Here is a 57,671-nt window from a genome sequence, read left to right on the forward strand (position 1 = left end):
TCCGGAGAAAAGCTGTGAGCTGTTGGATGGATCGCCTCTGTCGGGCACTTTGGAGAATTTCATGTTGTACAATGCGAAATCATGCAATGAATATACACACAAATATATCCATATTGAGTGGAGATGTATTTGAAATGTACACATTTTTAATATTTCGGTCTATAGCAATTCTCCCCATTTTGTCATAAGTTTGGAATGTCAAATTGTACTTTATTCCAATCAAGAACAAGTAAAAGATCAACAAAAATGGCTACTAACAGATTAATTGGAGAATTGCCCAAAGTGGGGATCCGGCCCGTTATCGACGGACGGTTACAGGGAGTGCGGGAATCACTCGAAAATCAAACCATGAATATGGCCAAGGCTGCGGCACAACTGATCAGCGAAAATCTTCGTTTCCCTAACGGAGAAAAGATTGAATGCGTGATCGCCGATTCGACCATTGGCGGAGTGGCTGAGGCTGCCATGTGCGCCGAAAAATTTGCCCGTTCGGGTGTCGGGGTCTCACTGACTGTCTCCCCTTGCTGGTGTTACGGAACAGAAGTAATGGATACAGATCCACTGTTGCCCAAAGCGGTTTGGGGCTTCAACGGGACCGAACGTCCGGGGGCTGTATATCTTGCTGCAGCGCTTGCAGGATATGCGCAGAAGGGCTTACCTGCGTTCGGTATCTATGGACACGACGTTCAGGATAAGAAAGACGGTTCCATCCCGGAAGATGTGAAAGAGAAGATTTTGCGTTTTGTCAAAGCCGGTCTCGCGGTAGCGCAAATGAAAAATAAATCGTACCTCTCGCTGGGTGGTATGTCGATGGGTATTGCCGGATCGTATGTCGATCAGGAGTTCTTGCTCGACTATCTCGGCATCCGTACTGAGGTTATTGATATGTCGGAGCTGATACGCCGTGCCGAGCGTGGCATATACGATCCTGCCGAATACGCTAAAGCGATTGCCTGGGTAAAGAAGAACTGCAAAGAGGGCAAGGACCTCAACGATCCTGCCAGTCAGGCAACCAGGGAGCGAAAAGACTGGGAGTGGGAGATGGTGGTCAAGATGACCCTTTCGGCCCGCGACCTGATGATAGGAAACCCAAAACTGAAAGAGCTGGGACATGGCGAAGAGGCGCTTGGTCGCAATGCCATTTTGGGCGGTTTCCAGGGACAACGTGCCTGGACAGACCATCTGCCCAACGGTGATTTTATGGAGGCAATTTTGAACTCCTCGTTCGACTGGAACGGCATCCGTCAGGCTTTTGTCTTCGCAACAGAAAACGATTCATTGAATGGTGTCTCCATGTTGTTCGGACATCTGCTTACCAATACGGCCCAGATCTTCTCCGATGTTAGGACTTACTGGAGTCCTGAATCAGTTGAGCGGGTGACAGGCAGCAAACTCACCGGCAAAGCAGCAGGCGGAATCATCCACCTGATCAATTCCGGATCAACGACCCTGGATGCCACTGGAAAGCAAAAAGCAAACGGCCAGTCCGTTATGAAACCATTCTGGGAAATCTCAGAGGCCGAGGCACAAGCCTGTCTGGATGCCACCGACTGGGCCCCAGCCGACCTTGGCTATTTCCGCGGAGGCGGTTACTCTTCCCATTTCAAAACTGAGGGAGAGATGCCTGTCACGATGAGCCGCATCAATCTGGTGAAAGGGATTGGACCTGTTTTGCAACTGGCCGAAGGTTGGACCATTGATCTTCCGGACGAGGTGCACAATACCCTGGACCAGCGTACCAACCCGACCTGGCCAACAACCTGGTTTGCCCCGCGGACCAATGGCAAAGGAGCCTTTGCGGATGTTTATAGTGTGATGGCCAACTGGGGCGCCAACCACGGAGCCATCAGTTTCGGGCACATCGGCGCTGATCTGATCTCGCTGGCTTCGATGCTTAGGATCCCGGTTTGCATGCACAATGTGGAAGAGGGCAAAATTTTCCGCCCTGCTTCCTGGAGCGCCTTCGGAATGGACAAAGAGGGATCCGACTACCGCGCTTGCGATACTTATGGGCCAATCTACGGGAAAACAAGATGAAATTGGCTTTAAATGCCATTTAGTCAAAGAATCCTTTGAGTTTCCTTTGAGTTTTCCTTCGGGGCCTTCGTGGTAAGATTTAATTCTTTAACCACAAAGGGCGCGAAGGGTGACACGAAAGACACAAAAAGAGAATTGAATTAGTAATGAGAAATTTTATAATTGGCTTAAAATAAGTACTTTATTTAATTTGTGTTATATGAAAGGCCGGAGGGGACACCCATTCGGCCTTTTTGTTTTCGTATTTAGATAACTTATCTCCTCCTTTCTCGTTAAAAGTAAGGTATCACATCATTTTCAATTTTCAATTTTTTAAGTATTGTGGATGGGTTCGAAATTCGCTGTAAGTCAGTCAGTTTTTACGAAGAAAAGTGTCCTGAAAGATTATTATACCGTCTTTCTAAGCCGGCAGTTGAGTCTCCTTGGTAGGAAAGAGGTGCATCTTGGCAAGGCTCCGTTTGGAATTTTCGGTGATGGAAAGGAGTTGGCGCAGATTGCCTATGTAAAATGCTACCGCGACGGGGACTGGCGTTCAGGGTACTATCGCGACCAAACTTTCATGCTGGCGGCTGGAATGATGACCCCAACGGAATTTTTCTCTCAGCTATACGGGGATACCAATACTATCAACAATCCGTCCACCGGAGGTCGCAATTTCAATAACCATCATTCAACTGCAAACAGATCAGCCGCTGGAGGGCTTCTGGAGCTAGCGTTGATGAAGAATTCTGCAGCAGACCTTTCTCCCACTGCCGGACAAATTCCGCGTCTCCTGGGATTGGCACAGGCCTCCAAGCTTGTCAGGGACCATCCCGAATTTGCACCACATACGGCAGGCAAAATCACCGGAGATGAAGTGGCATTTGGCTCAATAGGCGAATCCAGTACCTCCGAAGGGATGTTTTTCGAAACCATCAATGCCGCCTGTGTACTTCAGGTTCCTTTGGCCGTGGCCATTTGGGACAATGGTTATGGAATCAGTGTGCCCGTTGATTTGCAAACGGCGAAAGGCAGCATATCAAAGGCTTTGAAGGGATTCGAAACAGATGGAGAGGATTTGGGGTGCAGAATATATTCCTGCAAGGGGTGGGACTATGCTTGTATGGTCCAAACTTTTGAAGAGGGAATTGCCCTTTGCCGGTCAAAGCATCAACCGGTCATATTTCATATTGACGAACTTACGCAGCCGTTGGGCCATTCAACTTCCGGCTCACATGAGCGATACAAGAGTGCTGAACGTCTGCAATGGGAACAGGATTTTGATGCCATCGTGAAATTCAAAGAGTGGATCATTCTCGAGGGATATGGGGATACGGATACCTTGGCGCAACTCGAAGAAGAGGCATCACGGGAAGCCAGGGCCGCCCGTGATCTGGCCTGGAGCAATTACATCGCCGGATTTGAAGAAGAGAGTGTCGGCTTAAAAGCGATTGTCAGTTCCATTTCAAACAGTTTTACCCCACTGTCCACAAAATCAGCTGAGTTAAAAGCATTGTTAAAAGCGGCATACCCTACCAGGAAGGCGTTGATCAGGTTTGCTAAATCCTTGCATAGAACGGTTGTTGGAAATTCCTCATTAAAGGAGCAGGATCAGCAATTGGCCTTATGGATAAAGACTTCCGAAGAGATCGGCGAGCGACTTTTCAGCATTCCCCGGTCGGAGGAATCGGCAAAATATCCTACCGGAGATATAGTTAAAATTGAATATAGTAATGATCCGGCCTGGGTAACCGGGTCAGAACTGCTAAACAAGAATTTCGATCTGCTGCTGCAAAAATATCCTTTGATGCTCTCTTTCGGGGAGGACACTGGTGTTTTGGGCGGAGTCAACCAGGAGACGAAAGGGTTGTCGGAGAAATTCGGACTCCACCGTGTTTTCGACACCGGGATCCGCGAGACAACCATTATCGGACAAGGGATCGGTTTGGCATTGAGGGGATTCAAACCAATCGCCGAGATACAATATCTTGATTATCTCATATATGCACTTCCTACATTGGCCGATGATCTCTCAACCCTGAATTACCGTACCTGCGGACGGCAGATCGCACCACTCATTATCCGTACCCGCGGACATCAGCTGCAAGGCATGTGGCATTCAGGATCCCCGATGAGTATGCTGCTTGGCTCGATGCGGGGTATTCATATTTGCGTTCCGCGAAACATGACGCAGGCTGCGGGCTTTTACAATACCCTGCTCAAAGGTGAAGAACCAGCTCTGGTGATCGAACCTTTGAAAGGATATTATGTGCGTGAGAAACTGCCTGAAAATATAGGAGAGTATTGTATCCCACTGGGTATTCCAGAAATCTTGCTGGAAGGCACTGATTTAACTTTGGTTACTTATGGCTGGAATGTAACCATAGCCTTGGAGGCAAACGCGATCCTGAAATCGATGGGTATCTCGGTAGAGTTGATTGATGTGCAAACCCTTGCACCCTTTGATACCGGTCACCTAATTACCCAATCGGTTATCAAAACAAACCGCCTTGTTTTACTGGATGAAGACGTGCCAGGCGGAGGTACCGGCTATATGCTTCAAAAGATCCTGGAACAGAAAGAGGCGTTTTATGCGCTGGATGAGCAACCGCTGGTGATCTCTGCCCGCGACCACCGCGGAGCTTATGGTACAGATGGCGAGTATTTCTCTAAGCCGAATGTTGATTCGGTACTGGAGGCAGTGCTTGGGATGATGAGAGGAAATAGGAATTAAAAATTAAAAATTACAGATTAAAAATTGTCTCTTGTCTATAGCCTAGCGCGTCCATTAACTTTTCATTCAATTTCCGGTTTTTCCCTTTAAATGGATGACAGTGAATGTGGATGGCGGGATTAAAGTTTAATTCAATAACGGCATAATTGTCGGGTGTTGCTTCCTTCGCTGGATTCAAAATAATCATATCCAGACCAGTAATTTTTACATTTAGGGCCGAAGCCGCTTTTACAGCAATTTGTTTGTAGGAATCGGGTATATCATCTGTAAAATCGATGCTGTCACCACCGGTGCTGATGTTCGAATTTTCGCGCAGGAACACCACTTCTCCGGATTCCGGTACATCATCGAAATCCTTTTGTTGTGATTTTAAGAATATTACCTCGGCTTCGCCAAGCTGGATTTTTTCCAGGGGAGTATGATATCCCTTGCCGCGCAAAGGGTCTTGATTTTTGATGCCGACCAATTCTTTAATGGATAGAATTCCATTTCCGGTTACGTTTGCCGGCACACGGTGCAATATGCCCACGACCTGATTGTCGATAACGAAAAACCTGAATTCTTTTCCTTCAACGAATTCTTCTATCAGGATGGTGGAGTCGTGCTCAAAAGCAATATCAACTGCCCTGTGAAATATGGATTCATCCCTGTTTTCCTTTAGAATGGTAATGCCGATACCAAAATTGGTTTGGTTCGGTTTGATAACTACAGGTTTTCCTTTAAACAGCTGAAAATCAAATCTTGCTGTTTTAGCTTGGGTATAATTGTATCCTTTGGGAACGCGAATGCCCGCCTCTTCGAGAATTTTTTTGGTAACAAGCTTGTTTTCCATGGCCAGAACGCTTGCATAATTATCGAGCGAGCTCTTCGTTGCCTGCTTTACATATTGGGTATTTCCGTTTTGATGTAACCTGATGAAATTCTCTTTTCGGTCCAGAATTTCAAATGAAACGCCCCTTTTCAAAGCTTCACGAAGTAATAACTGGGTAGAGAGCTCCATATCTTCCAATCCCATGAAATTGTAGTCTTTTCGCTGGCTTTCATTTAAATAATTGCGGGCTTTCTCCATATGGAAAGGGATATATCCCATCTTCAGAATACCATCGAGTACCTCGTAGACTCTTCGCTGTTTTGGGCTTTTGATATATTCTGCTGCCAGCTCTAAGGCTTTTTGGTAGTCATCATTATTTACCGCTAGTTTTCGAAACAAACCGGTCATTTCATCTATATGTTGTTTTGCTTTTTGCCAGATATCAACATATTCGCCGGTTGGATCATGAACAAATGGAACCGGACCCAACCCATACAGGGCAACATATCCCAGGTAATTGTTCGCATGCAATTGGGATGCAGCATCAAAATTGTCTGGCTCTTTTGTAAGCAATCCATAAAGTGCAAGCAGATGTAAAAAAGAGAGCGCTTCTTCTGTTATGCCTGCCTTGGACAATGGATCAATATCAACAAACCTGATTTCAATGTAGGATATATGATCAGGTCCATTTGTAAATTTTGGCCTTACCGGAGAATACAGTTCCTTCATGGATTCGATTTTTCCATCTTGAACCATCTGGTCGAGGCTTTGCCTAAAATTTTGGACAGAGCTGTAATCGGGATATAGCTCGCCAATATTCCTGTAACCATAGCAACTGTTACGAATGGAGAGGCCAATTACATGTTGAGCGATGCTGTAAGGAGATTCCTTGCATTTCAGCTCCATCGACGAATCTACGACAGGGCTATTCCCATAAAGCAAAATGTACAACCATCTTAACCTGTGCAACTGTCGTATTGTTTTAAGGTAAACTTCATCCTTGAACGCTTCGTAGGTTATTGATGGTTTGCTTTGACGATATAGCATTTCCATTAACTTCTCTCCGAAAGAAAGATTAAAGTGGATTCCTGAAAACAGTTGGTTTTTGGGTCCGTATTTCAGGGCCAGATGTTCGCGGTATTGCTGGGCATCTTTCCCTGCTTCATCGAATTGGGCAATTGGAATTTGGTTATCATTTGGTAAAACAGGTGGTATGCTTTGCGGCCAAAGGTATTCATTGGTCAGTTCCAGGCTCACAACATCATGAAGGGTTTCAAGAAAACCCAATGTTTGTTTAATATCGGGCAGTGGCGGGGTGATCATTTCCACTTGACTCTCAGAAAAGTCAGTAGTGATGTAAGGATTCTGACGTTTATTCCCGAATATCATTGGATGCGGGGTTTGCGCCAAATTTCCGGATTCGTCCACGCGAATGTTCTCTTTTTCGATGCCAAAGAGCGCATCAAACCACATATTCCCTTTTATTTGACTCGCAGCTGATTTAAACATGTCCTGTCTCATCTGTTTTTTTTTGGTTTTTTATAAATAGCTTGAAAAGAATAACATAAAGTAATACCAGCAATATGCCTTTTGCGATGCTGCTGATGCTGATGCTCCACCATACGGAGGAGAGCTCATTTTTCCAGAGATGGATCAAAGCATATGCCAGTGGTATTCGAAGGAGTGTAAGTCCAATCCCCGTAATTGCCGGAATATTGGTTCGTCCCCAGCCAAAAAAAGCGCCGGTAGCCATCAGCTCCAGACACATAAACAACTGGGATATCCCAATAATTGTCAGATATTCCCTTCCCATGGCAATGCTTTCCGGATCTTTCAGGAAGATTGAAAACAACGTTGATGGAAACATAACCAGTATAGCTGTAGTAATCACTCCTATAATGACCGACAGCATTATTCCCGCGCCAAATATTTTCCATTGTTTATCATAATCCTTTGCACCGTAAGCTTGTCCTGAAATGGACGACAAAGCATACATGAATCCGGCCACGGTCATATAGGAGATCGCTTCAATTTGTACACCGACCTTTTGTACCGCTATTGCATTTGCACCCCAATGACTTATGATACGGGCCATCAGAATAGCGATGATGGTGAATGAAACCCGTTGGATAGCCGGACTGATTCCTATTCCTACTATTTTTTTGAGAAGTGCACTTTGGAATGGAACGAGGCCTGGATTTATATTCTCCGTTCGGTTTAGTTTTCTGTAAAACAGGAATGTCGCCAAAGCTTGTGACAGAATGGTGGCGATAGCAGCCCCGTTAATACCTAAGCCAACCCAAAAAATGAGAATTGCATCTAGTAATATATTTACAATTAGCGCGGCTGCATTGATTCTGAAAGGTGATCGGCTATCCCCATAACCGATAAATACGCTGGTATAAAACTGATTCTGAAACGAGAATATGATACTCAGTCCAATGAGGGCCAGATAAACAGATGCGTCGCGTTCAATTCCGGGATTGTTTAATTGGATAAAGCCAATCAGGTAATTCCTTCCAAAAGCAAGCAAAACAGAGCAAACCAACGCAGTGACGATTACAGCCAACATGCCACTCCGGATATAACTCTTTGCAAGACGAAAATTTCCCTCTCCAATGGCATGTGATACTTTTATTCCTGCACCAACTGTAAAAAGGGAGGAAAGCCCCCAGCCCAAATTCATGTAAAACCCTGCAGATCCAACTGCCGCAACCGCCCCAGCGCCAAGTTTTCCTACAAAAATTATGTTGATAAAATTGTAAGCCATAGACATGAACGAGGTTACAATAACCGGGAATGCCAGTCGTATAAGCTGTTTTAAATTTGAGTCCGGCTGGCTTACCTCAAGAATGGCTGAAAAGTCTCTCTTCTGAAAATTCATCTCTTAATCAAGAATATATGTTTAAACATATCAACATAATGAATCAAAAAAAATCAACAACACGTATCAATATCCTTTAATACTACAGCAAACAATTCTTTGATGTAGGGTTTATTTACAGAGAAATAGATCTCTTTCCCTTCTTTGCGGGCGTTAAGTATTTTGGCACGCTTCAGTAAATTTAAATGATGTGAAATTGTTGGACGGGACAAAGTAAACTTACTTGCGATATCATTCACGCACACTTCCTTTTGGGTAGCAAAAATCATAATAATCTCCTGCCGGGTTTTATCGGCCAAGGCGCTGAAAAAATCAGGGCATTCTTCACAGAAACAGGCGTTGCTTTCTGATTTTATTTTCTTAATGCGTTTAAGCATATCTACATGTTTTACGGTGCGAAAATAGTGAATTTATTTAAAACGCGCATTTATTTCTAATTATTTCCGCAATTTTCATTCAGTAATTTCTAAACGTTAATTTGTAATCTGTAATCTGTAATTTTTAATTTCTTATTGAAGATTCCCTGACCACCAATTTTGTTTGAAGAACGACAGTTTCCACAAACGATGGATCTTCCATTTTTTTAAAGAATAGTTCTGCTGCCTTAATGCCGATCTCCCTGGTAGGATGCATGATGGAGGTAAGTTGCGGAGTTGAAAAGGTCGCATGGAATTCATCGGCAAAACCTGCGACTCCGATCTCTTGCGGGATTTTGAGCCCTCGTCTTTTAAGCTCTTTCATCACAGTAAATATGACCATGTCGTTGATTCCAAAGATGGCATCCGGAGGTTCAGGAAGGTTGAGCAGATCATCTGTAATCCGGAGAGCCTCTTCGGAGAGCATGTTGCATGGACGTAACAGATCGGGATTAAATTTCAATCCCGATTCCTTGAGTCCGGAGAGATATCCCTCTACTCTGTCGCGGGAAATGTTGAGGTGGGCGGGTCCAGATATAAATGCAATGCGCCTGTATTTTTCCGCGTTAAAATGGCGGATAATCTGCTCAACAGCATCCTTGTTGTCGATCACTACGCATGGAGCCGATTCTGACAGACAGACCCGGTCGAAAAAGACCAATGGTATTTCGTCATCAATCAGTTGTAAAAAATGGTCAAAACGATCTGTCTCTTTACTCAAACAGACAATCATCCCATCTACCCTTGCCTTCAGCAGATTGGAGACAGATTCAATTTCTTTCTCCATGCTTTCATATGATGAAGCCAGCAGGATAAAATAACCTCGACTCTTGGCGTACTCTTCAATACCGGAGATGATAGAGGAGTAGAAATGGGTAACCAGATCGGGTACAATCACTCCGATCATATGTGTCTCCTGCTTTAGCAAACCCATCGCGAGCGGGTTGGGTGTATAATTCCAAACCGCAGCAAGCTCCTGTACCTTCCTGGTAAGTTCAGGACTGATATCCGGATGATTTTTCAGAGCCCTGGAAACAGTAGAAATGGAGATGTTCAGCTCTGAAGCAAGATCTTTTAGCGATAAATGCCTTTTGGCCATACTGGTATAAAATCGATCGGCTGAAATTACAAAACTATTGACGTATCTCCGCCAAAATCTGAAAAAAGAGCAAAGAAAACATGTTCCACAACATTTTTTCTTCTCCGCAAAGCTTTGCAATAGGAGACATATTTGGCAAAACGGATTAGTTTCGTGACTTTTGAGTCTCTTTTGAAGAACTTATGCTTCGAAAAATCAATATTTATTCATTACGAAATGGAAAGAAAGAAAAAAGGCCTATTTACCACTGAAGACGGAAGAAACCACACGTTAATTTTCTTCCTGGTTGCGCTTCTTTTTACTTTATGGGCAGTTGGTAACAGCTTGATAGATACCATGGACAAGCATTTTCAGGATTACTACCATCTGACAAAGGCCGACTCGGCCAATGTTCAGTTTTCACATTACCTGGGCTATTTTTTCATGGCATTGCCTGCAGGGTGGTTTATTCATAGACTTGGTTATAAATGGGGGATTATTTTGGGTTTGAGTTTAGCTGCATTGGGCTGTCTGTGGTTTTATCCTGCAACCAAAATTGACGGGTTCTGGGCGGTTCTCCTTGGCGTTTGCCTGGTAGCCATGGGTTTCTCATTCCTCGAAACTGTCGCCAATCCATATACCACCGTGTTGGGAGATCCAAAATATGCGGCATCCCGCATTAACCTGGCGCAGTCTTTCAATGCTATTGGCTGGCCAATCGCCCCGTATATTGGCGGCTTATATTTCTACCATTCCGATGCTACTCTTTCGGCTCAGCAAAATGCTGAAATTGCACATAAAACAATGTGGATACCCTATGTAGCGCTTGCTGTTATTATTATGGTACTGATTATCGCTTTTATTAAAAGTAAGATGCCGGATGTCGTTGAAAAAGAGAATGACCATAATTCCGAAAATCAAACAGCCAAAGTCGATGTATTTGGCCAACAAAGTCGCTTGTCGACAGTCCTTTTATATGTTTGCGCTATTTTATTCAGTTTTGCTTTAGGTATGATTTTCCGCTTCTTTGCCCAATTATTTTATATGGACAGGGAGACGCTTGCCAATCCTGATGCTATGTTAGCCTTGAACCATACTTTAGCTATGGTGTTCGATGTTACTACCATTATTGCGGGTGTGGCTTCAATTGTTTTTATAACACTCAAAAAGAAACAACTAATTCACAAAAACAGCATTTGGTCGGCGCCACACTTTACTGGGGCAACTATTTCGCAATTTCTTTATGTGGCAGCCCAGGCGGGCATATTTAGTTTCTTTATCAACTACATGGTCGAAGATGTCCCTGCCATAGGTGAAAGCTTGAAATCAAGCTGGTTAATCGGTGGCGAAAATGGATCAATTCTTCGTAACGGGGCTTATTTCCTGACAGAGAAGGGTGCTACCTCCCTCATGTCGTGGATGGCATTCCCATTGTTCCTTTTAGGACGTTTTACCGGTTCGTTTATATTGAGGGTTACTAAGGCACATAAAATGCTTGGCCTCTATGCGTTTATAAATGTGATATTAATGTTTGTTGTTGTAGCCAAACTGGGTTGGGTGTCAGTAATTGCGGTTTTCCTTAGCTTTTTCTTTATGTCAATCATGTTCCCCACAATTTTCTCACTTGGTATCTTTGGATTGGGAGAAAGATCAAAAGTGGCATCATCGTTCATTGTTATGGCCATTATGGGGGGAGCTGTATTGCCAAAGGTAATGGGGGAGATAGCCGATGCAGATGGGATGTCGGCAGGTTACATTGTCCCGGCTGCCTGCTTTGTTGTGATTGCGCTGTATGGGTTCTTCTGGACCAAACTCAGTGGTTCAGAAGGATTAAATGGTATAAAGATTGGAACAGGTCATTGATTGCGGGCTCATTTTCAATATTCTTGGCTTTGATGATAATAATTGTCATTTAGTTGTACTTAATCTGGTTTACAGCGAAACAAGCATGGATTAAATCCTCTAATGGAGATACAAATCCATTTGCGAGCTGCATACGGCAAGTAAAAACAATATAAATAAGTATATGAAATACGCTGGAACTCCCGAACGTCCTGCTTTCAGGCGTTTTTGTAAGATGCTCTCATTGAAGGAGGAGACTAAATTAATAGAGGATTACAAAAAGATTCATGCACCCGGCGCCGCCTGGCCTGAAATAACAGCCGGTATGCGGGAGGTTGGAATCGTGGATATGGAGATCTATATCCTGGGTACCAAATTATTTATGATCATGGATACAGTTGCGGATTTCGACCACGACAAGGCCATGGCGGCCTTGGCAAAGAAGCCCAGGCAAAGCGAATGGGAAGCCTACGTCTCCAGGTTTCAGCAATCCTCAGCCGAAGCAACTGCCGATGAAAAGTGGCAATTGATGGAGCGGATATACAAACTGGACAAATAAAAACCGGTGATCACAGAACTTGAGAAGTCTCTGTTTTAAACTTGCGGATTAACAAAAAGATGTTGCGTAACATTTTTTTTAGTACGCAAACCTTTCCGCAAACCTTTGCGCTAAATTGTTGATTTTTAAGCCTTGCAGGAATTATATATTTGATCAATATTTGCATGAGAGAAAAATGCGGACATGAATGCTATTCATTCATTTACAGCGTTTTTTGACTCTGTTATGATAAATTTATTTTGGAATATTTAAATTAAAAGGGATGAAAAAGATTGTAGTAGCCGGAGCCGGTGGTTTTATTGGCGGTCACCTGACCAAAAGGTTGAAAGAGATGGGTAATGATGTACGTGCGGTGGATAAAAAGCCTTTGAACCAGTGGTACCAGGTTCATGCGGATGTCGAAAATCTGGTTCTTGATTTGAATAGCAAAGAAAACTGCTACACGGCATTGAATGGATACAATGAAGTCTTCAATCTCGCCGCTGATATGGGCGGCATGGGTTTCATCGAGACTCATAAGGCAGAATGCATGCTGAGCGTACTGATCAATACGCACTTGCTGATGGCTGCAAAGGATTTGGGAATTGACAGGTTCTTTTATGCCTCCTCGGCTTGTGTTTACAATGGTGAAAAGCAACAGGATGTCAACAATCCGGGTTTGAAAGAGTCGGATGCTTATCCCGCCCAGTCGGAAGATGGTTATGGATGGGAAAAATTGTTTTCTGAAAGGATGTGCCGTCATTTCAGGGAAGATTATGGAATTAATACCCGGGTTGCCCGTTTTCACAATGTTTACGGACCTCATGGGACCTGGGACGGAGGACGCGAAAAGGCGCCGGCTGCCATGTGCCGCAAAGTGCTTGAAGCAGAATTGTACGGGAAAGATGAGATCAATATATGGGGTGATGGTGAACAGACCAGAAGTTTCATTGACATTACCGAGTGTGTAGAGGGGATTCTTAAAATCATGTACAGCGACATCATCGAGCCGATCAATCTGGGAAGCAGCGAAATGGTTTCAATCAATCAGTTGGTGGATATCGTTGAGAAAATTGGCCACATCAAACTGAAAAGAACCTATGATTTGGATGCTCCAAAAGGTGTACGCGGACGCAACAGTGACAATACCCTCATCCTTGAACTTTTGGGATGGGAACCAACACTGCCATTGGCTGTCGGCATGAAGGAGACCTACGACTGGATCAAAACCCAAATGATAAGCGGCGGAAAAAAATAGTGGCAAATTGAACCTATGACAGATAAAAAAGTATTGGTCAGTGGCTGCTACGATCTGCTTCATGCGGGACACATTGCCTTTTTTAAGACTGCGGCGCAGTACGGGAAGCTCTATGTGAGTCTTGGACAGGACGAAAATCTTTTGCGGCTAAAGGGGAAAAAGCCCTATTTCTCGCAGGAAGAAAGAGCCTATATGGTTGGTGCAGTAAAATATGTTTCAGAAGCCTTTGTTGCCTCAGGCGAGGGTATGCTCGATTTCGAAGAGGACATGAAGCGTATAAAGCCTGACTATTTTGTAGTGAATTCGGATGGTTACACTGATGGTAAAAAGCGTCTTTGTGAAGAGAACAATGTCGAACTGATCGTTCTGGAGCGTATTCCGGAGGAGGGACTGCCTGCCAGATCCAGTTCGCAATCCAAAAAAGAGTTGAAATTTCCTTACCGGCTCTGCCTGGCAGGGGGATGGATGGATCAACCCTGGGTTTCGAAGGTTCACAGCGGACCCTGTGTGGTCGTTCAGATCTGGCCGGATATCGATTTCAATGATCGTTCGGGAATGGCCACCAGTTCGCGTAAAATTGCACGCGAATTGTGGGGGGACAAGGTCCCGGAAGGAGACCAGGTACGCAATGCCAAATTGCTTTTCGGAGCCGAAAACCCTCCCGGATCAGAGTATATTTCAGGTTCCCAGGATCAATTGGGGATTCTTTTGCCCGGCGCGAACCGATTGGATTATGATGGAAAATTCTGGCCAAACAACATAGAATCGACTGTCGATCCAGATACTTGCGAATGGTTGTCCAAAGTTTTGCACCTCATTCCGCTTGCCCCAAGGCCTGAAGGATATGATCCGTTACTTGAAAAGCACCTATCGATTGAAAACGTTGGTGAATTGGCCGATTCGTGCCAATTGTGTTGGGAAGGCATCGTGGAAAAGGATGTTAAAAAGCTGGGAGAAGGGATGAAAGGAACCTTCCTGTCCTGGAAAAAAATGTTGCCATACACTGTTCCCGATTGGGTTTGGGAAGAGATGAATACCAAATGGTTTTCCAATTATCCGGGGGCAATTACCTCAGGAAGTGGAGGTGGATATGTCATTGTGGCTTCTGAGGAGGAGATTCCGGGAGCATTGAAAATCAAGGTAAAATATTAATTAGATAATGAACCGCAACTATTGTCTGATCATGGCAGGAGGGTCAGGGACCCGCTTTTGGCCGCGTAGCAGGGTAAGCAAACCCAAGCAGTATCTCAATATTTTTGGAGAAGAGTCACTGATTCAGGAGACTGTAAAGCGGTTTTCGAAATTTTTGCCGGAAGAGCGTATTTATATTATCTCGGCCAAATCCCAACAGGATGTCCTGGAGGAACAAATTACCAATCTTCCGCATAGAAACCTGATTTATGAACCGGTCGGCAAAAATACCTTGCCTGCCATAGGTTTGGCAGCCCTGATCATTGCTGAAAAAGATCCTGAAGGAATACTGATTGTTTCTCCTTCCGACCATCTCATCGATAATGAGAAGCTCTTCAAAGATACCATTGAATCGGCTGCTCTGGTAGCAGAGAAAACGAATGGAATCGTGACAATAGGGATTACCCCGAAATACCCGGCTACCGGATATGGATATGTTCAAACTTCAGAAGAGGTAAAACTTGGGCAGCTGATTAAATCCTATTCTGTCAGGCAGTTTGTTGAGAAGCCTAACGTTGAAGTTGCTACAGGGTATCTTCAACAGGGGGGATTTTTCTGGAACAGCGGAATTTTTATTTTCAAAGTCTCCGTTTTTCTGGATTCGGTGAAAAAATATGCGCCTGAGCTTTATGCATCCCTTGAAGAAATCAGAACTTATATTGGTACTGAACAGTTCGAAACTGCACTGGACAAAATTTACAGAGAGGTTACTTCGATTTCTATTGACTATGGCATTCTGGAGAAGGCACAAAATGTTTTTTTGGTACAGGGCGACTTTGTCTGGAACGATTTGGGCAGTTGGGAAGAGGTCTATAAATATAGCCCAAAGGACGAAAATCTGAATGCCCTGAGCGGGAAGGTGATCGTTCGGGAGACAAAGAATTCATTTGTCCATGCACAGGATAGTTTAGTTGCTGTAGTCGGGCTGGAAGATGTGATTGTCGTTCAGGAGGGGAATACCATTCTGGTCTGCAAGCGCGATCAGGCTGAAAATATCAAACAGGTGGTCAGTGAAATTGACGGAAGGAAACTCTATCAATACCTCTAAAAAAAACTTCAAGAACTTTAGAAAAGTTGCAACAATTATAAAATAGAAGGAAAATAGTATGTAACTTTTCTAAAGTTGGAAAGCTATAAAATAGAAGGAAAATAGTATGTAACTTTTCTAAAGTTGGAGAACGGGAACTATTGGATTAACTAATAAAAAGCGGAAAAGATGAAAAGAAAAATTGATTCACTAACAAGTATGGCGATGCTGATCATCGTGCTCAGCATGATGACAACAGTTCCTGTGCTGGCACAGAATTTTACGTCAGCTCCGGAATCTTTCAAGCAGTACACCTATCCGGAGTGGTTCCGTGATGCCAAATTTGGTATCTGGGCGCACTGGGGTCCGCAGGCAGTTCCCCGACAGGGAGACTGGTATGCAAAGCAGTTGTATCAGGAGGGTAGCGGCGATTACAAATACCATGTAGCGCATTACGGTCACCCGTCCAAATTTGGTTACAAAGACATCATTCCTTTGTGGAAAGCAGAGAGGTGGGATCCTGAGCAATTGATGGCATTGTACAAAAAAGTAGGAGCCAAATATTTTGTCAGCATGGCCACCCATCATGATAATTTCTTTTTGTGGAACTCCAAAATTCACAAATGGAATGCGGTGAATATGGGGCCTAAAAAAGACGTGGTTGGCTTGTGGCAAAAGGCAGCCAAAAAGGAGGGGTTGCGTTTTGGGGTATCCGAACACCTGGGAGCAAGTTATACCTGGTTCCAGTCGAGCAGGGGCGCCGACAAAACCAGTCCGATGGCAGGCGTTCCTTACGATGGAACCAATCCGGAATTCGAAGATCTGTATCATCCTAAAACCGCGGCTGACGACAAAGAGTGGTTGACCACCAATCTGGATAACCAGAAAAACTGGCTTGCCTGCATCACCGAGTTGATAGACATGTACAAACCAGACCTGCTCTATTCAGACAGTGAACTTCCTTTCGGAGAAGTTGGCAGGAACATGCTGGCGCATTATTACAACCAGGATATCTCCAAAAACAACGGCAAACTTGAGGCTGTTTACACCTGCAAGCTGCGTGCCTCAGAAGGAAGATGGGTACAGGATCTTGAGCGGGGAGCCATGGATTCCATCAGTCCTTATCCCTGGCAAACCGATACATCCATTGGCGACTGGTACTACCGCACCGGACAAAAATACATGACAGGAACGCAGGTCATCCAGATGCTGATCGACATTGTGAGCAAAAATGGCAACCTGTTGCTCAATGTGGTACAAACTCCGGAAGGAGATCTCGAACCCGATGTTCTGGCTATTTTGGATGTGATCGCTAAATGGACTCCGGCAAATGGTGAAGGCATCTACGGCACACGTCCCTGGAAAATTTATGGCGAGGGACCGACAACAAAGAAAAGTCAGGAAAAGGGGAGATTTGGTGGGGTGAAAGATGTGCGTCCCTATGACTCTTCAGACATTCGGTTTACCCAAAAAGGGGAAACGCTTTATGCATTTTGCATGAAAATCCCTGTGGCGGATGTGAAAATTGTCTCTCTGGGAAATAACTCGAAATTGTCTGATAAAAAGATCAAATCTGTTTCCCTTCTTGGGAGTAAGGAAAAGTTGAGCTGGAAACAGGAAGCTGATGCCTTGGTGATTAACAGACCGGCCAAACTGCCCGAATGGGAAGTGGCAACGTTTAAGGTTGAGTTTAAGAAATAAAACAGGGGAATTCATTCATTTTTGCACTTGGATTCTGTTTCAATGGCTATGCTACTGACGTAAATATCTTTAGTCTAATAGCCGTAGCTTAAAATTGAATTAGTCAATTCAATATTTGTTTCCGTAGCTCCGGGAATAGAGATTGCTCCTGCTCCTAGTGCGAAAACGACGTGGCTGCAATAGTTGTGGCTGATTTCAGAAGGTCTCTGCGTTTCATTGGTGTAGAATTGATAGAATAAAATTACCCGAAGCTAAAATTCCACTAAATTCACAAAATTTTTAATGCGAGCGATGTGAGCAGCCAATCCAAATTTGTGAATCGCTCAATTTAGGTATTACTATACGCAAACTACGATTTTAACTGACTATAGTGTGTTTTTTCCCTTTCAACTTTTTACTTTTGCCTTTTTATTTTTGGTCTGACACAACTACCGCTTAAAGCTTAACAGAATATTGTAATAAACAAAAAATAATGAAGTTTGCCATTTTATACTTAAACAACCTGAATATCAGTTCGGTTGAAAAGACCTATTCAAAAACAATCAAGCAGTTACAGGAAGGCGATTTTAAAAGCGCTGATGTGCGAAAAATGGCGGGTACCGGTTATTACAGGGCAAGACTTGATATTCGCGACAGGTTGCTTTTTACCTTTGCAAGCTACGACGGGAAAAGGTATTTGATTGTTTTAGAAGTTATTAAAAATCACCAATATAGTAGCAGCCGGTTTTTACGTGGCGCTGTTCTTCCTGATGAAGATAAGTTTGTGCCGGTGCTGTCGCCCGACGAAATTACTGTTGCTGAAGATTTCATTTTTATCAATCACAAATCGAACCGGATACACTTGCTCAATAAGTTCATCTCGTTCGATAATATACAGAATTTCATCTATTCACTTTATCCGCCATTGATTATTGTAGGTTCGGCCGGAAGCGGAAAAACAGCTTTGGTACTCGAAAAGCTAAAAGATCTGCCCGGTGAAATAGCCTTCATTTCGTTGTCGAACTTTTTGGTCGAAAATGCGTCAAAAATCTACTATTCAAATGGTTTCGATGCCGAAAACCAAGACGTAGAATTTTTATCGCTCCATAATTACCTTTCAAGTTGGGAAAAACCGCAAGGAAGAGAGGTTGGTTTTCCCCAGTTCGACAGTTGGTTTTTCCGGTTTTCGCAAGCCGTAAAAATCAACGAACCCTATCGTGTGTTCGAGGAGTTTAAGGGCGTAATCACCGGTTCGCCCATTCATGCCGCTTATCTCACGAAGAAGGAATATCTGGATTTAGGCGTAAAACAATCCATCTTTTCAACTGCCGAGCGCGAACGACTTTACCCGTTATTCCTGAAGTATCTGGATTGGCTGAACGAAAATAATTTATACGACAGTAATGTGCTGTGCTATCAATATCTGGAAAAAATAAAGCCCCGATACGATTATATCGTGGTTGACGAGGTGCAGGACATTACCAACATTCAGTTGAAATGTATTTTGCAATCGTTGAAACATAAAAATCACTTTATCCTGACTGGCGACAGCAACCAGATTGTACATCCCAACTTTTTTTCGTGGGGAAAAGTAAAAAGCTATTTTTACGAAAGCGGAGATATCGGCAATCCGATAAAAATTCTACAGGCGAACTACCGGAACAGTTTGCAAGTGGTGGAATTGGGCAATAATTTACTGAAAATCAAAAATACCCGCTTTGGTTCCATCGATAAAGAAAGCAATTACCTGATAGGTACTGTAAGCAAAAATAAAGGGGAGGTGCTTCTTTATCCGGACGAGGAAAAAAAGAAAAACGAACTCAACCGGCGCACTCAAAACAGTACACAATATGCAGTGATCGTACCTGCCAACGAACTGAAAAACGAAGCCAGGCGATTTTTTAAAACACCCTTGATTTTTAGTGTGCAGGAAGCCAAAGGCCTGGAATACGAAAATGTAATTTTACTGAACTTTGTCGCGAGCCACGAAGCCGAATTCCGCGAAATAATCAAAGGTGTAACACCGGCAGATTTGCTTAAAGAAGAGTTGGTATATAACCGGCCTGCAGACAAACAGGACAAGGATGCAGAAGTTTATAAGTTCTATATCAATTCGTTGTACGTAGCCATTACGAGGGCCGTAAAAAATATTTATATTTTCGAGAAGCAGGCAAAACACCCTGCCTTGCAACTTTTGCAGATGCAGGAAACCAAATCAGAAATTAAGGTTGTTGAAGTCAAATCAACACTGGAAGAATGGCTGGCCGAAGCTCAACGACTTGAAGATCAGGGGAAAATTGAGCAAGCAGAGCAAATTCGTGCCAAGTATCTGGGTTACGAATACCTGAGTTTTGAACAATTGGAAATTATTAAGCAGTTGGCGCTCGATCCGGGCAAAAAAGAAAACGAAGTAAAGAAAGAGCGTAAACAACTTTTTCAATATGCCCTTGCGCACCAACGATATGATTGGATAGAACAATTGGCTCAATTGCAATTTCAACGGGCCATTTCGTTGATGAAAGAGTTGAAGCAGGACCGAAAAGAGTATATCAAAGACATAAGGTTAGGACGTAAAACCGAAGCCTTAAGGGTGGTAAAAAAATACGGGATTGATTTTCGTGCCGATGACGAAGGGGCAACCGGTTTGATGCTTGCCTTATATCATGGACAAGACGAACTGATTCCCGAACTTATTCAGTTACGCGCCTCCCTTTTGATTAAAGACCGGCAAGATAAATTTGGTGCCAACTACCTGCTGTCTGGTTTTTTGCAAAATATTCTTCAACGAAAACCACAAACTGCCACGATTTCAACACTCAACCGTTTCTGGAGGTTAATTAATCCCAATAGTTTGACCTACGAGACTTACAACAGGCAATTTCAGGCAAATTCGCACAGCATGGTTTATTTTTTAATTATCCTGATGCGTTGCCTGAATGAATTGCACCCTGAAAAAGCTATTTACCAAAAAGGCACCCCTGATGAAAAAACCATGGCGTTCTTCAACATGGACGATATGGTGAAATATGCAGAATTAATACCCGATGAGATACATCCACCCTACCGCAAAAAACGACAATACATCAATAGCGTACTGTCGTCGAACGAAATCAGCCGTGCCGGATTTCCGAACTGTAAAATGGCCTTCACCCGAATTGGCAGAGGCGCCTATGTGGTAAATCACAAAATAAATTGGCTGTGAGAATTATATATTGATCCACGGTGAAAACCGGTTTTTTATTTTGTTGCCCCAAAAGGATGAAGCTATTCTTCTAATTTTTCTTGCAACAGATACACTGACCCTAAGATTGTGATAGTCAAATATCTCCTGGAGTTGAATGAGAGACGTATCAGACCACAAGATTTTTACTTCCATGTTTCAATCTGGTCAATGAGATTTCGAGCTTCTGTAACTCTTCCATTTTCAAAATCTTCTTCAGATTTCTCAACAATTTCATTGAATTCTTTCAACGTCAGTAAATCTAATTCCCTATTTAGTTTCTTCTTTCTTTCAATTAGAAGCAACTTTTCAAGTTTCGTAACAAGCTCATCGTCTGCAACCCGAAGAAATTCTTGAACAAAATGCAGTTTTCTTGCTTGAATATCCATGTTCTATTCATTTTAATAGTCAAAGATAAGTACTCTTTATCAGAAATCATTCGTGATTTCTGATAAAGAGTACTTTCCTTCGGCTTTTGCAATCATATGTACATGGTTGGTCATGATACACCATGCAAAAAGTTCCAATCCTTTCTGTTTTTAGCAATACGCGAGGTTATCAACCAGAATGTCTTTGTATTCATTGCAGGTAAAAACATCAACCCGACCTTGAACGGCCAAAGTTACATAATAAAGATCATCAGGATTATGGAACTTATATTTTCGGCTCATTCCCGGAATATTGCTGTTAAGCAAATGTAGTCTTTTTGATCAATTGTATGGGCACGGATTGCAAATCCGCGCCAGCAGGGGGAAGCTGAGCTCTTGACAGCACAAAAATCAAAATCAGAAGAGAAGTGATTAATAATCGGGGGATTACGTTCATTATTATTTTATTGAAAGTTTTGTTGATCATTTTTGTTTCCAGATGAACCTGTAATTGAATCTCCGGTTTGGTGCCGTATCGCCATTTATAATCAAAGAAATCGGATTATTCAAATCTGCAGCATTATCGCTCCACTTGAAGTCGAAGGTAAATTTGTTTCTGGTCAGTCCAAGTAATTTCCGGGGAATAGCCAGCTCCAGTTCATTACCAGCGTAACGAAATTTCAGATCGGCAACCTCAACCCAGGGATTCTTCGGACGAGTGCTATCATAACGCATAAGTGTTGTTGTTTTTTCGTCTTTTACATTCTTATTTATCAGGTAATCATAACCATACCAACCTGTTTCAGGGTTATTATCGGCATCAACCAGCAACAACATCCAATTGTTGCCGGTAAGGGCTGTCAACTTTTCGCTGGTTTCGGCATAAAAACAGATATTCCGCTTATCGACAGCTACTTTACTGGTGACGATATCGTTTCTTCCGGATTCATTGGTATAATGCAATCCACCATATCCGTTATGGTCACGATGAAAAATATCACCTTTCGTATCACGATATTCAGTTTCTACAGGGTTCCAGTCGTCAAAACTACCATCCGTTTTAATCCTGGAATACCCTTTTAGTTTGGGGATTGGCCGAACGCCCTTGTAACGGCGGATGTTCTGTGCCATCTGCATGTAATAGTTGTCGGTGTACCCATCTTTCATGGGCTGAATGCCCCGGTTAAATTCGGCATTATACTGATCAACAAAAAAGAACGGGTTATCCCGTCCCAGCCAGGGTTTTGTTCCGCCACCTTTCGGCTGATATTTCCCGGCAGTCCATTCATTCCAGTCGTTGACATATAGAAATTCAGGGTTGGCAGCTATGGCATCGTTCCATCGCTCCTGAAAATAGATGCCATATCCTTCAGGGTGCTCAACCGTTTTTCCCAGCCAGGGGACATAAGTTGGCTCTGGCAGATCGTATTCATTCAGTGTGGGCTGACCACTTTCCCGTGACCACGATTTACCTACGCCCATATTTTCGCTGTTCATTGTGACCGGATGTTGTGCAGGTGTGACAGCTGCCTCTTCCCGTTTCCCTTTGTGTGTAGAAAGCAACTCTTCGGGTTTCAATGCTTTTACTTTGGGATCGGCCATGCTGTAACCAAAACTCCAGTTATCTTCGGTACCGATAAAACGTTTACCACCCCATTTATAATACCCCCACCACATCGTGCGAAGAGTGAAGAAATCTTTCACCTCTTTAGTATAGTCTTTATAAGACTCTTCGGTATAATCAGGATTTCCAAAATGCGGATTATTCTGATCCGTTTTTGCAGCCGCCTCATAATTCGGATTGGGATTTTTTACTTCACCGCCATTGGCATCTAATTTCGGATTTCCGTTGTATAATAAAAGCGGTTTGTCATCCCAGTAATACCATAAATCAGTGAATTTTTTATTCTTATAAATCTTCTCGTACAAATCCTGAACAACGGTGATCACCGGGCCGTTGAATGCCCAGAACAGGAATTTCGGTACTTTATTCCCTTCGGCTTTCATTTTCTGCAAGGTACTGAAGGTAACTTCACATTCGTCCCAATAGCGCACCGCATTGGTCACATCCATCACCAGCACATCAACGCCGGCATCGGCCAGCATTGACATGTCTTTACGGATCACATATTCGTCCTGACTGAGGAAATAACCCATTTCGGGCTCGCCCCAATGATACGAGCCTTCGGTCCAGAGCGGATTTTTCGCATCTAAACGTGCATTCGGATCTGCTTTCAGTATTTTTGAAACATCAGCAGCGTACGGATTTTTGAATTTGCCGTAATGACCTTGCGTGTGCCAGGTAATGTAGAAAATACCGACCATCCGGCGCTGGTCGTTTTTAACCGGGCCAACTTCCGAAAACGCTGGCATCGTCCGGCCTAAGGCATCATTTGCCACCCAGGTGTCGGGATAAATGTCGCGGTAATAATTTTCGTCAGAAGTGGTGGATGAAACCTGGGAACCAGAAGTCTCCGGTTTTGCCGGTTTGTCTTGTGCAAAACACAACGCAACCGGAAATGCCATTAGTACAAATGCGATGAAACTATAACGATGAAATAAATTTTTCCTTTTCATGTGTATATAATTTGTTTTTTAAAGGTCACATGGAACCCTCAGAGATATTCATCTTCTTTGGCGAGCCTTTGCTCATGAGGGTTTCATATCCTGTAAGATTAAAATGAGTACCTGAATAAATTCTTTAATACTGTACATTTAAAACTTTTACAGGCCCAAACAATCCGGACGGTTGCAATGGGTTGTCGGCCTTATACGGATTGACCGGACACCAGGCCTGTCGCAGATTCCCGGGCAGGTTCAGATCGCCAATCAAGCGGTTGACCCAAGTGTTGACCACTTCAACCTTCAATTCGTTTTCGCCTTGTTTAACCAACTTTGTGATGTCAAGCTGGTAAGGTGCCGTCCACAATCCTCCGGCATAAGCACAGTTTACAGTGACTTTGGCCATTGCGGTAACACGGCCCAGATTGATAATTACGTTTTCTCCCTCGGGTATCTTATCCAAACTGAATTTGCAGTTGTAGAATGCCGTTCCTGAATAGTATTTGATCCGGTCATCTGGTGAAGTCGACCAATCCTGAAGTGTTTCGAAAACGACCGGTTCCTCCGGCCCCCTTTGTTCAGCATCGAATTTGACAGTCCATGGTCCTTTCAGATCAGCGAGAAGGGTTGGTTCCGGGTAATTGGCTTCCACTCCGCTTACCAGGGCTTTGCCCACTTGCTTGCGAAAAACGATAAACACACTTTCGTAAGGTTCCAGCTTTAACGGAACAACGGTCGTATTTTCTTTCTGGTCGTAAGCCGGAAGGTCGCGCATGTAACCGGTAGTAGCTTCCCAAAGTTCTGGCTGCAAATCTTTTACCCTAAATTCAGGAGTAACCATTTTGGTTTCTGAAGTTTGATTCGAAACAAAATAGATTTCGCCGTTTCCTAGCGTACGGTGTCCATAATGGACAGTATTGTCCGCTGGCAACTTGCAGTCCGGCACACAGTTGATCTGCGCAAAGGCTTCGGTCATGTCTATGCCGTTCATGATTGTTCCTTTGCCGAATTTCCGGGATTTAACCTTTATTCCATCCACTTCTCCCCATAGTTTGGCAGCCAGTTTTTGAATTTCCTCATCAGCGGCAGGCTGGTTTTGCAAACTGGGCGATCGTTTAGGTGCCGGGCCCAAAACAACTGCACCATCATTGACCAACTGTTTGATTTTAGCCAACAGTTCCGGGCGCGTAGTTTCTAGTTTGGGAAGTACCAAAATCCGGTATTGTGTTCCATGAGGCAAAGTAATCAGCCCATCTTTTACCGTCATATATTTTTCAATGACCTCGGCATTCATATAGTCAAACTGGTAGCCAACGGGAAGGGCAGGATCAGTGACTCCGGTCATTTTTGGGGCATCTTCGCCAATGAAATAGGCCACATCGGCCACGTTCAATCCCTGCTGAAGCATAAAGTTTGTCCTCTTGAGGTATTGGGTATAAACATCCATTTGCGAAAACCAGGTATTTTTGCGGTTAAACTCATTGCCGAACCAGGCATTCATTCCAGGATTTTTGTCCTCGTAAGGTTGCGTGATGTACACATGCAGCAGCGTATTATTGATTCCCTCGGCAAAAAAGCGATCGCCACGTTGTTTGATCGTTGCCGGATAACGACTAAATGGCTTACCTGCGCAGGTGTTGGATTCGGCCGAAATCTTTGTTTTTCCGTAGATATGACCGCAAGAAGTTGCTGCACGGCATTCGATATTTCCGCGTTCCCCTTCGCTCCAGAACTCACCACCAATTTCATCCGATTGCCCTCCATACATCAGGAACTCACTCGGAAACCCCCAGTGACCATAGTTTTCCAACCATGTTCTCAATCCATGTTTATGGCTAACCTCTCTCAGTCCTCCCACATAATCGTATGCTACTTTGTCGGCAACCATCCGCCGCATATCCCAAAGAAAGCGGTCAGACGACTGTTCACTGTTTACCACCAAGCCCTTGTAAACCGGAAGATACGGCACCGGATCGTAACCATATCGCTGCTTAAATTCTGCAAGGAAATCATCGGTAAAGTTCTGCCCGCCGGTTTCATAGCTATCCTGAACAACTACTTTGAAACATTTTCGGTCAGCTTCGGGAATTCGTTTCAGTATTTCGCCCATGTGGCCATAGAAGTGTTTTTCCACAAGTTTTTTGCTCATCTTGTCCACCTCGTAACCGGTAGCTTCGGGCGAGGCCGGGCTGTTTACCGTTCCGGTGGGGGTCATACCGTTGCGAAGGATAACCCAATCGCCTTCAGGAACATCCCAATTAAGGGTTCCGTCGGTTGACAAATATTGCGAAATGTCGAGGACTTTTGATGCGTCAATCACAGTAGCCTTGTCGTCCACAACCGGCTGTTGGGGCCATTGATAATCTTTCCAGTAAGGTAGCGGGGTCGGGTGCATTTTGGCCAGGGTCTTCTCGCTGTAACGCCCGACCCGGGGCGATGTGGAAAGTATTACTTCGGCAAGTCCTGTACCCGATTTCGCATTTTTCACAATCAGTCGGAAGTGAGTGGCAGTGGTAGCCGGAAATGATACGACGACCGGCGCATAAGGTTCAAAACCTACATTCAGTGCCGGGTTTGAACGGTTGATTTGAAATTCGGAAAGAGTGCGGTATTCGCCACCGGCTGTTTTGACCTGAAACTGAGCCGTGGCAAGCATTGGACGTTCGGTGGATCGAACCGAAAGACTGCGGGCAGTAAATGGCCCTTTAGCCTCGAAGTTGACAATAAATTCATTTCCTGCCGGGAAGGTGATCCCCGTATTTTTGTTGCCATCGCTGATGCTCGAAAGATCGGCAACGCCTGGCATAGAGGTGATTGTTCCGTTTTGACTGTTCAAAACGAGTTGGTCATCTTTTGGCGCGGGGTAAGCAATCACTTTCACATCCTGAAAGATATCGATTGGTTTTTCGAGTTTCTGAGTGAGTTTCTGCGGCCCTTTAACACGTAATTCTGAAGAGATAAGGTAGCGCATGGCGTCCTCCGACTTTATCCATGGGCCACCAGATTGGCTCCAGCCGGGTGAATTGAATATCCCAATTTCGATGTTCAGCTCAGTTGCCGTTTTCAAAGCTGCATGAAGGATATTCCACCATTCTTCACTGAGCATTTTTACTTTCCCGTAAGGAATATCTGCGAGACCGATATTTCCGATAAAGGCCCGGTTGATGCCGGCCTGTTTCATCGCGTGGAGGTCTTTGATTACGCCTTCCTTCGAAATATTGTCGGAAATCCAGTACCAGTAAACGCTGGTTTGAATGGAGTCGGGAGGCGTGACAAAGCCGGATTCCAGGGCCTTTGGCGAAATTTTTGCATTATTTGTATCGCAGGCTGCAATAAGAAAGCCAAATGCCAGACAGATAATTAGTTTAAATGTTTTTTCCATAACTTAATGATTTAGTATTAATTACATTTTCCTTATTTGTTAGAGAATTATTCATTTTATAGGCACAATAGGTCTGGTATCATCTTCGCGGTATAGAATCCGCCAGGTATTTTCAGGAAAAATGTTAAAATATTACGCTGTGCGCTAACCTGTAGCGGAATGTACAGAATACACGAAAGGAAAATCAAGGCCAAAAAATTACTTCGTATAACCTTTATAATCAAATTATTGATTTGTCGATATTGGATCATTAATGGTCTCATCGCATTTGGTTTGAAAAATATTTTGCATTTGAACAGATAGCTTATTTTAATAGATCAACCGGCCTTATGTAGGGCGGATTGATCAAGGTTGGGCGTTTTGATCTGCTTGTTCCCGTAGCAACCTAACATGTCAAAAGTTTGCTGATCGGAAAAGATAAATACCAGATTTGGCTTCTCCGGTTTCTTCACCGAACATGAGAATAGCATCATCCCCGAAAGCGCCAAGGCAATTGATTTTGAGTTCATATTTATAACTTTTTTCGTATTTAAATCCATATTCCTGTTTTACACTTTTTTTACCTCATTATCTTATGAATAATCATTGTTTCAAGCGGAAATTTCGGTATTCAATTTTCATAGGCGGACCAACATGTACTTGTACACCGAGTAATCCTTTAAATTTCCGGTTAATGGTGTCGTTATCGGTTACCTCACTCATCAAAACTCCGTTGATGAAATGTTGCATTCGGTTTCCCTTAACAATTAAATGAACTTCGTTCCAGTCGTCCTTTTTAATGTATCTTTTCAATGAATCAGAATTGGCTATGGTGGATTCTAATATTGGTTTTTTACCGCTTTCGAGTACTACTTTCTGACCACGCAAAGCCAGAAAAGCGCGACCTCGTTCTTCGTAGTTTTGCCCGGTGTACCTATTGGCGCCATCAATATCGGCCTGATAGCCTTTTAAGGCAAAAGGTAAATCCGGAATCTCTTCACTTCGATAATTGATGCCACTGTTCCCGCCTTCCGAAATGCGATAATCCACTTTTAACTCAAAATCAGCAGTTAAGCCACCGCGCCAAATAATAAACGTATTTCTTTTAAGTATGGTAGCCGGAGTAACTGTACCCACCAAATTGCCATTTTCAACCTTCCAGTAATTAGAATCCCCATCCCAGTTTCGAAGGGTTTTTCCATCAAATATTCTGACATATCCCTCTTTGTCAGCAGAATTCAGTTTAACTATTTTGCACCCTGAAGTTATCAGGATTAATGCTAATCCTGTTAGGCTAATATTGATGAAAGCTGATTTGAAAAATTTCATGGTCATTTATTTAATATTTTTGCGTCAAAATGAATTTTAACTAGCCCTTGCCCATCGGAAATCCGGGAAAAGTAACAGCCATATTTTCGAGTAATTCTGTTTTTAACTGTTCACGTATTTTTTGGTATTTTTTGTTCGAATACAGATTTTTCCATTCGTGCGGATTGTTTATCACGATGGCATCCCAGCGCTGCTGATCAGTCATAAAGAATATGATATTCGGCTTTGCAGGATCTTCTGTTGAAACATTTACATTGATTTCTCCTTTTTTATCAGGAAAAATCCGACCAGAACTTGCACCGTTAATCGAAAGGGCAATACAACATCCAACACCTGCCTGTACGGATTTCCGAATAAAACTTTTGTGATTGATCATGATTCGCTATATTAGATTAACGTTCAGAATAAACGAAGTTGAAGCGTCCGCCCGGTGCAGTATCTCCATTGACATAGAAATCCATAATGTTCCCATTCTCCTGCATATTGTCGTTCCACTTGAATTCAATGTTGATCGCTGTACCAGAAAGGTTCAAAATGCCCCTCGGAATTTCAAGCTCAAGTTTATTGCTGTTGACCGCAAATTTGGTTGCAGCCACCTGTTCCCATTCCCAACGGCCCCCCGACATTTTTCTCAACAATAACTTTATGGTTATTGGGACTAATCCGGTTAACGATATAATCATATCCATTCCATCCGGTAGATTTATCACGGTCACTATCGATGAACAACATCATCCAGTTTCGTCCGTTTTGTAGAGTAAGCTTTTCGGCCGTTTCCACATAAAAATAAATTTTCTCTGCATCACGGGCTACCTTTGCCCCGACAATGTCATTGCGCCCCGTATTGTTCTTATAATACTGGTCATAACGCCCCCGGTGATCACGGTGCATGGTGTTTCCCTTATAGTGCTTATATTCAGGCAAAACAGTCGAATTTTAGAATTCAGTCTCATAATCGTCTTTTATAGTTCTTCCATTTATTTACTTTCAAGAATACTCACCGGTCCCAACAACCCTGATTCCATCAACGGGTCATCTTTTTTGTAAAAACGATGTGTGGTAAAGGTATAACGGCCACTCGTCCGTGGTGTACCGTTGAGAAGCCAGTCCGGCCACTTGTTGTCTTTAATACCATCATCAGGGAGTGACTCGTCACCAATAAGCCTGTTTGCCCATAGGTTAGCAACATCGATCTCAAGTTTGTTGCCTTTTTTCTTTACTGCTCCGGAGATATTCACCTGCCACGGTGAGGTCCAGAGGACACCCAGGTCTTTACCGTTCAACCGGATGCGGGCCATGTTTTTTACTTTTCCCAAGTTCAGATAAAGTTCTGACTTTTTCAATGAACCGGTAGATTCCGGCATATCGAAGGTCTTGGAATAGGTCGCAATACCGGAATAGTAACGAATTCCCTCCTCCGGCCGTCTTGTCCAGTCGGAAAGGGTTTCAAAAACCACTTTTTCGGGGCCACCCCAGGCGGGATCAAAAGCAATATTCCACGGTCCCTCCAAAGTCATGATTGGATGACTGTCGGTAAAATCATTTTTGGATACAGGCTCTTTTGATTCAGGCTTAAGTGATTTGTTGAATATTACAAAAAAACTTTGCGAAGCATCGAGTTTTACATTGATGGAAATACCGTTCCCGGTTTTTTCAAGGTTGTTTAAAGGACGGATTTCTCCTGTTACCGCGTCCCACAATTCTGCATTTAAAGTACCATCCCTGAATTGGCATACATCCTCAACAGGCTGATCGGTACGGTTCGAAATAAAATAGATTTCCCGATCGGGCAGCGACCGGTGGTTATACCTGATGGATCCGGATGCCGTAAAATCAGGATTAACACCTAATTTGAGAAGTAGGGCAGCAGTGGAATCGTAAGGTGAATAGAGTTCAGTGGCAAACTGCCCCGCCGGGTTTTGGCTTGTAGTTAGAGGCGCATGTCCGGCGATTATTTGGTTTGTGCCCCACAATTCAGCGGCGAGGGCCTGTAACTGCTTATCACACCCGGGATAATTGACGAGAGAAGGTGATTTTGATGGCGGATTGCCGACCACGGTTGCCCCTGCTTTAACAAGGGAAGCGATTTTGGTAAGCAGTTCCGGTGTCATTGTTTCAACATCGGGCAAAACCAATACACGGTAAGAGCCGCTGCCCGGAAAAACGATCCGTTTGTTGACCACTTCAGCATTTTTCAATAGGAGAGGGGAACAACCGTCGAATGAGTAGCCCCGTTTATCGGGTAAGACATCCGTTCCTTCGAGTGCCGATCCGGGGGCGCGAAAAACGTGCGGCGCACCCTCGGGGGTGAGGTACAGAATATCGGCAACTGCAGTTCCCTGTGAAAGTATATAGGAACACCTGGCAACATATTTATGATAGGAGGGAACCATCGGCCACCACGTTTGACCACGATCCCAGTGAACACCGTACGGGCCCATCGTAACACCGGGTTTTAACCCGTCGCCATAGGGTTTATGGGCAAAAGTATGATAGACAAACCGGTTAATTCCCATGCTAAATGCCCAGTCGCTCTGGTCTTTCATGTTACCTGGGTATTTTTTCCAGGCTTCAAACGATTCAGCGGTAAAGGCTTCTGCACCTACCACAGGTTTGCCCTGAACATGTGCTATGGATGTTGCTTCGATGCAGCTGAAGGCAGAATTGAAGCCGAATTTATCGGACCAGAATTCGCACATTGGCACATCGGCAACACTTCCAAGATCAAGATCGGCGGTAGGGTTCATATCATACGGTTCGATCGACAGGTTGAAGCCATTTCTCCTGCCCAGTTCTTTCAGCCTCCCGGCGTGATTTTCTATAATAAGTTCCTGTGATGTCAACCGTACGTCCCATAAGAAACGCTCGCTGAGCTCCAGGCTGCCGACGACCTGTCCCGCATAGGTTGGCAGATACAATAAGGGGTCATAGTCCCTCCGTTTTTTAAATTGCTCACGGAAATCGCCGGTCCAGTTTTGTGACCCCATTTCCCAACTGTCAATATGAAGCGTCTTCCAACCACCGGTTGTAGATTTTCGTGGACCCACCTTCTTCAGGAGTTTTCCGATGTAGGCATCAAAATGGGCATCGAAGGCCACCGTATCAAACTTATCGACCTCAAATCCCAATCCGGGCTTCGGTGCAGGCCGCGTAACCGCGCCATTGTTGCGCTTGCCAAACCGCAGAATGGTCCAGTTCCCGGCCGGAACATTCCATTGGAGCGTGCCATCGGATCGTACCATTTTGGTAAGGTCAATGATCTTCGACTGATCAATGGCCGATCCCGGAATTTCGGGATAAGATGCCGGGGCCGGAAGGAATTGTTTAACACCCGGTTGGGAGGAATAGGGAGCCCGGTAATAGAGCGCTTTTTCATCCACATCGGCAATTGCCGTTGCGGTTTTCGGAGTGGGATAGGCCAACACCGCGACATCTTCGTACCAGCCATCACGAATCTGTTTAAGGTCTTTTGGTACACTTCCTTCACCGAAAAATGGTTTTCCAGGTTCGGGTTTTGTGAGTATAGCATTGAAAGCCGATGGGCCTTTCACCTCTGTAGAGCTGGCGACCAGGTGCATCATCGATTGTTCGGGTTTTACCCATGGACCACCGCTGCCGGCCCAGCCCGGACCTGACCCAAGGATGATCTGTATCCCCAATCTTTCGGATTCGCGAACCGCGTGAACATACAAATCCTGCCACTCATCACTCAGGAAATCAACCTTGCCGCGCGGGACGCCAACATTCACTTCCAGAAAAAGAACGTACCCGATGCCGGCGGCTTTCATCGATTCCAGATCGGCTGTCATTGCCTCGCGACTGGTGTTCCCGTCCATAAAATACCAGTATACTCCCGGTCTTGCAGAATCAGGGGGATTGAGAAAACCTGCTTTCAGGGAATCAGTTGAATCCGGGGTACATTGGAATGCCAGCAAGCAAACCAACAGGCCGAATAGCGGCCAGAGAAAACGAATTATTCTGCGGTCCATACTTTAATTTGTATTAATTGGTTATTAAATAGCTGCATATTTTTTCACATCCAACTTTATACCGTTGACGTATGCGTAAGCATCACCCAGCCACCCACATTTTTCACAGTTAGGACAGTCGGTGGGGATACCATGAAGGTTGCTCAAAACTGTGCGCACAGCCAACTCGTGAAGTCTGTTCATTTTATTTTACGATTTTAAATCTATACTTACCCGATTCCACTTGCAAGGTTACTACTCCATCCTTGTTGCTAACGATTGTAAGTCCTTCAATGCTATTAAGTTGACTGTCATTAACAGAAATTTTTTCTGATGATGCAGCAGGGATGGATACAAGGGCGGATGTGTTTGCCGGGATTTCTATATTCCACTGCAAACCATTTTCGTTTTTTGTCCACTCGCTGCTAATTTTTCCATAGGGACTTTGCGTCGAGGCTTTTACATGATTCAGGCCGTCGGGGAAAATGGGGTTCATGATGATTTTTCTGAATCCCACCATCTTATTATCGGTTTTGATACCTGCCAGATTTTCGTAGTACCATGTGAGCAAATCGCCAAGCAACATCACGTGGTTGCCCGAGTTCATAGCCGGGTCTGCAGTGTTGCCATTCCATAATTCCCAGATTGTGGTGGCTTTATTATCAATCATATATCCCCAGCTTGGGTAAGTTCTATTGGTCGCAATTTTATAGGCTAAATCACCTCTTCCATGGGCAGTGAGACCACGCATTAAAAATTGAATGCCGATAAGCCCAACGCCAACGTGCGATTTAAACTCTCCCTCCGTTTTATCTACAATGTTCTTGAAAACTTTATCCTGGTACTCTTCCGGAACCAGTCCTTGCATGAGCGAAGCCAGGTTAGCGGTGACCGTGTTATTCCCGTACTGCCCTTTTCCCTTGTCAAGAAATTTATCGTTGTAGGCCTTCTTCACATTTACAGCAAGGACATTAAAGGCAGTTGCATCCTCCTGATGTCCACTTATCCGGGCAAACTTCGCCATCAACTCAAGAAGCCGGTAGTAAAAGCTCGTTGCCAGCAACGTACCATCCGTTTTCCTGGTGGGATCTTGTGAGTGAATCAGGTCTAATCGCTCCGGTGGCATACACCAGTCTCCGTAAACATCCTTTTCCATAAGGTAGTCCTTCATGAAGGAGGTTTTCATAAAGTCGAGCCATTTCTTCATCGAAGCGTAATGCAACACAATGGGAAGCGTATCTCCGCGCTGCCCGTATACCATGTTAGCGGCATGAATATATGCCGCAGGCCATGTGATGTTATCACTGTAAAACTGCCAGTAGTTGGGTGCCACATCGCAGAGGCTGCCATTTCCTCTCTGGGTATCCTCTATATCTTGCACCCATTTGGCGTACAGAAGGTTGTTGTCGAAAATAAAGCTTTCGCCAAGGCATCCTGTGGCACGGTCACCAAGCCAGCCCATACGTTCATCGCGTTGGGGACAATCGGTTGGGAAACTTCGGTAGTTACCTTTGATGCCCCAGCAGGCATTCTTATATATCTGATTGATTAATTCGTTTGATGTTTCAAAGCTACCAATGGTTTTCATCTCATCGTAATTGACCTTCCCCACAAAGTCATTGAGCTCCGGCTTATAACTGATGCCTGAAATTTCTACATAGCGAAAACCCTGGTAGGTAAAGGTGGGGCACCATGAAAATTCGCCATCTTTTGAAGGGGTATAAATATTGGTCACCTTTGCTCCGCGAAGATTTGCCATATAAAGCGAGCCATCCTTTTGGGTTGTTTCTGCAAAGCGCATTTTGACAGGCTTATCCTTCGTTCCGTTCAGCTTTACTGCCAGCCAGCCCACCATGTTTTGTCCCATGTCGAGAATGTATTTCCCGTTCACCTCTTTGATGGAAACAGGTTTTACCTCCTCCATGGACATGATGTTTGGATTGTTCTGGGCTACCAACTTCCCCAATGGCGCATCTACAATGCGTGCTTGCATCCAGGTTGCATCATTGTAGCCATTTTTATTCCATCCGTGCAGCTCCAGATTGGCATTGTACTCCTCGCCGTCGTACTCACTGTTGGCGATGATGGGACCATGGGTTGATAATTTCCATGTTGCATCGCTCACAATAGTGGTTTTATTACCATTCTTGTACTTTATCTCCATTTGCATCAGGAGTTTAGGGAAACCAAAGTGGCGAATAACAGGTATACCAAAAGCCTTGTCGTTCGTCATGCGTAATGAAAAAAAGCGACCATTGCCCAGGACTACACCAATGGTATTTTTATCATTTTTAAGAAGGGAAGTTACATCGTAAGTATTGTAGTTTACATGTTTATCGTAGTCCGTGGCGGTGGGTGCGAAAATATCCTTGCTTACCTTGCTGCCATTCAGGTAACACTCATACATCCCTAAGCCGGAAATATGGAGTTTAGCACTCTGAATCTCTTTGTTGAGGTCAAACTCCTTACGCAGATACCTGGCGGAAAGCCGTGTATTAACGACCTCATTAAGCTGCTCTCCAGGGTTAGTCAGGCTGTCTAAACCGATCCATGAAGCTTTCCATTCCCCGGCAATCCTGAAGGGCACCAGCGGGGCGATCATGGCATTGTATACTACACCGGGCCGTGAGGGCCACCATTTAATTGTTTTTAATTTTGCTGCACCGGCCTTAAGCAATGAATCGGATTCTACAATATCTGCTTTTACCCAAACTTCAGCAGGTGTACCTCCCCAGGTGGCCTCTATAAGACAGATTGGAACGTTAAGGTTCTGTTGCAAATACCTTCCAAAAAAATACCACGGCACTGAATGAATGTATAGATTCCGATGTACACTCCTTCCATTGGGCAAAACAATTATTCTGGGGAGTTTCACTGCCCATTTTTTTACTTGAAAAAATCGAATATTCGGATAATTGTCATTTTTAACTTCTTCTTCTGCATTGTTGAATTTATGGTAGGCTTTCAATTCCATATTCGACTGTCCGGAGCATATCCATACCTCGCCGATCATCACATTCTTCAGAACAACTTCTTCCTTCCCTTTAATGGAAATGGTGAATGGACCGCCGGCGCCAGGCGTTTTCAGTTTCGCCTTCCAGATCGCCTGGTTAGAAACCATAGCTTTGACTGTGTCTTTACTCCAGCTTCCCGAAACCCCGACTTCAAATCCGGGGTCACCCCACCCCCAGACCGATGCTTCACTGTTTTGCTGCAAAACCATGTTATCACTGAAGATTGACGGCAATTTGATTTGCCCAAAGCAGTGAAGTGATAATCCACAAATAATAAGAATTGAAATAATTTTCATCTTTCTATTTATATTATTGATTTGTGATATAAAATGCAATTCTCATTGTAGTTTTCTGTCTTTTTTGATTAATCTTGTTTAAACTCAATTTCTACAATACAAGCCATATATTCATCTGGGAAGACGACCTGTAAAGAACTTCCTTTTTTAGTTACTTTTATGCCAAGGTCATCCGGATAAATAAGATTTACTCTATCGGCCCTTTCAGGTAATGGTACAGAAATTTTTTGGTTTCCTTTTAGACGCCATACAGCAATAAACGCTTTATTATTCTGCTGTAATCCTACTGCTATCGGCTTATAGATATCTGACATGGATGGCATTCCTAAAGGGAAGAAGGGAACAGACCTGGGAATGAAAGGTGCCAATGTAGATTTATATAGCTCAATTCCTTTTTTCACTTGCTTGTAACTTTCAACAGGCAGTTTTGATATTAAGCCACTTTGGTACAAGCGGCATAACATTCCATTTACCATGTTGAAAGAAGCTTCCTTTGCATTTCCATTTGGAAGAGGATAGGACCATATTCCCAGTTGTTCCGGAAGAACCGCAGCAAGTGCTCCTACCAGAATAGCCGGGTATTTCCTGTAATCCTGCTGATCAGAAGAGGATACGATCTGAGTCTGTGATAACATAGCATAATCCATTCTGTTGCCTCCACTGGCACAAGCTTCTATTATCAAATCGGGATATTTGTCAAGAACACTTTTATACCATTGAATAACAGCCCGGTTATGCTCGAGCATGCCTTGGCCGGCACTACTTGCATTCGTTTCTGTTCCAATTAACTCCTTTGAATTATAATCAATTTTGAAGTATCCAATACCAAAATCTTTAATCAGACGATCAATAACTTCATTGGCATGCGCTATAACTTCAGGATTACGAAAATCCAAAAGGTAACGGCCGCCATCAATTACACGTTTACCGTGTCTCATTAAAAACCAATTGTCCGGTTTACTTTTTAAAGGTGAATTGATGCCCGCAACTTCAATCTCCAGCCAAAGGCCGGGTATCATTCCTTTGCTTTTTATATCATCCAAAAGTTTTTTCAATCCGCCCTGGAAGCGGGTTTTTGAAGGTTGCCACAATCCTACACCGTCCCACCAGGTTTCATTGAGCTCCGCGTACCAACCCGCGTCAATCACAAAATAGTCAATTTTTAGTTTTGATGCCGTTTCAATCAGTGGCATCTCTTTTTCCGTTGTTGGTTTTGCCCACAAACAGTTCATATAATCATTAAAAATGACAGGGCATTTTTGGTTATCCTGGTGGGGTCTGACAACAACTGAACGGCGATATTGTGTAAGAGCAGCTATGGCTTCATTAAACCCTCCCTTTACACAACCCAAAGCTACGGGTACCGTTTGGTAAGACTCACCGGGTTTCAAAAGTTTCCATGCATGCCCATTTTGCTCATCCGGCCCGCCAAGGTAAAGATAAGTGCTTTTGTCTGCGGCTTCTGACATCTCCCAGTGCCACGATCCGTTATGCTCTATTTGCCAAAACCAGATTAAACCGTTTCGGGTATTTTCAATCATCCCCATGGGTAGGTATTTATGGGTTGACATGGAACCTATACTACTAAAAGAGACAGTACCCCGATATACGCTACCGTTGTAGTTCCAACCCAGTTCAGATGGTTTATAGCTTTTCCATTGCGCTTCCTGGCTCCAGTTATTATAAGCAAAATGAACTTTTATTTCATTATCCAATTCCTCCGGAATTTCATTATAATTGTATAACACGGCAGAACTTAAGTATTCTATTCCAACATCCTCCTTACCTTCATTTACCACTTTGGTATATCTCCTAACCACCGGCGAAGCATTATTAAACTCATAAAAAGATTCTACGCGAAGGTTTTTTACAGGATCTCTCTGGATCAGGATGATTTGCTTTCCGTTTTGCAATTTTTTTTCCTCTTTCCCGATGAATATCAGCCGCATACCGGGGTCTCCGAAATGAATGGTTCGATTTTCCTCTCCTGAACAATACATAGAAACCTCATATCCCGTTTGATTTGTTATTGGAAATGATTTCTCACCGAAGACGTAAGTTTCCGGAAGCATATTTCGCAAACGCAAATACTTTTCATTATATACCTCAAAGTTTATTTTCAACCCACTCTCCTTCAACAAAAGGGAAGTGTTAACATTCTGTTGCTGCCCATTCGTTTCTGTTATTAAAAAAACTGAAACCATGACTAAAAATATTTTTATTTTTTTCATGTGAAAATTAATGGGGACTTTCCCCTTTAAAATGGTTAATAAATACTGTAATTCGATTTTGACAGCAATAAGGATTCGCATCCTTTCAAATTAGAGATTGAGAGAATGGGTATTAGTTGTACGGGCAATTTTATTGAAAAGCCAAGGTGTTTAAAATTTCATGCGCGTGTTCGAGTCACAGTCTTTGCCTCTTGGCTTTTTTAGGTCAGTTTCATATTCGGATTCATCCGGAGATGTTCCAGTAAAAATCGACCTTAGGGAATTGCGCTTATGCGCTTTCTTTTATATCGGGATTCTCCGCTCCGAGTTCTTGCAACCTCTTTTGGAAGTACTTGATTTGTCCTTCCCGTTTCTTCTCATCAATGTAGGTCGCACCCAATTCCTGAAAACCTTTCTTCTCCTTTATCAGGTGGTAGGCTATGGTTAGGATTGCATGTCCTACTGCTACTATGGCTCTTTTTTTGCCTCTTCTGCCTGCCAGCCGTTTGTACTTGGAGCTAAGAAATGTGTTCTTTGTCCTGGATGCTGCCCATGCCGATTCTGTCAGCACTGCTTTTACGCTTTTGTTGCCATGCGTGGTCCTGCCACTTTTTTTTTACCCGCGCTCTCATTGTTGCCGGGGCTCATACCTGCCCATGAAGCGAGATGCTTCTCATCTGGAAATGCTTCCATGTTCACCCCTATCTCTGCAATAAGTGCCCCAGCGGTTTGCTCACCAACACCTGGAATCTGTTTTATCAGGCTCAACTCCTCGGCATATGGCTGCAGCTGATTCGCTATTTCTTTATCCAGGTCGTTGATAAGTGCCTCCGTCTGATCGATGTCTTTTTTTATCATCCGAAGCATGAACTTATGGTGGTCGGTTAGCTTACCCTCCAAGGCAAGCTTGATTTCCTCCCTATCGGTTTTTACACGCCAGTGGCATAGCTTTACCAACACCTCTGGATTGGTTTCTCCAGCCAGCATGGCATTGATGATCTTTGTGCCGCTTGTGCCGTGCACTTTAGAGAGTACCGTGGATAGCTTGATATTTGCATCTTCAAGTATCCGTATCATACGGTTCTTCTCTGCAGTAATTGCACCTTCCAGCTTGCGCCTGTATCGGGTCCTGTCACGCAGGTTACGTATCTCAGCCGGAGGAACAAAGCTCACCTTGAGCAATCCTGCCAAAAGTAGCTTGCATATCCATGCGCTATCCTTTTTGTCAGTCTTGTGTCCTGGAACATACTTGATGTGGCGGGCATTGACGATCAGGATAGTCATGCCATACCCCTCCAGGATGTTAAAAACAGGTTTCCAGTAAACTCCTGTGCTCTCCATTGAGACATGCGTTATGCCCAAGGATAATAACCATTCTCTCAATTCTGTCAAAGAACATGTGAACGTGGAATACGTTCGCGTTTCTGTCTTTATTGCTGTCCCGGAAACGGTCGCTACAACCGTATCCTTGTGTACGTCAAGTCCGCAACCCTTGGCTACGACTTGCTCAAAGTAAACTTCTGATGCCATAGTTAATGATCTTTAGGGTGAATACCATGGCAAAGGTAGCACCCTTTTCATTATCTTTGGCGAACGGAGTCGGTCATGAGGGTTTCATAATACTTATTACTTAAATATATAATTTGAATTTTTTGAACCGAAAATATTCCGGTGTATGAGCAAAAACCATTCATTTGCGGTCAAATTAGTTTAACTCCACGCATTGAATCTTCTGTACGGCCATTGCTCTCGGGGGTATTCACCCTCTATTTGCTGATTTTTAAACTATGGGGGCATATTTCGCCCATACACTCCCGTGTTGATCCTCATGTTTTCCTCCTTTCTTTGTCTTTACGCCGCTTCGATGAGCTTGTCAAGCTCTTCCCAGGCATCTTTGTAAAAATGGTGTTCATACATTCTCAATTGCTCACTAAATTGTTTGTTTTTATAGGTGTTCGCGATCGTTGATTCAATTTGATGTCCACTAATGGTTATTTTGGCAGGCACTGCAATAAACCAATCAATAAAACTGCGGTGTTCCTGTTTTTTAAATTTATTTTTACTTTGGCGCATCCCTTTGCCGTATAACTGAACTCGCATGTCGCAACATCTTTTTTGCCTTTGATCTCTAACCATGTTTGTGACTGAAGTAATTTCTCCAGGTTTTTTAATTTTACCTTCACCAGATAATCCCAGCAAAAAGATTCCAACGAGTCGAAGAGTCCTCCTGAGAAGAACCCGCTATCAGCACGAAAAAATACTTTTACTATGTTTTTTGGTAAGCTGGCTTTGACTTCTTTAAGGAAATCAACAATCCCATTGGAAGTATGGGCTGAACCTGTTCTGAACCATGTATGATAAAGCAGTTTCATCTCACTTGCAAAAACCAGAAGCGGATGGTAGCTTTTTGCCCTTTTTTTTGTTGTGTTAAATCCTTTCGCTGCCCCTTCCTGGTTGCCACAGACTGATTTAACAGTTGAACCGGCATCAAGTGTGATACTTTCAAGTCTGCTTTCATGCAACCATTGGGCGTTTTTTGATAGCAACAACATTTGAAGTTTTCGTGCACCGCTTTGCCCCAGGGTCTTCAAGGTTGCAGATATAGCGTTCTCGTTTATTGCCTTATCCAATTTCAATAATACTTTTACCAAACCATCCCCACTAAATGTAGCTATCCTGCAAATCCGGCTTATTCCACTGATCGGGGACAACGTGATTGCCATCAAAATCTGGTTGACACCAAACTTTGTTGCGTTGTGCCACACTGTGGGAAACGTTTTACCTAAGCCTTTTACAATGCTTTGACGGTTCATATATTTAGCCACTGTATTTAGTCCTGAATACTTTGTAATGTTACTGCCTGAAAATGAGGCTTTAACGATTTTTGATTGGCTGTTCAATTTTTTCTTTGTACTTTCCATCCGCCAGCTGGCGGATGTTTTTTTTGTTTGTGTTTTTTATTCAACACCTTAAAGATAAACAATTTACATCACTTTCTTGCACTTTTATTTTACTTTTTTAAGTATTAAATGGTTTTCTAAAAACCTAATTATTGCTCCCTCCTTTATATATATTTAATCAATACATTAAAAGATGATTTTTTACATCTGGACATATTTATTAACAATAGGTTTTTGAGATGTTCATATTAATATTTCTTTGCAAACTCGTCTGCATAAGCGTTAATTTCAGCATCAGTTAAATGAGACCCGGAATTTACAATGATCCTGTATTTTAAAGTTAAGGATCCGCCGGCTGGAATATTATGATTCAATTCTTCTTTCCCTTCAGTAAAATCCTTCGCCCCAAATGGATTTGCTGCAAATAATCCGTATCCTCTGGCATGCCAGTAAGTAGGATAACTTTGGTTCTTAGGATGATCACACACTACCAATGAGATTTTTTCGTCACCAATACTCCCATACAGATCCATCCATCTGGCACGGGTGCTCCAGACCGCTTCCCCTTTAATCCCTTCACTGCTTATATAATTACCGGTAACACCTTCGTTAGACAATGCTTTCACTGTGGTAGGATTACCCTGGGCATCGGTAAGTGTAACATCCTCTTTGGATGGAAGCTCGAGTTGACGCGCAACACGAATACCAAACATGCCTTCTTTGGTATCTTTAAAAGTTACAGTGTTGCCGGTGGCAGTTAAAGTGGTAATACGGTCAATGATACGGGTTGATCCCTCGGCAATGAAATGATATTCGGAATGTTCCGACAGGAGTTCATTGCCTGTTGAATCGGCCCAGCTCCCAGAGGTAACCAGAACACCTTCGCCTGTCCTTTCGGATAATTTATCAACTTTAACATTTTTTATTATGCCGCCATTGGCATTTTTTGTACCCAAACCTTGCGAACCATTTCCCCAGAAATCATTGCCGTCAACATTTCCGTAGGTTAGCCATATCCCGATCTGATGTGGATGATCATTTCGTTCACCAGCTCTTTGTTTTAACGGAAATCCCCGTGTAATTTCGGTGCCGGCAGAGGTAAACACCGGGTAGAGTACGGGCTTAGAGACATTGTCAAACCAGCAATATGATGTAAAAAGTTTTCCGTCAATCATGACATCGATCTTTTTTTCACTCTCCTGATTAATAAAAACGATTTTTAAATCCCGGCCTTTTTGATCCTTTTTCGAGGAATTTATTCCACATGAGAAGGACAAAAAAACAGTTAACAGTATAATTGTGATTGATTGTTGTTTCATAATGTTCAAATTAGTTTTATTGTTTATACTTTATAGTAGATGGATCATTTTAATATTTCCCATATTCCATGAGAGTATCCCACATAGCCCAGAAATTCTCCGGAGGCACATCTTCCTGAATATTATGTACAGGGGCATATACGAATCCTCCACCGGGAGCCATAATATCTAGTATTTTTCTTACCTCATCTTTTACATATTCAGGGCGGGCATTTTTCAAAGTAGATTGTGTATCAACACCACCTCCCCAAAATACGAGGTCATTCCCAAAATCGTTTTTCAGACCTTTTAGATCCATATTTGTAGCTGTGAACTGAACAGGGTTAAGAATATCCAATCCTGCTTCTATTAAATCCGGAAGTAATACACGAACTGAGCCACAGGTATGCATAAATATTTTAATGTGAGGCAATCTCTTTTTGATATGCGACCACAGCAACCCAAACCTTGGTATTATCGTCTTTCGTAAATAATCCGGTTCCAATAAGGTGGAGGTTTGTGTTCCAAGATCATCACATTCAGATAGTACACTTACCCTGTTCTGAAGGTTATTTTCAATCAGCCAGTCAATAACCAGATCCCAGTAATTGAATTTGTATTCGAGGATCAGATCAAGTAGTTTTTCTACACCTGCAGGGTCAATCATGGTATCCAAATACCAATTCTGATATCCCCTTATCCGCAATGATGTTTCTGTTAGGCCCGCACAATTTCTGTCAGCGATCACTCCATAGTCATAAATATTCTGTATCTGTTCTGACAAATCACTTCGGATAAGATCTGAATGATAACCCAGTACAGGAAACCGATAATTTTGCAATCCTTCATCAATGGAAGAAAACTGTTCCAGTGGAAAAGTAAACTGATTGAAATAGAAGTCTTTCGATTCATCCATTTTCCAGAGACATCCCCAACTATCTGTAAGTTCCAATTTACCATCTTTCACAGTGACTATTTTTTCAAAGTCCGGAATCCTTCGTGAACCAATACGTCTGGTATCAGATTTTAGTTGTTTTAAAGTGTCTTCAATTGGTGTAACAATCTGCTGGATAGGATCAATCTCTTTTTTATCGAATTCAGGGGATAATCCACGATACTCCATTGCCCTCACAAAAGCTTTCTTATTGATTCCTGTAACAGTTGTTCCGGCCAAGTCATATGGCACCCTGTCAGGTTCTTTGTGGTTGAGTGTTATATTTAATCTTTCAGAACTTTTCATTACCATTTATAAATCTAACGGTTTTATTTTTGGAATTAATATATGCATTAGGGCGAGAGCAATAAAATAGCCTAATGATGCTATAAGAAAAGGTATTACATAACCATCCATTCCCAGGTTTTGGAGTAATCCACCAACCAACTGAGCGATCAGCGCTCCACCAACAGCGCCTGCAAAACCTCCTATTCCGGTGATCGATGCAGTTGCTTTCCGTGGGAAAATGTCTGACATCAGGCTGAAAATGTTTGCTGACCATCCGCAATGACCTCCGGCAGCAATTGCAATCAAGGCTACTGCCAACCACATATTATCTACATGAGGAACAAACATTACAGGTAAGGCAAAAGTAGCGCAAATTAAAAATCCCATCTTTCTTCCCTTGTTCATCGACCAGCCCATTTTAAGGAATTTTGATGATAACCAGCCCAAAAATATCCCACCTGCCCATGAAATGAGATATATTGCAAAAAATGGAAGTCCAATCTCTTTTAAATTTAAACCGAATTTCCCATTAAGAAATTTGGCCCCCCAGAACAGATAGAACCACCAGATAGGATCGGTCAAAAATTTACCAACACCAATACCCCATACTTCCCTCGTTTTCAGTAAAACAGACCAGCTTATTTTTCCGGTAGTTTCATGCTGGCTATCACTGTTAATATATTCAAGTTCATCTTTACTGACTAACTTATGGTTTTCAGGTTTTTTGTAAAATAGCAACCATAATAAAATCCATATCCCACTAATTGGCAACGTCCAGATAAAAGCTGCTCTCCAATCGTTATTAAATGCCGAAACAACAATTGGGATAATAAGTGGAGATGTCAGGGTTCCAACATTAGCTCCCCCGTTGAACAGACCAACAGCCAGTGCACGTTCTTTTTTTGGAAACCACTCCGCCACTACTTTATTTGCAACAGGGAAATTACCTGATTGGCCAATGGACAATCCAATGCGGGCATAAGCAAATCCAATCCAGGTTTTCGCAAAAACAGTAGAAGCCTGGGCTATTGCCCACATTCCTACAGATATGGCATATCCTGCCTTGGTCCCTATTTTATCAACAAACACACCCATAATCAGAAAACAAAGTGCATACCCCATCATAAAAGCGGTATTAATATTACCATATTGTTGTTCACTCCAGCCAATGTCTTTTTGCAGAAATGGAGCCATGATACCCAGGGCAGAACGGTCGAGATACAGCAGAATAGTGGCAAAAAAGAGGAATAATAGAACTACCCATCTAATACCCTGATAATTTATTTTCTTTTCCATTTGATATTGGGAAATAAAGACATGGTGCATTAATGCACACTTATCTGTCGGTAGTAGATTATTTAATTAAGAAATCCGTATCTTCTGAAATGCTTCCACCCTTATACTCAAGAATAGCACTATCATGAACTTTTGTAATAGCAGTATACGAAGACTTATTTCCTTCTTTAAAAGGTTTATTGTCTTTTCTGTTATAGGCAGATATCAGGGACCAGCGAGGCCCGGTACTGTTATTGCGATCTGAACGATGAAGAAGGTTGCTATGGAAAAAAAGCGTATCCCCGGGATTCATTTCAACATATACAAGTTCCATAACTTTTAATATCTCATCTACCCTTTCCTGGTTTGCCCCAACCTGCTCTCCTGTAAAACCATGTTCTATACGTCCTAATTTATGCGAGCCTTTAATTACCTGAAGGCAACCATTCTCTTTATTGGCAGGAGTCAGTGCGGTGAGGACGCTAAGCATATGGGGGAAGAGGAACCCATCACGATACCAATAGCCATAATCCTGGTGCCACTCCCAGGCGCCACCGACTTTTGGCTCTTTCTGCATTAATTTTGAATGGAAATGCGCCGGTTCGCCTTCCAGGAACAGTTCTACCCCGTTAACAATCCTTTCTGAACGGGCCAGTAAACTATAAATACTATCATCAAGCGAATACCACAAAGCAAGTTTAGTTCTCAGCCCTTCCTTATCTCCCCGGTCGTAACTTTTTTTACTGATCACTTCATCATTTATTGCAATACCATACAGCAGTTCGATTTCTTTCGAAGAGAACATAGACGATACAAGCAAATAACCATCCTGATCATAATCCTCCTTGTCTTGTTGTGTTAATTTTCTGTAATTCATCCTAATTTTTTTAAGCGTTTTGTATGATGAGTATCTGTTGTTATTAACAGACAGTATGTCAGACATTGTCCGGAACAACAAAAGGTTTTCGATATTGCCGTGTTAGCATTGCATCTGCTTCGGGGTCATTTATAAACTTCATCTTTACAGGATCAAATTCAAGGCTTTTTCCCAAACGGTAGGAGATATTACCGAGGTGCATCAGTGCGCAGGAATAGAATCCTTCCCGAATATCCCCTTTGGCAAGTTTTTGGTCATTGGCACGGATTGCATCGATAAAATCTCCATAATGGTCGCCCAGGCCGCTTCCCTTTTCCCCTGCTACCCGTTCTTTCCCATAAAATGCCTGCCACTCGTTCACATTTTTGGTCATATATCCTTTTGATCCGTAAAACAGGTTTCCGACCGAATTGTCCGCACTGACCATATAGGTATTGCCCGTAGCCTGATTGTTCTCACTGTTAACCCCTTCGCGGTTGGTAATCCAGTGACGTACTTCGAATTGGAGGATTTTCTTCTTATCGCCACCTCCCTGAGGATTTGGAAACTCGAATACGGCGATCAGGTCATTGGGCGTTTGCTGGTCATCATCGAACATAAAATGGCCACCGGCAGTACTGATCTTCACAGGCAGGGTTACCCCCAAGCCCCATCGTGCTATATCCATCTCATGTACACCCTGGTTTCCCATATCCCCGTTTCCATAATCCCAATTCCAATGCCAGTTGTAATGAAACCTGTTTTTAGAGAATGGCCGTTTGGGCGCCGGACCTAACCAAAGGTCATAATCAACCCCGGCGGGTACGGGTTCTTCCGGCGTTTTCCCTATTGTGTCGCGCCATTTATAGCAAAGCCCTTTGGCCATATATACTTCTCCCAGCTTTCCGTTATGCAAATATTCAGCCATGCTTTGGGCGCACGGGTTACTCCGTTGTTCGGCGCCATCCTGGACGATCAGTTTGTATTTTTCTGCGGCCTCAACCAATTTCTGTCCTTCGAAGAAATTATAGCAACATGGTTTTTCAACGGATACATGTTTCCCTGCCTGTAGTGCCCATATCGAGGCCAGTGCATGCCAGTGATTGGGTGTTACAATGGAAACGGCATCAATATCTTTATCCTCATAAAGCTTCCGCATATCGCCATAAACCTTAGGCTTTGGCAATCCCTTATCGGTGAAATGATTTTTGATCCGCTCATCGAACAGGTTACTATCCACGTCGCAAAGTGCAATTACTTTTGCCGTTTTCAGGTTGGAATAGCCCGTAATATGGGCCCTGCCTTGTCCCCGGATGCCAACAATCCCAACGTTAACGCGTTCATTTGCACCAATGATCGAAGCATAAGACTTGGCACTGAACCCTATGCCACCAATGGCTGTTCCGGCAGTTCCCAGTACGCTTTTCCTGATAAAATCTCTTCTTTTTGTCATAATGCATTAAATAATTTTTCTATTAACCGGGGCCCATTCTTTCGCTTTGTCCACTCAATGCTTTCCCCAAGTCTGTAAACTATGCCGGCCCCTGTATTAATAATGGTGGCAATATAATCATCCGTTTGCCGAAAGTCATAATTATCCGCATTTGAAGGGTCTGCTCTGAAATCGCGGAAGATTGTAGTAATATCTACCGCATAGGTATGGACCCAGGGAACATCATGTACCCGTACTAACGGTATTTTACATTCCTTAAAAAAATCAGTAAAATCAAGGACTTTCAGGGCACTAACAGGACCAAGATTGCCTCCATGCAATGGACGGATTATACCAATATTTTTATTCATATTGATATTGACAATTGACTTTGTTTGTACTGACTTCTGTGCAATACTAATTTCAGATATTGTGAGAAGGAGAAGAATAAGAACTTTTATTATTTTCATTGAATTTCTCTTTTTAAATATTAAAAATGTTTTAGAAATTAGGCCCGGGTACATCCCACCATACACGGGTACCTCCATTATCCGGCCCACCTAACAGTGTTATGGCTTTTTCTACCTCTGCCTTATTGTTAGTATATTCCAATAAAGGATATGGCTCTCTGCGTATTTGTATAGCGGTGCTGATTGTTCCATTGCTGTAATTCTGACTTTCTGTAACCGGGAAAAGTTTAGGATAGCCTGTTCTGCGAAAATTTGCCCATGCTTCTGTACCATCCGGAAAATTACATCAGCATTATTATGCATCAGAGATCCTGTCTTTAAACCTATATGACTGGAAGCAATACCTTGAATTCGCAGGCAACTACGCAAGGTAATACTGGTAAAAAAAAATACACTATTTTCCACCAGTATTGGTTATTCTTTTTTCCCATCCAACCGGCGCATCAATGTCCAAATTTTTAACTTCCTTTCCAAAAAAGAAAACATCCGCCCCCGAGTTATTAATTTTGGCAATGTTCTTTATCTGCAGCCCATCCACATCTACTGCTATTACCGGTACACGGGGATCTGTTTTTTTAAAACCAAGCATCAATCCGTTAATCTGAACGTTTTTAGCATGCCGGATAAAGAACCCTGATGAAGGCAGGTTCTTCCATACCGTAGGCTGCGGATATCCTTTCTCATCTTCTTTTACATCCTCCGCCTTAGCGATAAAACCCTCCTTCTCTGCCTCTCCATCATTATACAATTGAATGTTCGACAGCGATACATTCTCTACATAATATCCAGGAACAGCCGTAATGGAAGAAGAGTAATTTCCGGTGTTACAGGCCGTCACATTGCTGATAGCAATATTCCGCATTTGACCCATGGGAGGCTCAGGCGCTTCAGCTATATGTTTTCTGGCCCGGTTCCCCAGTCTGATATAGATCGGGCAAGCGGTACCTTCAATACTCACATTACTGATAGTTATCCCTTCCATCAAACCGCCATCTACAATCTCAAGGGAAATTCCGGTAATTCCGCCTTTTAAACCATAAATAGGTGTTCTCATATTCCGGCTTGGCTTAATGACACAATTGGAGATAGAGATATTCTTAAACCCTCCGGTTGACTCGGTTCCTGCTTTAATCGCATTACAAAAGCTGGAAACCACGCAGTTGGTGATCACAACATCCCCGGTTAGCGCGGCTCCTGTACTTTTTAAGGTAATGCCATCGTCATCAGTATCCAGAATAGAATTGGAGAGTATGAATCTTCTGCATCCATCAATATCAATAGCATCATTATTCCGGTTGGAATGATTATAAACTTCTATCCGGTCAACGATCACGTCCTCACAATTCAGATAATGCTGGTTCCACAGCCCGGAGTTAAGCAATTTAATCCCCTGTACCCGGATATATTTACATGAAATAAACAAAATATTACGCGGACGCCCGTCCCGGTCACCGCCTAAAAGGTTGGGATCGGGCTTTTGTTGTGCCCCGTTACCATCAATAGTACCTGATCCTGTAATAGCGATATTTTTAGCCCCTTCGGCATAAATTAGCGCATGCCAGCCGCCGGGGTCTTTTTGAGAGCGGAACACAGGTTGCGGCTGCCGGGGGAAATCCTTTGATTCAGCGCTGGCAAGAAGCGTCGCTGCAATCTCCAGATGCAATTCTACATTATCTTTCATAATGATAGTCCCTGATTTGAACGTGCCCGTGGGTATGATCACCCTGCCGCCGCCATCCCTGAAGCATTTATCAATCGCTTTATTGATGGCCTCAGTGTTTATAAATGTTACGCCCGGTTTAGCGCCGAAGTTTGTGATCAGGTAATCTTTAGCCAAAGCGGAATGCGCTGCCAGGCATAACAAAAAAACACCTGTTATTTTTCGGCTTAGTTTAATTACACTCAATAATCGCGGAGATGTACATCCCGGAATGGTAACGTTCTTCATCATCTTATTCTTTTCTTTTTATTTTGCTCGATATTAATTAGGCTTATCTACTGCACTCCCCCCACCACCATCTGGCCCAGGGTTTAGCTGTTTTGGTAATTGCGGGCCATTGAATTTGTGCATGCGATGAAACCAAACATGCTGCTAAAAATGCAGCCAGTGTAATTTTTTTATACTATTTATTGTTACCAGCATTATAGTGGGTATTACTGTTTGGTAATGCTTTAAGTATAGCGCCATTCTCCATTTTCAGGGTCATATTACTTTTTAGATTGAGCAAAGTAACCGCGTTAATCATATAGGTGCCGTCAGGTATTAACACGGTTCCGCCGGGGGCAACCTGATCTATGGCTGCTTGGATCGCCCCTGTGTCATCGGTACTACCATTACCTGTTGCTCCCGTACTCTTCACATCGGCATTAGTAACCTGCATAGCCTTAAAGTTTGCCGTGATATTTTTATTCGCATTCATGGTAACCGGTAATGTACTTGTGGAGCCCGTAACATCTCTGCTCCATGATGTAAATGGCGTTGCAGTTAGCTGTACTATAGCTCCACTATCGTATGCTGCCATGTTCGGATTTTTGACAACAGTTCCGCTTCTTGCTGTTACATTTAATGTATAGGTCCTTGCAACGGAATTCGTTTTTTTGCACTCGGCAAATAAGGCACCCGGCGCTAGGACAAGAATCGCTAATAACTTAAGTATTTTCATTTTTTTTTAATTTTAATATGTAAATTACCGTAACCTTCGATTAGGCTCAGGTTGAGGATGATATTTAATTACAGTAGTTTATCTGTTTCGCAATGCATCTATGCCAAATCCGCAATGTATTCATGGCTCTTTTGCTGTAAAGGGGGTTAAATAAATTTCTGATAATAGGCCTGAATCCTCAGGTTTTTTGTTTGAAGCGTCAAATGGCTGATAGCGGATATTAACAAAATTAATTTCGTGATAATTCTTCCATTTCCCTCCATCCCTGTCTAATTGAATAATCCGGTTGAATGAGAGGTTGGTCACCTCTATTTCAATGGTATTTTTTTCCTGGATAATCCCTGCTGGAATCATTATTTTGTTTGGCAAACACCAAACTAATCCTAAATCTTTGCCATTAATTTTAACCCTTGCAGTTTCACGGACATTGCCTAAATCGAGCAAAAATCCTTTGGCTGAAAGAAGCTCAGCAGAAACTTCGAATGAGTTTGAGTAAATTGCTTTGCCGCTAAAGGTTTCGTATTTACCTCCTAAAGCTGTCCAGGATCCAGGATGCTGAAGGGTAACAGGGGCCGGAATTTCAGGGGCTCCCTGCGTGGGCCTTAACAACCATTCGCCTTTAATCTCCTGTTTGTTCGTTTCGTCAGCTTTCAGGTATCCCCATTTTTGTTTTTTTATCTTTTTGTTAGTACATGTAAGAATACATGATTGACCGGGATACAGTTGCAAATAAATTTCGGTCCCTGTTTTGGTATTTCTTATGGTAGCATTGCCACGCCTTTCGTTTATCGGATCGTAAATTTCGATAGCTTTCGATTGGGTAGCCAGTTGCACCCAGTCTTCGCTGAACCTGTCCGACAGGTTGGCAATGAAATAGAAGGTACTGTCTCCGGATTGTTTACGGACAAATTCAAGTCCTTTGCGGACCATTTCCTCTGCATAAATCCTTTTTCCCGGCAGTGATTCAAGCAATTGCGATGTTACCTGAACATTGGAAGGAAGCAGGAGCATATCATTTCTTATAGCTGCAACTAAAGCTTTTCTCTTTTCAAAATCAAACAATCCCGGAACATCGGCAGGGATATCCTTTTCGAAAAGAATGGTGGCCCCTTTTCGGGCCAAATCCCGTAGCCGGGTTAAGGTCTCTAACGGAATGTGTTCAATGGAGGGCACTACAATCACTTTGTACCCGGCTTTTCCTGAAACCAACGTTTTCCCCTCTACATTCAGTCCTGCAATCATTCGATCGGAAATATAATCGAAGGTGTAGCCATTGGCCCAAAGGCGTTGAGCCAAGTAGCCAAATGGGGAACTTTGGAGCCAGTCCTTTGTATTATGGACACCATTCAAGCTAATAATGAGTTCCGACTTTTGCTTCTTCCACATATCATGCACAGGAAAATACAGCAAGATGTCATTATCCTGTTTCGTATGTTGCAATATCGTTTGGCATTTTGAAATATATCCGGTCAAGGCCGGCAACTCATTCCAAAAGTGTGACGAAGGGCCGTAATTGGTTGAAGCATAGAACAGCCTTCCCGGAAAGGGTTTTTCTTTGGGTGAATAAGTTGTTCCGTGGAAAAACACATGATTGATCCCGGAGACAAATAACTCGTCTATTTGTGGTTTTATTTGCGAAAGCGACACTTTGAAATGATCGCCCAACCATGTCGTAGTTTCCGAACTTACTAATTTGCGTCCTCCCACATGTGCTGCTGATGAAGCAAATTTCATTGTAAGTGGATTTGGCCGACCGAACCTGTCCTCTTCATAATCGGCATCTTGTCTAAGGCCAGGGATTAAAAACCCGCTTGCACCAAAAGCCTCTGTTTCGGGTATGTCGGCCAAAGCATAAAGATCAAGCAAATTACCGGGTGAACCATGCGCCTGGTTTCGGGTTATCATTCCCATTTCATGGCTTTTTTTGACCCAATTCTTTGTGAATCTGTCATACAATAGATCGGATATTGTCTCACAATAGTCTGTAACCACCCGCTGCCTCATTTCTACATTGCTTGTATCAGCCAGGTAATTTATATAAGGCAGAAGATCATATCCTCTTCGTTTCCTGAACTCCGGCAAAAAATCGGGAGTCCAGTTGGCGCCGTAAACTTCATACGAGTCGTTATAAAACGAACGAACGTTCCCCTTTTCAATTCCAGCCTGGTTAAACGCATCTTCAAACGTTTTCATGTAATTTAAAATAGAGCTGTCATTAAAATAATCAATGACCAGCCCTTCCCCTCCCGGCGCTGCGCGTTTCACTTTTTGTTGTGTAAAGCTTTGAAATGCAGCATAGACTTTCCATGTTTTTTGAACCTCTCCCCAATGAATTAAACCATCGGAATCCACCCGGGGAGTAATATCCACATAATTCCCCTTTTCATCGTATGCAGCCAACGCTAACAAATTTGTATTATCATTCGTTTTCTGGTAGTCTCGTACATTTGCATGGTCTTTGATTTTAACTGCTTTCACATAGAATACTTTTGCCGCATCCCCGGGCGATACATTGGGGCCGCCAAAAGGCCAGCCTGTACCGGCAGTCATATCAACCCCCATTCCCAAACGTTTGGCTTCATTGGCAGTGTGTTTTAGTAGCTCCATCCATTCGGGAGAAAGATACTTTACAAAATTGTGCTCATCTCCCTTTTCCCCATAAATAGGGATGATGTGTACGCCTCCAATCCCGACAGTATGCAAATCTTCAAGGTTTTGGGTTATTCCCTGCCTGGTTACCGAGCTTCCCATCCACCACCAGTAAGTCCAGGGTTTAGCTGTTTTGGTAATTGCGGGCCATTGAATTTGTGCATGCGATGAAACCAAACATGCTACTAAAAATGCAACCAGTGTAATTTTTTTCATACTATTTATTGTTACCAGCATTATATTTTTTTTCTGCAAAAGGGGTTCAGAAAGATTTTAATCCACGATATTACCACTAATCGTATTGCCACCAACAGCATCGTAAATATTATGGGGTTTATTACCTTTTACAGTGTTTCCAGTAATGGTATTACCTGTTGCTTTTGTAGTTATAGTTATACCACCATTATGATACCAGGAAAAGCCAGGAGAGAACAATCGATTATTATTAGTTACAGTATTATTAGTTACTCTATTTTCTGATGCGCCTTGAATTATCAAAATACCACTCCCATTATCATGTACATTATTATTTGTAACGGTTGCATTGTTTGTTTGTACTATAATGCCACAAGTTTGATTATTTGAACAGTCATTGTCAATAATCAGTACATTTCTAGCAACCCTACCCGCATTTGGTTCAATATCTATACCAGCCATAGGTGCAGTGCCATTTGTATTTTTAAATACAGAGTTTTTTACTACCACACCATCTGCCGATGTAATAGATAACCCCTGTCTGCGATTATTATCAGAAATTACGTTATCCAGTGTAATATTAGTTGATGTTATAGTTCCCCCTATATAAAACCCGTCCCCCCAACAATCTTTAGCAGTAATATTATTTAATATCACATCACTGGACCCATAGATACCAATACCCATTCCCCACTCACCTGTAGTACCTAAATGGCTTGCACGTTCCCCCTGTAACGTACCTCCGACTATATTAACCTTTGTTACACTACTAAGCTTAATAATATTATACTGGCCATTATTGTTTGGTATTGCTTTAAGTATAGCGCCACTCTCCATTTTCAGGGTCATATCGCTTTTTAGATTAAGGGATGTAACCGCATTAATCATATAGGTGCCGGCAGGTATTAACACGGTTCCGCCGGTGCCGGCAACTTGATCTATGGCTGTTTGGATCGCCTTTGTGTCGTCGGTACTATCATTACCTGTCGCTCCTGTACTCTTCACATTGACATTAACCGGTATTGTAAAATTTGCCGTGATATTTTTATTCGCATTCATAGTAACTGATAATGGATTCGTGGAGTCCGTAACATCACCGCTCCATGATGTAAATGTATAACCTGAATTTGACGTTGCAGTTAGCTGTACTATATCTCCTATATTGTAAACTGCCAGATTCGGATTTTTTACAACAGTTCCGTTGATTGCTGTTACATTTAATGTATAGGTCTTTACCACGGAATCCTCTCTTTTGCAATCGGCAAATAAAAATAATAAGACAACCGGAGCTCTGGCAAAAATTGCTAAATAGTTCATTTTTTTAATCTTAATAATTCTTCATTGTCCTCATTCATCATTTCTCTCACTCATATATCTCCACCTCAAAATACCCAGCCTTCCTTTTACATTGGCTTCGTTCCGGTCCAAACCATCATCTGATTTTTTACCGGATAATTCCACCACGGTATTGCCTGATGGTTCTATTCTCGGCCCAGGTTGCATACCAAATGTTGACGGCATTCGAGGAAGCAATGGTAAGTCTATAGCTATCCAGCAATTGCACAGCCCTGATGAGGTCGGATTCTTTAGCGGGATCTGCCATTGCAAGCCTGCGTGCAACCATTACTTGTCTAGTCATCTCTGCATCGACCAGCCCTTTTTCCAAAAACTCGATTCTCTGCACGGCTCTGGCATTGCCTCCAGCCAACGCTTTTGCTTCGTTCAATAAGGTATGAGCCTCGTTGAAATCAGCAGCGGTAAACAATAAATCAGTCAGCCTATGGAAATTAGCAAAAATGCTGCCAACATCCTTGGTGGAGGCATCCAAGGCAAGGTACGTCTGCCCCGCCCGTTCCGTAACGGATTCCCAAAAATCGAAATATTGTTGGACTTTATCTTTGGCGGAACCGAACGCTTCATAGTACTCATTAAGTATCGACTGGACGCCTTTTTCTGCATCTTCATTCATACGTGCAACCATATAAAGACTCGGTCCTTGCGCAGCATACATGCCTGTCATCGAATCAAAATCCGTCCCGATCATTCCGCGGGAATAAGCATAAGAGAATTCTTCCCCAAAACGCTTGGCGTATTGGATCGGCATGTTATGGCCTGCAAGCGTGTAATTGGGTCTTAAATAAAGCGAAGCCCCCGCGTCATACCACCCGCCCCACTGTGTTTTAAAATCCTGTGTGTTTTGATCATTCCAAGGATAAATTTGAGTCGGAACAATACCAATGACAATATCACGATTCAATTGTGTATCAACAGGCGGAGCGCTGTAATTTTCGTAAGCATACCCGATTACTTTGGCGGCGGGATCATGAAGTCTTGCTTTTTGTTGAAGTGCAAAATACCATTTAGCATATCTGTCCGACAAAGAATATGGCAAATAGAGATCTTCCTTGCCTATCGGCGCCTTATACGGAACGCTTGTATTGTCAAGGGCAAGCGTCTCCGGCGAACGGTCTAATCCCGGCGTATCATTCTCAATCCCGTTGACCCACCCCTTCTTGTCCGTCCGCTTAGCCAACCAGTCGGTAATGACCTGATTTTGCAATCCTTCATTCCCAACGTTCATGGAAATCAAGCGTCCTTCTCCGGGATAGAAGGGGTGATTAGGACGGCGTGTACCGTCTGGAAGTAAGTTGAAATATTCCGGATGCGTGTCTTTAAACCGGCTCCAATAATCCGTGAAGCCATGTCCGTAGCCAAAACTAACGCCTTCGGCAAAACCATGGCGGCGAAGCCACACAGATTGATCTTTGAGAAATTGTGCTTGAATCGAAGGCAAGACACCGTTTACATCAGCGCTTCGGTTGCCAATTCCTCTCCAACGGGTATGCTGCAGTTGCGCTTCTTGCTCGATCGCGTAATTATTGATGGAGAATGATGCCTTCTGTAGGATATCTTCCCCCAATTCGCCAGGCCACAGCCACTTGACTCCCAAATCATTTCTTAGAATGTAATAAACGCCGAACAATGTTCCAGCATCCTTGGTTAAATCCAGGGCAGAACCGACTTCGTCATGTCCGGTTATATAAATCCCCTGCGAAGTGGTCCGAATCGCGTAGGAACGCGGCCCCATTGCGCTGCCATCCAAGCCGAGAGCCAACGCAGCCTGCGTGCGTCCCACATAAACAGGCAGCAGACCTTGCGGTAAAGAATAGGACTCACGCAAGATTTGTAAGGTTACCTGTGTAGACTTCTGAACGTGATATTGAAATTCGCTTGCCGCATAATTCTCCACTTCCAGCGGCATGTCAGGAACGACGATGACCGCCTTGGCCATCCCATTCTCGACAATGCTGGGTAATGGTGACGGCTTGCCCGACGCCAAACCCGCTCCTTCCTTCCGTTCCGGTTGCTTCCCGAACGTCGTGTCCTTTGCTTGAATGCTAATTATCGCACTCTTAATTTGACCCTGCCCAATCCTCGCGGGGGTAAATGCATTTAGGCCCGCAGCACTGTCGGCTGCCGCTTTAGTGGGAATGTCTGTTGATTCGCTTTTTTCCCCGGATGAGTAAGCTGCCATTATAAACGTTAATACAATGACTAAAAGCACTATACTGATTTTTTTCATTTTCGATCCTCTATCATGTTACATGTTGTTTTATTATTCAATTATTTATCAAAACGATTAATCCCATCCCGGATTTTGCCAATCAACTCCGGAAAGTCCAATGATCTTACTAACTTCATTCTGATCAATCGGATACATCAGGTATTTAGTTGATGAACAGTTTCTATCTGTGAACTTGAAGCGTTTGTAGGTAAGGTTTGAACCAGTTTTCGTAATCCCCATACCTGTAACAAACTTATCCGTCTGGTCCAGGATTTTCCAACGCCTGACATCAAAGAAACGATGTTCTTCAAATGCAAGTTCAATACGACGCTCATTACGATACTTTTTCTCAAAAGCATCTTTAGACATGCCAACAGGGAATGCAGGCATACCAGCCCTTACACGAACTGCACTGACAGCATCCCTGGCACTCATGGAAAAGCCTCCTGTAGTTACCGCCACATCCGGGCCAACTGATTGGTAAGCAGATTCAGCAAAGTTCAGGTAAAGTTCAGCCAAACGGAACAATCTGATAGAGCCATCAGCATTATTATTTTTGCCGGATTTATAGTTGTTAAATTTACGCAGGTAATATCCTGTTCTGGTATTCTTACGGTTGATAGCTGATATCTCTTCGTTCCCTCCTAAAAAAGTTTCCACCTTTTTACCATTGGGTTGATCTAAATACCTCACTGCACCATTGTAGTAAATAGAGGCATAAAATCTGGGATCACGACCATTGTAAGGGTTCGCCTCGTCATAACCTGATGCACTATTTACGATCGGAACTAATTTATTGGCATCAGCATAGCTTGTAATAGGGGCCTCGCCATTAGCCATCTCATAACTATCAACCAGGTCCTGTGTTGGACACGGCCCGCTTTTATCCATACCCGGATTAGTAGGCATTCCTGCCAACTGCCATACCTGCATTTGTCCACCAGCATGGTAGATGGTCTCTTTGTCTTTGGCACGCTGATCATCAGAACTGGAAAAGTGGTAGAGGGCATAAGCATTCTGTGCAATATTAGGCGCAGGTGTTTCATTAAAGAGCCTGTAAGTGTTAGCCAAACATTGTGACAAAGCTTCAGCGTTAATGGCTGTTGCATGAGCCCAGGTATAGGTGCCATCAGACCACAGGGGGCTCGCGGCATAAGTCACGGCCTCAGATTTAATAGCATAGGCTACGGCACGGGTCATGATACCGTATTGATTATCATAAATATCCCAGGAGAACCCATCCCGTGTGGCGGGATAGGATAAAGCATTATCGCAATCTTCCAGAATAAATTTCACTACCTGGGCGAATGTTGCACGCTTGTCTTTAGAGAAATCATGTTTTA

At 43.2% G+C, this 57,671-nt stretch carries 39 protein-coding genes and 1 pseudogene (1 of these 40 running past the window's edge); 9 read left to right on the plus strand and 31 right to left on the minus strand.

The window, feature by feature from the left end; translation table 11 throughout:
* Positions 1 to 264 precede the first annotated feature (264 nt).
* Entirely contained in the window at positions 265 to 2,037 is a 1,773-nt protein-coding gene (locus tag M0R21_07785) for an L-fucose isomerase (protein ID MCK9617723.1), read from the plus strand.
* A 325-nt stretch (positions 2,038 to 2,362) separates the two neighbouring features.
* A complete protein-coding gene (locus M0R21_07790; GenBank protein MCK9617724.1) occupies positions 2,363 to 4,750 on the plus strand; it encodes a thiamine pyrophosphate-dependent enzyme in 2,388 nt (795 codons plus the stop codon).
* A gap of 10 nt (positions 4,751 to 4,760) precedes the next feature.
* Here the strand turns inward: M0R21_07790 and gshAB are convergent, their stop codons facing one another.
* From gshAB to M0R21_07810, 4 genes are all read right to left on the minus strand, one after another.
* Positions 4,761 to 7,082: a bifunctional glutamate--cysteine ligase GshA/glutathione synthetase GshB gene (gshAB, locus tag M0R21_07795; protein ID MCK9617725.1), complete on the minus strand. Its 2,322-nt coding sequence runs from the start codon at positions 7,080 to 7,082 to the stop codon at positions 4,761 to 4,763.
* On the minus strand, positions 7,063 to 8,445 hold the full coding sequence (locus tag M0R21_07800; GenBank protein MCK9617726.1) for an MATE family efflux transporter: 1,383 nt from the start codon (positions 8,443 to 8,445) through the stop codon (positions 7,063 to 7,065). Before M0R21_07800 ends, gshAB begins: the two co-directional genes overlap by 20 nt.
* Positions 8,446 to 8,498: 53 nt before the next feature.
* Entirely contained in the window at positions 8,499 to 8,822 is a 324-nt protein-coding gene (locus M0R21_07805; protein MCK9617727.1) for a metalloregulator ArsR/SmtB family transcription factor, read from the minus strand.
* Positions 8,823 to 8,946: 124 nt separating this feature from the next.
* Positions 8,947 to 9,960: a LacI family transcriptional regulator gene (locus tag M0R21_07810; GenBank protein ID MCK9617728.1), complete on the minus strand. Its 1,014-nt coding sequence runs from the start codon at positions 9,958 to 9,960 to the stop codon at positions 8,947 to 8,949.
* A 216-nt stretch (positions 9,961 to 10,176) separates the two neighbouring features.
* Here M0R21_07810 and M0R21_07815 point away from each other — a divergent pair, with 216 nt between their 5' ends.
* The 7 genes from M0R21_07815 to M0R21_07845 all read left to right on the plus strand — a co-directional run bounded on the left by M0R21_07815 (position 10,177) and on the right by M0R21_07845 (position 20,677).
* Entirely contained in the window at positions 10,177 to 11,802 is a 1,626-nt protein-coding gene (locus M0R21_07815; protein MCK9617729.1) for an MFS transporter, read from the plus strand.
* A 163-nt stretch (positions 11,803 to 11,965) separates the two neighbouring features.
* Positions 11,966 to 12,340 carry an L-rhamnose mutarotase gene (locus M0R21_07820; protein MCK9617730.1) on the plus strand — a complete coding sequence of 125 codons (375 nt, stop codon included), beginning with the start codon at positions 11,966 to 11,968 and terminating at the stop codon, positions 12,338 to 12,340.
* A 262-nt stretch (positions 12,341 to 12,602) separates the two neighbouring features.
* Positions 12,603 to 13,577, plus strand: coding sequence for an NAD-dependent epimerase/dehydratase family protein (locus tag M0R21_07825; GenBank protein MCK9617731.1), 975 nt, complete (start codon positions 12,603 to 12,605; stop codon positions 13,575 to 13,577).
* 15 nt (positions 13,578 to 13,592) lie between these two features.
* On the plus strand, positions 13,593 to 14,729 hold the full coding sequence (locus M0R21_07830) for an adenylyltransferase/cytidyltransferase family protein (GenBank protein ID MCK9617732.1): 1,137 nt from the start codon (positions 13,593 to 13,595) through the stop codon (positions 14,727 to 14,729).
* A gap of 7 nt (positions 14,730 to 14,736) precedes the next feature.
* Positions 14,737 to 15,816, plus strand: coding sequence for a mannose-1-phosphate guanylyltransferase (locus M0R21_07835; GenBank protein MCK9617733.1), 1,080 nt, complete (start codon positions 14,737 to 14,739; stop codon positions 15,814 to 15,816).
* A 204-nt stretch (positions 15,817 to 16,020) separates the two neighbouring features.
* The gene (locus tag M0R21_07840; protein MCK9617734.1) at positions 16,021 to 17,496 is read left to right on the plus strand and encodes an alpha-L-fucosidase; all 1,476 of its coding nucleotides are present in this window, start codon (positions 16,021 to 16,023) and stop codon (positions 17,494 to 17,496) included.
* A gap of 472 nt (positions 17,497 to 17,968) precedes the next feature.
* Positions 17,969 to 20,677, plus strand: coding sequence for a UvrD-helicase domain-containing protein (locus tag M0R21_07845; protein MCK9617735.1), 2,709 nt, complete (start codon positions 17,969 to 17,971; stop codon positions 20,675 to 20,677).
* A gap of 164 nt (positions 20,678 to 20,841) precedes the next feature.
* On the opposite strand, the gene M0R21_07850 is transcribed toward M0R21_07845, so the two are convergent.
* The 27 genes and pseudogenes from M0R21_07850 to M0R21_07980 all read right to left on the minus strand — a co-directional run.
* Entirely contained in the window at positions 20,842 to 21,084 is a 243-nt protein-coding gene (locus M0R21_07850) for a hypothetical protein (protein ID MCK9617736.1), read from the minus strand.
* Positions 21,085 to 21,546: 462 nt separating this feature from the next.
* Positions 21,547 to 23,640, minus strand: coding sequence for a hypothetical protein (locus M0R21_07855; protein MCK9617737.1), 2,094 nt, complete (start codon positions 23,638 to 23,640; stop codon positions 21,547 to 21,549).
* A 124-nt stretch (positions 23,641 to 23,764) separates the two neighbouring features.
* On the minus strand, positions 23,765 to 27,007 hold the full coding sequence (locus M0R21_07860) for a glycoside hydrolase family 2 (GenBank protein ID MCK9617738.1): 3,243 nt from the start codon (positions 27,005 to 27,007) through the stop codon (positions 23,765 to 23,767).
* 317 nt (positions 27,008 to 27,324) lie between these two features.
* The gene (locus M0R21_07865) at positions 27,325 to 27,516 is read right to left on the minus strand and encodes a hypothetical protein (GenBank protein MCK9617739.1); all 192 of its coding nucleotides are present in this window, start codon (positions 27,514 to 27,516) and stop codon (positions 27,325 to 27,327) included.
* Between the two features lie 73 nt (positions 27,517 to 27,589).
* Complete coding sequence (locus M0R21_07870; protein ID MCK9617740.1) at positions 27,590 to 28,315, minus strand: DUF1080 domain-containing protein; 726 nt, start codon at positions 28,313 to 28,315, stop codon at positions 27,590 to 27,592.
* Between the two features lie 40 nt (positions 28,316 to 28,355).
* Entirely contained in the window at positions 28,356 to 28,691 is a 336-nt protein-coding gene (locus M0R21_07875; GenBank protein ID MCK9617741.1) for a hypothetical protein, read from the minus strand.
* A gap of 185 nt (positions 28,692 to 28,876) precedes the next feature.
* Positions 28,877 to 29,239, minus strand: coding sequence for a hypothetical protein (locus M0R21_07880; GenBank protein MCK9617742.1), 363 nt, complete (start codon positions 29,237 to 29,239; stop codon positions 28,877 to 28,879).
* Between the two features lie 53 nt (positions 29,240 to 29,292).
* Entirely contained in the window at positions 29,293 to 32,151 is a 2,859-nt protein-coding gene (locus M0R21_07885) for a glycosyl hydrolase (protein ID MCK9617743.1), read from the minus strand.
* A gap of 177 nt (positions 32,152 to 32,328) precedes the next feature.
* A complete protein-coding gene (locus M0R21_07890; GenBank protein MCK9617744.1) occupies positions 32,329 to 32,487 on the minus strand; it encodes a hypothetical protein in 159 nt (52 codons plus the stop codon).
* 1 nt (position 32,488) lies between these two features.
* A complete protein-coding gene (locus tag M0R21_07895) occupies positions 32,489 to 35,593 on the minus strand; it encodes a glycoside hydrolase family 78 protein (GenBank protein MCK9617745.1) in 3,105 nt (1,034 codons plus the stop codon).
* Between the two features lie 68 nt (positions 35,594 to 35,661).
* Positions 35,662 to 37,797 (minus strand): alpha-galactosidase, encoded by a 2,136-nt coding sequence (locus M0R21_07900; protein ID MCK9617746.1) that lies wholly within the window; start codon positions 37,795 to 37,797, stop codon positions 35,662 to 35,664.
* A 295-nt stretch (positions 37,798 to 38,092) separates the two neighbouring features.
* Entirely contained in the window at positions 38,093 to 38,374 is a 282-nt protein-coding gene (locus M0R21_07905; protein ID MCK9617747.1) for a hypothetical protein, read from the minus strand.
* Positions 38,375 to 38,379: 5 nt separating this feature from the next.
* Entirely contained in the window at positions 38,380 to 39,333 is a 954-nt protein-coding gene (locus tag M0R21_07910) for an IS110 family transposase (protein ID MCK9617748.1), read from the minus strand.
* 461 nt (positions 39,334 to 39,794) lie between these two features.
* Positions 39,795 to 40,724: a transposase gene (locus M0R21_07915; protein MCK9617749.1), complete on the minus strand. Its 930-nt coding sequence runs from the start codon at positions 40,722 to 40,724 to the stop codon at positions 39,795 to 39,797.
* A 227-nt stretch (positions 40,725 to 40,951) separates the two neighbouring features.
* A complete protein-coding gene (locus tag M0R21_07920) occupies positions 40,952 to 41,878 on the minus strand; it encodes a PmoA family protein (protein MCK9617750.1) in 927 nt (308 codons plus the stop codon).
* 193 nt (positions 41,879 to 42,071) lie between these two features.
* Positions 42,072 to 43,241 (minus strand): hypothetical protein, encoded by a 1,170-nt coding sequence (locus tag M0R21_07925; GenBank protein MCK9617751.1) that lies wholly within the window; start codon positions 43,239 to 43,241, stop codon positions 42,072 to 42,074.
* A 6-nt stretch (positions 43,242 to 43,247) separates the two neighbouring features.
* On the minus strand, positions 43,248 to 44,519 hold the full coding sequence (locus M0R21_07930) for an MFS transporter (GenBank protein ID MCK9617752.1): 1,272 nt from the start codon (positions 44,517 to 44,519) through the stop codon (positions 43,248 to 43,250).
* A gap of 58 nt (positions 44,520 to 44,577) precedes the next feature.
* Complete coding sequence (locus M0R21_07935; protein ID MCK9617753.1) at positions 44,578 to 45,375, minus strand: phytanoyl-CoA dioxygenase family protein; 798 nt, start codon at positions 45,373 to 45,375, stop codon at positions 44,578 to 44,580.
* A gap of 58 nt (positions 45,376 to 45,433) precedes the next feature.
* Positions 45,434 to 46,807, minus strand: a complete 1,374-nt coding sequence (locus tag M0R21_07940; GenBank protein MCK9617754.1) for a Gfo/Idh/MocA family oxidoreductase — start codon at positions 46,805 to 46,807, stop codon at positions 45,434 to 45,436.
* Positions 46,804 to 47,256 carry a hypothetical protein gene (locus M0R21_07945; GenBank protein MCK9617755.1) on the minus strand — a complete coding sequence of 151 codons (453 nt, stop codon included), beginning with the start codon at positions 47,254 to 47,256 and terminating at the stop codon, positions 46,804 to 46,806. The genes M0R21_07940 and M0R21_07945 overlap by 4 nt, the downstream gene beginning before the upstream one ends.
* A gap of 31 nt (positions 47,257 to 47,287) precedes the next feature.
* Positions 47,288 to 47,536 (minus strand): annotated as a pseudogene (locus M0R21_07950) (SusD/RagB family nutrient-binding outer membrane lipoprotein).
* A 114-nt stretch (positions 47,537 to 47,650) separates the two neighbouring features.
* Positions 47,651 to 49,207, minus strand: coding sequence for a glycosyl hydrolase family 28 protein (locus tag M0R21_07955; protein ID MCK9617756.1), 1,557 nt, complete (start codon positions 49,205 to 49,207; stop codon positions 47,651 to 47,653).
* 172 nt (positions 49,208 to 49,379) lie between these two features.
* Positions 49,380 to 49,778, minus strand: a complete 399-nt coding sequence (locus M0R21_07960; protein MCK9617757.1) for a hypothetical protein — start codon at positions 49,776 to 49,778, stop codon at positions 49,380 to 49,382.
* Positions 49,779 to 50,039: 261 nt separating this feature from the next.
* The gene (locus M0R21_07965; protein ID MCK9617758.1) at positions 50,040 to 52,784 is read right to left on the minus strand and encodes a glycosyl hydrolase family 2; all 2,745 of its coding nucleotides are present in this window, start codon (positions 52,782 to 52,784) and stop codon (positions 50,040 to 50,042) included.
* A 57-nt stretch (positions 52,785 to 52,841) separates the two neighbouring features.
* Complete coding sequence (locus M0R21_07970; protein ID MCK9617759.1) at positions 52,842 to 54,080, minus strand: right-handed parallel beta-helix repeat-containing protein; 1,239 nt, start codon at positions 54,078 to 54,080, stop codon at positions 52,842 to 52,844.
* Between the two features lie 127 nt (positions 54,081 to 54,207).
* Positions 54,208 to 56,346 (minus strand): DUF4838 domain-containing protein, encoded by a 2,139-nt coding sequence (locus M0R21_07975; GenBank protein ID MCK9617760.1) that lies wholly within the window; start codon positions 56,344 to 56,346, stop codon positions 54,208 to 54,210.
* Positions 56,347 to 56,403: 57 nt separating this feature from the next.
* A protein-coding gene (locus tag M0R21_07980) for a RagB/SusD family nutrient uptake outer membrane protein (GenBank protein MCK9617761.1) crosses the window boundary here: on the minus strand, positions 56,404 to 57,671 show its 3' portion. Its footprint extends 496 nt past the window's final position; only the last 1,268 of its 1,764 coding nucleotides appear in the window; its start codon lies off the right edge, out of view; its stop codon occupies positions 56,404 to 56,406.

Source organism: Lentimicrobiaceae bacterium, assembly GCA_023227965.1.
Taxonomy (GTDB): Bacteria; Bacteroidota; Bacteroidia; order Bacteroidales; family JALOCA01; genus JALOCA01.

Coding starts and splice junctions, on each gene's coding strand:
- M0R21_07790 (MCK9617724.1), top strand. CDS start 2,363: ATGGGTTCGAAATTCGCTGTAAGTCAGTCAGTTTTTACGAAGAAAAGT.
- gshAB (MCK9617725.1), bottom strand. CDS start 7,082: ATGAGACAGGACATGTTTAAATCAGCTGCGAGTCAAATAAAAGGGAAT.
- M0R21_07800 (MCK9617726.1), bottom strand. CDS start 8,445: ATGAATTTTCAGAAGAGAGACTTTTCAGCCATTCTTGAGGTAAGCCAG.
- M0R21_07805 (MCK9617727.1), bottom strand. CDS start 8,822: ATGCTTAAACGCATTAAGAAAATAAAATCAGAAAGCAACGCCTGTTTC.
- M0R21_07810 (MCK9617728.1), bottom strand. CDS start 9,960: ATGGCCAAAAGGCATTTATCGCTAAAAGATCTTGCTTCAGAGCTGAAC.
- M0R21_07815 (MCK9617729.1), top strand. CDS start 10,177: ATGGAAAGAAAGAAAAAAGGCCTATTTACCACTGAAGACGGAAGAAAC.
- M0R21_07820 (MCK9617730.1), top strand. CDS start 11,966: ATGAAATACGCTGGAACTCCCGAACGTCCTGCTTTCAGGCGTTTTTGT.
- M0R21_07825 (MCK9617731.1), top strand. CDS start 12,603: ATGAAAAAGATTGTAGTAGCCGGAGCCGGTGGTTTTATTGGCGGTCAC.
- M0R21_07830 (MCK9617732.1), top strand. CDS start 13,593: ATGACAGATAAAAAAGTATTGGTCAGTGGCTGCTACGATCTGCTTCAT.
- M0R21_07835 (MCK9617733.1), top strand. CDS start 14,737: ATGAACCGCAACTATTGTCTGATCATGGCAGGAGGGTCAGGGACCCGC.
- M0R21_07840 (MCK9617734.1), top strand. CDS start 16,021: ATGCTGATCATCGTGCTCAGCATGATGACAACAGTTCCTGTGCTGGCA.
- M0R21_07845 (MCK9617735.1), top strand. CDS start 17,969: ATGAAGTTTGCCATTTTATACTTAAACAACCTGAATATCAGTTCGGTT.
- M0R21_07850 (MCK9617736.1), bottom strand. CDS start 21,084: ATGGATATTCAAGCAAGAAAACTGCATTTTGTTCAAGAATTTCTTCGG.
- M0R21_07855 (MCK9617737.1), bottom strand. CDS start 23,640: ATGAAAAGGAAAAATTTATTTCATCGTTATAGTTTCATCGCATTTGTA.
- M0R21_07860 (MCK9617738.1), bottom strand. CDS start 27,007: ATGGAAAAAACATTTAAACTAATTATCTGTCTGGCATTTGGCTTTCTT.
- M0R21_07865 (MCK9617739.1), bottom strand. CDS start 27,516: ATGAACTCAAAATCAATTGCCTTGGCGCTTTCGGGGATGATGCTATTC.
- M0R21_07870 (MCK9617740.1), bottom strand. CDS start 28,315: ATGAAATTTTTCAAATCAGCTTTCATCAATATTAGCCTAACAGGATTA.
- M0R21_07875 (MCK9617741.1), bottom strand. CDS start 28,691: ATGATCAATCACAAAAGTTTTATTCGGAAATCCGTACAGGCAGGTGTT.
- M0R21_07885 (MCK9617743.1), bottom strand. CDS start 32,151: ATGGACGGGAACACCAGTCGCGAGGCAATGACAGCCGATCTGGAATCG.
- M0R21_07890 (MCK9617744.1), bottom strand. CDS start 32,487: ATGAACAGACTTCACGAGTTGGCTGTGCGCACAGTTTTGAGCAACCTT.
- M0R21_07895 (MCK9617745.1), bottom strand. CDS start 35,593: ATGAAAATTATTTCAATTCTTATTATTTGTGGATTATCACTTCACTGC.
- M0R21_07900 (MCK9617746.1), bottom strand. CDS start 37,797: ATGGTTTCAGTTTTTTTAATAACAGAAACGAATGGGCAGCAACAGAAT.
- M0R21_07910 (MCK9617748.1), bottom strand. CDS start 39,333: ATGGCATCAGAAGTTTACTTTGAGCAAGTCGTAGCCAAGGGTTGCGGA.
- M0R21_07915 (MCK9617749.1), bottom strand. CDS start 40,724: ATGGAAAGTACAAAGAAAAAATTGAACAGCCAATCAAAAATCGTTAAA.
- M0R21_07920 (MCK9617750.1), bottom strand. CDS start 41,878: ATGATTGACGGAAAACTTTTTACATCATATTGCTGGTTTGACAATGTC.
- M0R21_07925 (MCK9617751.1), bottom strand. CDS start 43,241: ATGAAAAGTTCTGAAAGATTAAATATAACACTCAACCACAAAGAACCT.
- M0R21_07930 (MCK9617752.1), bottom strand. CDS start 44,519: ATGGAAAAGAAAATAAATTATCAGGGTATTAGATGGGTAGTTCTATTA.
- M0R21_07935 (MCK9617753.1), bottom strand. CDS start 45,375: ATGAATTACAGAAAATTAACACAACAAGACAAGGAGGATTATGATCAG.
- M0R21_07940 (MCK9617754.1), bottom strand. CDS start 46,807: ATGACAAAAAGAAGAGATTTTATCAGGAAAAGCGTACTGGGAACTGCC.
- M0R21_07945 (MCK9617755.1), bottom strand. CDS start 47,256: ATGAAAATAATAAAAGTTCTTATTCTTCTCCTTCTCACAATATCTGAA.
- M0R21_07955 (MCK9617756.1), bottom strand. CDS start 49,207: ATGATGAAGAACGTTACCATTCCGGGATGTACATCTCCGCGATTATTG.
- M0R21_07960 (MCK9617757.1), bottom strand. CDS start 49,778: ATGGCAGCATACGATAGTGGAGCTATAGTACAGCTAACTGCAACGCCA.
- M0R21_07965 (MCK9617758.1), bottom strand. CDS start 52,784: ATGAAAAAAATTACACTGGTTGCATTTTTAGTAGCATGTTTGGTTTCA.
- M0R21_07970 (MCK9617759.1), bottom strand. CDS start 54,080: ATGAACTATTTAGCAATTTTTGCCAGAGCTCCGGTTGTCTTATTATTT.
- M0R21_07975 (MCK9617760.1), bottom strand. CDS start 56,346: ATGAAAAAAATCAGTATAGTGCTTTTAGTCATTGTATTAACGTTTATA.